This is a genomic window from Mycobacterium sp. ZZG, assembly GCF_054786995.1.
Genome location: NZ_JBTBFV010000005.1, coordinates 1 through 55,781, shown reverse-complemented (window position 1 = coordinate 55,781; position 55,781 = coordinate 1). Strand labels below are relative to the sequence as shown.

Genomic DNA, 55,781 nt, shown 5'->3' with positions numbered 1-55,781 from the left:
GGCCAAGGTGGTCGGGCAGGAACACCTGCGCGAGACATTGCTGATCGGGCTGCTGACCGGCGGGCACATCCTGCTGGAAAGCGTGCCGGGGCTGGCCAAGACCACCGCCGCGCGCGTCATCGCCGAGGCGATCGACGGGCAGTTCCGCCGTATCCAGTGCACCCCTGACCTGCTGCCCAGCGACATCGTCGGCACTCAGGTCTACGACGCGGCCACCACCTCGTTCGTCACCCAGCTGGGACCGGTGCACGCCAACGTGGTGCTGCTCGACGAGATCAACCGCTCCAGCGCCAAGACCCAGAGCGCGATGCTGGAGGCGATGGAGGAACGCCAGACCACGATCGCCGGTGTCGTGTACCCGATCCCCGAACCGTTCCTGGTGATCGCGACGCAGAACCCGGTCGACCAGGAGGGCACCTATGCGCTGTCGGAAGCGCAGACCGACCGGTTCCTGCTCAAGGAGATCGTGCGCTACCCGTCCCCCGAGCAGGAGGTGGAAGTCCTCACCCGCCTGGACGCGGGCCTGTTCGACAGGGAGCACCCCAGCACACCGGTCGCGTCGCTGGCCGACATCCGCCGGCTGCAGCGGGTCACGCGCGAGGTGTACATGAGCAGGGACCTGATGCTCTACGCCAGCCGCCTGGTCGGGGTGACCCGAGAACCCGGCCACTACCTACCCGGCCAGATCGCCCGGCTCATCGAGTACGGCGCCAGCCCCCGCGCCACCATCGCGCTGTGCACGTCGGCCAGGGCGCTGGCGCTGCTGTCGGGCCGCAACCACGTCATCCCGGGCGACATCGCCGATCTCGCCCACCGCGTGCTGCAGCACCGCCTCATCCTGGGGTTCGAGGCGGCCAGTGCCGGCGTCACCCCCGACGTGGTGATCGACGCCGTGCTGCGTGCGGTCCGGGTGCCCTGAGCGGCGGCTCCCGATGGGTAAGCTTCTCAACCGGGCCCGAGCCCAGTTCGGCGCCGACACCCGTGGCCTCCTGCAGGGCGGTCGTCACGCGCTACTGCACACCCGCACACTGGAATTCGACGAACTGCGACCCTACGTACCCGGAGACGACGTCCGCGACATCGACTGGAAGGCATCGGCGCGCTCCGGCGCGGTGCTGATCAAGCGCTTCGTGTCGGAGAAGCACCACAAGATCCTCCTGGTCGCCGACGCGGGCCGCAACATGCACGCTCTCGCGCCGGGGAGAGAACTCAAATGGACTGTGGCGCTGAATGTCCTGGGCGCGTTGGGGATGATCACGCTGGGCCGGGCCGACGAGATCGGGATGGTCTACGGAGATGCCCGCGGCAGCATCCGCGTGCGCCAGCGGCGCGGCGAGAACCACATCGAGAGCATGCTGCAGAACTACCAGGACCACACGGCGCGGCCTGGCCCCAGTGACATCGTGTGCCAGTTGACCTATGTGGCAACGCATTACCGCCATCCGATGTTGGTCGTCGTGGTCTCTGACGAACCGGAGCCCGACGACCGGCTCGGCGACGTGCTGGACCGGCTGACCGGGCGGCACGACCTGATGTGGGCGATGGTCGCCGACCTGCCCGCGGTGGACGCCGAGGACGGCGGCTACGACGTCGCGACGGGCCGCCCGGTGCTCGGCTCCGCCGCGGTGGATCCGCGCGTCGTCACCGCGTACCGCCGCGCCGAGGAGCGGCGAGTCCAGCACCTCGCCGAGTTCATGGCTGCCCGCGCCGTCTCTTATGCGACGATCCCGGGCAGTCGCCAGATCCGCCGGGGTATCACCGAGATGACCAGGGTGTGGTCGCGTGCCGGATGACCTGTTGGAATTCGTCAGCGGGCCGCCCCCCTTCTCGATTCTGTGGCTGTGGCTCGGACTTGTCTTGCTGCTTCTCGTCTTTGGCTGGTACACAGCGGTTTTGATTGCGACGATGCCGTCACAGAGCCTGCGGGGCATCCCCGGGGTGCGTGCGCTGCACGCCAGGGTGCTGCGGCAGCGCTTCGCGCACTCAGCGCGGGCGGTCACCCGGCGCCACCGGGCAGGTGAGCTCTCGACCGAGCAGGCAGGCGCGGCGCTGAGCCGCACGCTGCGCAGTTTCCTGCACCAGGCGACCGGCGTTCCGGCACAGTTCATGCAGCTGCGCGCGGTGGCTGCCGGTGATCTCGCCGCCGCGGCCCCCGTGCTGGAAGCGCTGGGCGAGGCGCAGTTCGACAAGGCGTCGACCGCGGACGTGGGCCGGCTCGGGGAACAGACCGAAGAGCTGATCCGATCGTGGAGCTGACATGGTGGCCGGTGGTGGCCTTCGGGTTCGGCGCCCTGCTGCTGGCCGCCGCTCTGGCGGTGCTGGTGCCGGTCCGCCGCGGCCGCGAACGGCAACTGCCGCTGGCCCACACCGCACGGCTGACCGAGCTGCCCGAGTACCGCGCCGTGGTGCGACGGCAGACCCGCGCCGCGACGCTCGCGCTCACGCTCCTCGTCCTGCTGTTCGCGACGACCGTTCTGGCCACGGCCCGTCCGACCGGAACCTTCTGGAATGCGGAAGCTTCGGAACCGCGCGACGACATCATGCTGTGCGCGGGGGCCCCCGCCACCGACGAGGCCACGGCGGGGTTCCTCGACTACTTCGCCCGGCAGGCCACCGGATACGGGTCCGAGCGCATCGGCGCCACGTCGGTGAACCGGCGCCTGGTGCCGCTGACCCGGGACCACCAGTTCGCCGCGGGGCGGCTGGCTGAGTTCTCGCGCGGCGGCCCGGCGGCGCCGCGGTTCGCGGTGCCGGTGGAGTACGACGACTACGCTCCCACAGTCGCCGACGTGCTCGCCCTGTGCCTGACCGGATTCCCGGACTTCCAGCAGCCCGGCGACACCCGGCGGTCGCTGATCTACCTCGGGCCCGGTTCGCTGCGGGCACCCGGTGACGACCGGCCGTCGCTGTTCACCGACGCCCAGGTCACCGACATGGCACGGCGGGCCGGCGTGCAGATCAATGCGATCGCGACCCCGGGCCGCGACACGTCCGCGCTGAGTGCGGCGGCAGCGGCGACCGGAGGGCAGTTCTTCCGGTTCGACGCCGAGGCCGTCGACGGTCAGCTCGACGCGATCCGTGCGGCCCCGCCCGCCGGGCCTCCCGGCGGTGTCGACGCCCGGGAGGACTCCCCTGTCGTCGTCCTGGTGATCGCGCTGGGACTCTCGGCACTGCTGGGTGTGGCGTTGTTGGCGGTGCGGCGATGACGTTCGATCCGGTGCTGCCCCCGCTGGTGTTGGCTGCCGCCGCGGCGGCGCTGATCGTGCTGCGGCTGCTCGGTGTCCGGGCCGCCGCGGGCGCGGGAGGCCGCGCGGTCCTGCGGTGGTCGACCACGACGGTGGCGATGCTGCTGCTGCTACTGGCCGCCGCGCGACCGGTCAGCGCAGCGACCGCCGACACCGACACCGGGCATCCGCGGCCGGGCGGGGCCAACGTCTTCCTCGTGGTCGACCGGTCGGCGGACTCGGCGACCGTCGGCGCCGACGGCACCCCGCGGATGTCGGCGATGCGCGACGACATCGAGCGACTCGTCGACGCGCATCCCGGTGCCCGGTTCGCGCTGATCACGTTCGCCTCGCGGCCCGCCGTCGAGTGGCCGCTGTCTGACGACACCTGGAGTCTGCAACCCGTCGTCGAGACGCTCACCCCGATTCCCGGCCCGAGCGCGGCCGACACAGAGGTCAACGCCGCGGCGGCCGCGAACGTGCTGCGCTACCAGCTGATCGCGGCGGGCCAGCAGTATCCGTCCGCGGAGAACCTCGTCTACTACCTTGGCTCCGGGGCACCGGAATCGACGGCGCCCCAGGGCACGTTCGACACCCCCGCGGTCGACGGCGGAGCCGTGCTCGGCTACGGGACCGGACGCGGCGAGGCCACGCTGCGTGACATCGCCGGCCGGTTGGGGGTGTCTTACGTCCAGCGTGGCGGCGGGGACCCGCTGCCCGCGGCCGTCGCGCCGACGGACTCCGCGGCGGCGCCGTCCGAGGCCGCCGACAGTCCCGGACGGGTCGAGTACTACTGGGTGCTCACCCTGCTGGCCGGCCTGCTCCTGCTCGCGGAGATCTTCCTGACCGCCCGGGACCTGCTGCGCGCCAGGGCCACGCGCCGGGAGGTACTGCAGTGACGCGCACGCCGGCCCGGATTCGCCTGCGGAGACGCCTGCTGCTGGCGTCGGCGCCTATCGCGCTGGCCGCGATCGTCGTCGCCGTGAAGTTGATCTCGGTGGTGGTGGTCGGCGGTTCGGCGCAACAGCACTACGCGAGCGGGGACATCGGCGCGCTGCGCCAGGACGTGTCGCTGCTGCGGGTGTTCGACGTCGTCGAACCCGGCACCACCGCGTTCGCCGCCGGCGGGCTCGCGGTGCTCGAAGACCGGCTCGACGTCGCGGACACCGAGTTCTCCGCGGCGCTGGCGCGCACCGAGCCGGGCCGATCGTGCGCGGTGCGAGTGAATCTCGCGTTGGTGCGCGAACGGCAGGGCGACATCGACGCGTGGGAGGCGCGCCCGGAGGTGGCGCGGCAGCGGTATACCAGCGCGCTGACCGTGATCGCGGACGCGCCTGCAAACTGCTTCGACGGCAACGACGACCCCGATCGGGAGCGCCGCGCCATCCGCGAGGACGCCGACGAGCGGATCACCGCCAAGATCGAGGCTCTCGGCTCGGTGGCACCCCTCGCACCACCGGTGCCGCCTCCCGCTGCCGTCACCGTCGCCCCACCCGCGCCGCCGATCACGGCGCCCGACGTGGCCGGTCCGACGGGAGAACGTCGCCTCGACCGTGGCGGCGATCCGCTCGAAGCCCTGCGGCAACTGCTGCGCGACGCCGCTACCCAGTGACCGTCAAGCCCGTCAGGCCCTCGAGGTGCCGTTCCAGTACTCGACGATCCTGCCGTTGGCCACCCGCAGCAGGTCGTTGCCGGTGAAACGCGCCGGTCCGTCCCGCCCCGAACCGGTGGCGATCCACCGCGCCGCGACCAGGTCGCCGTCGGTGATCGGACCGACCTCCACCACGAACAGCAGTTCTTTGAGCGCGGCGCGGGTCTCGTCGACCATGGCCTGCAGTTCGTCCGGCCCGTGGACGTCCCTGGTCGGCCAATGGCCCACGAAGTCGGGTGACACCAGCTCCGCGGCGATGCTCTCGCCGGCCCACAGCTCCCGGATCCACCGCTGGTACAACCGCTGTCCGACCATGACCTTGGGGCTACTGATACCTCTGTGGCTCGTCATGCCCCCAGGACGGGTCATGACCTGCGGATTGTTCATGACATTTCTGTTACCCGCGTTCGGGCACAGCTAAGCCCACGAATTCACAGTGACGTTACGTTCTCGACGCGCAGCGTCAGGTGTCGGTCTTGCCGTCGCGACCGGCGGGCCGGCCATCGGCACCTCCGCGCAGCCGCGACTGCAGCTGCTCCCTGTCACGGCGCCGCCGTTCGTCCCACACCGCGATGCTCTCGTTGGCACGCCGCCTCAGCGGCGTGAACACCCAGATTCCCACCGGCAACCCGATCACGATCGCGAACAACAGCGCGACCACGACGGGGAATTCACGGATGCCGGCCAGGTGCCCGACACCGAGAATGGCCGCCGTCAGCGCGACGACGAGCACCAGCCGTGCGGCGGTGTAAGCCAGCACATCAACAATGAGCCGCGAGGTCGGGCGTGGGTCCTTCGACACGAAAGCGAGCCTACCGACGGCGCGTATATTGACAGGAAGGAGGTTTTGAGTGGCGTATTTGCTCCTGATGCTCGTTTTGGCCGCACTGGTCTACGTGGGCTGGCGGGTGAGCCGGATGAACGCGAACCGACCGCGACACCGGGTGATCGGACCGGACGACGATCCGGAATTCCTGCGACGGATCAATCCGCGCGACGACCAGCCGCGTCCCGACCAGCCCCGGCCTTGACACTGATCGACGTTCGGTCCGACCGCTAACCCACCGGGTCGGCGCGCCGCGCCCGCGGGAAGCCCTCGGCGACCACTGCGGCCAACTCCAGCAACGATTCCCGGGTGTCCCCGCGCAGCCGCTCCAGGCTGATCTCGGCGCCCTCCTCCAGATGCGGGTCGAACGGCACCTGACACACCGCGCGGCACCGCCGGGCGAAATGATCCACGACCTTGTTCAGGTCCACCTTCGAGGCGCCACGCTTCGACCCGCGCCGCACGCCGTTGATGACGGCGATCGAGTTGCGCACCATGTCCTCGTGGCCATGTGCGTCCAGCCAGTCCAGCGTCGCGGATGCGCTACGCGCCCCGTCGACCGAACCGGAGCTGATCACCACCAGCACGTCGGCCTTCTCGATGACCCCTGACATCGCCGAGTGCAGCATGCCGGTGCCGCAGTCGGTCAGCACCACGCTGTAGAAGCGCTCGAGCACGTCGACCGCGCGGCAGTAGTCGGCGGCGCTGAACGCCTCCGACACCGCAGGATCGCTCTCCGAGGCCAGGACTTCCAATCGGCTCGGCCCCTGCGAGGTGTAATGCCGCACGTCACTGTAGGAGGCGATCCCTTCGGCGTCGCGCAACAGATGGCGCACGGTGGCCGAGGTCTCGACCGGCACCTTCTGGCTCAGGGTGCCGCGATCGGGGTTGGCGTCCACCGCGATCACCCGGTCGCCCCGGGTGGTGGCGAACGTCGCACCGAGCGTTGCGGTGATCGTGGTCTTGCCGACACCACCCTTCTGCGACAGCATCGCGATGCGGTAGCAGCCCCGCAGCGGCTGTTGCACCTGCGCGACAAGGGTGTTGCGGCGCAGCACTTTCGGGTTCTCCCCGACGTCGATCAGCTTGCCCGAGCCCCAGTACAGCCACTTGCGCCAGCCCGACGACGGGCCGCGGTTCGCGTGGCCCAGCAGCGCGACGGTCGACAGATCCAGATACGGCGCCGGGTCGGCGGCGACAACCGGCGGCGGGTCGGCGGCGACGACCGGCGGCGTCCCCTCGGGCGGGGTGGGCGCCGTCCATTCGGCGGGAACTGGCGCCATGGGATCGGAAAACCGTTGCTGTGCCCGAAAACTCCCCGGCGCGTCCACCAACAGTCAGTACCCTCTCCCGGCTCAGCCGACGCCCGCATACGAGTGCAGGCCCACCGTCACCAGATTGATGAAGAACAGGTTGAACACCATCGCGACGAACCCGACGATGTTGATCCAGGCTGCTTTTCTGTCCCGCCAACCGGCGGTCGAGCGGGCGTGCAGATAGGCCGCGTAGACGACCCACGCGATGAACGACACCGTCTCCTTGGGATCCCAGCCCCAATAGCGGCCCCACGCCTCCTCGGCCCAGATCGCCCCGAAGATCACCCCGAACCCGAACACCGGGAAGGCGAAGATCGTGGTCCGGTAGGCGATCCGGTCCAATGTCTGGGCGTCCGGCAGCTTGGCCACGATCCGCCCGATCGCATCGGCGCGGTCGGGGTCGCCCAGCCGCGACATCTTCAGCAGGAACAGGATGCTGGCCACGCCGGCCACCAGGAACACCCCGGAACCCAGGCTGACCACGGACACGTGGATCGGCAGCCAGTAGGACTGCAGCGCAGGCATCACCGGTGCCGCGTGCGAGTACAGCCACTTGCCGGACACGGTCAGCAGGATGAGCACCGGGACGAGCACGAACACCCACAGCGAGCGGTATTGCGGGCGGCGCAGCACCCAGGCCGCGGCCACCAGACCGCAGAAGCTGGTCAGGTTGATGAACTCGTACATGTTGCCCCACGGCACCCGTGAGGTGGACAGTCCGCGCAGCACGATGCAGGCCAGCAGCAGCGCGATCCCGACGTAGACCAGCGCCACCCCGGAGGTGCCCAGCCGCTCGTCGAACGGACGCCGCGGCGCGTCGATGACGACGCCGGGGGCCGCGCTGTCGCGGCCCACGCCTCCGGCGGTGACCAGCTCGCGACTCTCGGCCTTGCGGCTGCGGCTGTAGGACAGCTCCACGGCGAGCAGGAGCAGCGCCGCGAGCAACACCAGCACCGAGGACGTGAACGCCCAATCGGAGTACCGGGCCAGCCCGATGTCGATGCTCGTACTCACAGCCGCCTCATTCGCTCGCGAGCTTCACTCATGCGCGCTCCGCCTTCTCTTCCCGTGCCGGCGCGGTAGTCCCGGTGCCCTCCACGGCAGTGAGAACCCGCGCCGTCAGCCGTTCGAACTCGTCGCCCCACCCGGAGTTGTCGGTGCGGGCCAGGCCGCCCAGCTCGACGTTCACCGTACCCGCCGGTCCGTCGGTGATCCGCACCCAGACGCGGCGCCGGCGTATGACCAGCGAGACCAGCAGCCCGCCCATCATCGTCATCGAGAACACCAGCACCCAGATCTGGGCGGGGTCGTGGGAGACCTGCAGGTTGACGAACGGGACCGCGCCGTCGAAGCGGATCACGGTGCCGTCTTCCAGGCGGGTGTCCTCGCCGGCCTTGAGGTTGACGCGCGCCATCTTCGTCAGCCGGCCCTGGCCGATCATCCGCTCGTCCAGGGTGAACAGCGACTGGGGCCGGCCGGTGTCCAGACCCGTGTCGCCCTTGTAGATGTCGATGGCGACAGCCGGGTCGTTCATCTCGGGGAAGCGGGATGACAGCAGGGTGCCGTCGAGTTGCGCGGTCGGCGCGAACAGCCCCTGGATCGCGATCTGGCTGCGGCGGCGCTGCAGTTCGTCGGCGTAGGTGCCGCCGGGCGGATCGAAACGCATCGCCCCCGACGACAGGAACGTGATCTGGTCCTCCGGGCGCCACTGCAGAGTCTGCGTGCGGCTCTGCCCGTCCGGGAAGGTCACGGTGAACGTCGGCGCGTAGCCGTGGCCCTGCAGATAGACGCGGTCACCGCCGACCCGGAGCGGCTCGTTGACCTTCAGCAGGTACGGCCGCCAGGTTCCGGTGTCCAGATCGTCGCCGGCCTGGTATTCGATGTTGGCCTGGAAGCCGACTGCCTGCCCGTTCTCCAGGTAGGTGGCCTCGAAGTCATTGACCCGCACGCACATCGGGTACAGCGAGGTGCCGTCGACGGTGTTGCCCGCGCGGAAGGAGTCGAACGCGGCCGGGGATGCCGAGCAGAAGCCGGGGCCGCCGTTGGCGACGACGATGACGTTGCCCTCGTAGCTGAACATCTTTCCAGCGGCGATCGCGACGAGCAGGCCCAGCAGCGAGAAGTGGAAGACGATGTTGCCGAACTCGCGCAGGTAGCCCTTCTCGGCGGAGACCTCTGTCGCGTCGCCGTCGCGACGGGTGGTGCGGCGCCAGCCGCGCAGCGCGCCGTCCACGGCGGCCGCCGCGGCTTCGGCGTCGGCGGCGGGGACCTCCGCGCTGTGGTGCTTGGGTAGTCGGCCGAGGTTGCGCGGCGCCGCCACCGGGGTGGCGCGCAGGCTGCGGACGTGCTCGACCATGCGGGGGGTCAGACAACCCACCAGCGAGACGAACAGCAGCACGTAGATCGCGGTGAACCAGAAGCTGGAGAATACATCGAAGGCCTGCAGCCGGTCCAGCAACGGGCCCAGGGTCGGGCGTTCGGCGATGTACTCGGCGACCTTGGCCTCGTTGAGGTTGCGCTGCGGCAGCAGCGCGCCGGGGATCGCCGCGAGAGCGAGCAGGAACAGCAGCACCAGCGCGGTGCCCATCGACGTCAGGGTCCGCCAGGTGTTGCGGATCAGGGCCAGGAGTCGCATCAGATCGGCAGCCTGACGTCGCTGACGAACGCGTCGCGCACCCAGGACACGAACTCGTTCCACAAACCGGTGACCAGTGCGGTGCCGACCAGGATCATCAGCACCCCGCCGAGCACCTGGATGGTGCGGGTGTGCCGGCGCAGCCAGCCCAGCCCCGCCACCGCGCGCTCCGACCCGAAGGCCAGCAGCACGAACGGAATTCCCAGCCCCAGGCAGTACGCCACAACGAGCACCACCCCACGCGCGACGTTGCTGCCCTCGGTCGCCGACGCCACCGCGATCACACCGGTCAGCGTCGGGCCCAGGCACGGGGTCCAGCCGAGTGCGAACACCGCGCCGAGCAGCGGCGCCCCGCCGAGCGTGGAGATCTGGCGCGGCGTGATCCGCGTGTCACGCTGCAGCACCGGCACCAGGCCGATGAACACCAGACCCATCAGAATCGTGACCACCCCGCCGAGGCGTTGCAGCAGAAGCTGATTGGTGATCAACGTCGTCGTCATCCCGAGCACGGCGACCGTGCCGAGCAGGAACACCACCGTGAATCCCGCCACGAACAGTCCCGCCGCGCCGGCGACCCGCAACCGCGCGCCCTGGATCGTCGTCTGGCCGGCGGCTCCGCCCGGTCGGTCATCGACCCCGACCACCGCCGCGAGGTAGGACAGGTAGCCGGGCACCAGCGGGATCACACACGGCGAGGCGAACGACACCAGGCCGGCCAGCGCGGCCAGTCCCATGGCCAGCAGCAGCGGGCCGCTGGTGGTCAACTGATCGATCTGGTCCAGGTTCATCGTTCCGCCGCCAACCGCTCGACGATGGGCTGCAGGTCCTCGGCGAGCAACTCGCGAAGAAACACCGCCGCCACCCGGTGCTCCCGGTCCAGCACCACCGTCGACGGGATCACCGTGGTGGGATAGCGCCCGCCGAACGCGATCATCGTGCGCATCGGCGGGTCGTAGATCGACGGGAAGGTCACCCCGCGGTCGATGATGAAATCCCGTGGGGCGTCGACGTTGTTGTCGCGCACGTCGATACCGAGGAATGCCACCCCCTGGTCCCGGGTGGCCTCATACACCTTCTGCAGCTGGGTGATCTCGGTGCGGCATGGGCCGCACCACTGTCCCCACACGTTGATCACCACCACCTTGCCCGCGAAATCGTCCAGCGAGATGGTCTTGTCGGGATCCATCAGATCTGGACCGGACAGCGGTCCCGGCGTGCCGCGGTCGCCGGGCGGGTCGTAGAAGATGTCGGTCTGACCGCCCGGGGCGACGAATTCGAAGCTGCCGCCCTGGGCGACGGCATCACTGCCGGTGGCGCATCCGGCGAGCACAGCGGTCGCCGCGCACGCTGCGAACAGCGCACGCATCAGGGCCACCACCCGGTTCACCGCCCGGCCAACTCCGCATACCCCCAGCCGACACAGGTGGCGCCGTGAAAATAGAACGACGTGACCGACGCCAGGTTGCACATCCGCCGGGTCGGGAAATGGTGCAGCGGACGGTCGGTCATCGCGCGGCGCAGCGTCTCGACGGGAAGCTGATGGCTCACGCACACCGCCTCGTGGCCGTCGGCGGCCTCCCTGGCCCGGAACACCGCGCGCTTCATCCGAGTGGCGATCTCGGTGTAGGGCTCCCCCCAGGACGGCAGGCGCGGGTTGCGCAGGTGCCACCAGTTACGCGGATCGCGCAGTGCCCCGTCGCCAGGGGAAACTCGCTGCCCCTGGAAGACATTCGTCGACTCGATCAACTCCTCGTCGGTGTTGATCTGCAGTTCGTGGCGGGCGGCGATGGGTGCGGCGGTCTCCTGCGCGCGTTCCAGCGGAGACGCCACGACGTGGGTGATGTCACGGGAGGCCAACCAGTCCGCGACCGCGTTCGCCTGCGCCCGGCCCCGGTCGGACAGGTGATAGTCGGGCAGCCGGCCGTAAAGGATCTTTTCGGGGTTGTGCACCTCGCCGTGGCGCATCACATGCACCACCGTGTGATTGGTCGTCATGCGGTGGCCTGCGCGGCCGCACGCGCCGCACCCGGCAGGGCGGCGACGATCTTGTCGAATGCGTCGTCGTCGAGAGCCGTTGAAACGAACCAGGTTTCGTATGCACTCGGCGGCGGGTAGACGCCCGCGTCGAGGAGGCCGTGGAAGAACGCCGGGAAGCGCCACGTTTCGGTGGCCCGTGCGGCGGCGAAGTCGGTCACCGGCTCGGCGCCGAAGAACACGCTGAACATGTTGCCCGCCCGCGGGATCTGGTGCGCCACACCGGCTTTGGTGAGCGCATCACCGATCAGGCCGACCAGCCGGTCGGCGTTGGCGTCCAGCGCGGCGTAGGCGGCGTCGTCGGCAGCGCGCAGTGTGGCCAGCCCGGCAGCCATCGCAACCGGGTTACCGGACAGCGTGCCCGCCTGGTACACCGGGCCCAACGGGGCCAGCCGGTTCATCACCTCGGCGCGGCCACCGAACGCCGCGGCCGGCAGCCCGCCGCTCATCACCTTGCCGAAGGTGAACAGGTCGGCGTCCACCGGATCGACGCCGTACCAGCCGGCACGGCTCACCCGGAAGCCCGTCATCACCTCGTCGACGATGAGCAGCGCGCCGTGGGCGGCGGTGATGCGGCGCAGTTCGGCGTTGAACCCGGGCAGCGGCGGCACGGTGCCCATGTTGCCGGGGCTGGCCTCGGTGATCACGCAGGCGATCTCGGCGCCGAAGCGGGCGAACACCTCCTCGACCGCGGGCGCGTTGTTGTACGGCAGCACGATGGTGTCGGCGGCTGCCGCGCCCGTCACCCCTGGAGACGACGGCAGGCCCAGGGTGGCGACCCCCGATCCGGCGTCGGCGAGCAGGGCGTCGCTGTGGCCGTGATAACAGCCGGAGAACTTCACGATCTTGGCGCGGCCGGTGAAGCCGCGGGCCAGCCGGATCGCGCTCATGGTGGCCTCGGTGCCGGAGTTGACCAGCCGGAGCAGTTCGACCGGATCCACGCGGTCGATGATCTCGCGGGCCAGTTCGGACTCCGACGGGGTCGGGGCGCCGAACGACAGCCCGTCGGCGGCTACCCGCTGCACCGCCTCGACGACGGCAGGGTGGGCGTGGCCGAGGATCATCGGGCCCCATGAACACACCAGGTCCACGTAGCGGTTGCCGTCGGCGTCGGTCAGCCAGCACCCCTTGGCCGAGGTGATGAAGCGCGGCGTGCCGCCGACGGAGCTGAAGGCCCGCACCGGCGAGTTGACCCCGCCGGGGATCACCGAGGACGCGTCGGCGAACAACTTCCCGGACAGGTCGGTACTGCTCATGCCGACCAGTGTCCCAGCCGGGCCGAAATCGTCCAACTACAGGGTGTAGTGGTCATCCCGCCGGGGTGAGGGCGAACACAGGATGGTCGGCGTCTGCGGGCAGGCGCCGCCAGTAGCCCTGCACGGCCTTACCCGCCTGCGGGCGATAGACCGCCAGGATGGGCGCCCGCTGCTCCACCGGGATCTCGGTGGCCAGAAACGCCGCACCATCCAGCGTCACCTGCGGATTCGCCCGGACGTTCTTCACCCAGTCCGACTCACCCCGCGTGGATACCAGGTACTTGACGCCGCCGACCTCGGGCACCACCACCGGGATGCGGTGGGGCCGGCCACTACGCCGCCCGGTCACCGTCAGCGTCTGCCCCACCCCGAAGGCCATCGCGAAGCGGTTGAAGATGCGCCTCGTGAACCAGGGAGGCTTCAAGTAAGCCACGACACACGAGTCTGCTCGTCGATGCACATGCGCCGCAATGGCCGATGGCTCAGTTCAGCCAACGGTTACCCGCGCCCGACGGGCCCGCGGGATCTCCAGCGCGGCGTACAACGTCCCGGCGGCCAGACCGCCGGCGAGCCAGGACAGGTCCACACCGCCCAGCGCGGTGGCGATCGGGCCCTGCATCACCGGCACCATCCCGTACATGAACAGCCAGGTGAAGACGATGCCGACCGCGAGGGAGATCAGCGCGCTGGGACGCACGACAGGCAACGCGGATTCCCCCGGCGGCGCGAGCAGCGCCTCGGCGTCGACCTGCCGGCGGGCCACCGCGAACCAGTGCACCAGCATCACCGCCGCCCACGGGGCGAGCCAGCCGACGATCCCGACGAGCCAGGCGTCGATGGTGTGCGCGAAGTCCCCGTTGAGCACGAAATACACCACACACGCCATGGCGACCACGCCGATCACGACGTTGAGCACCCGGCGGTTGACCCGGATGTCGAGCGCCTGCGTGGAGACCGCGCAGGTGTAGATGTTGAGAATGTTGGTGGCCAGCGGGCCGTGCACCACCAGCAGCAGCACCGGGATCGCCAGCACGCCGTAGGCGTCGACGATGATCTCGCCCGGGTCCGACGACGTGCTCAGGGTCGCCAGGGTGGCGCCCAGCGCGCCCAGCCACACCACCGGGATGAACTGGCCCAGCGCGCTCGCGGCGAAGAGCTTGCGGGCCGGCACCGACGTCGACACGAACCGCGAGTAGTCGGCGGCATAGCCCAACCAGGTGATGCCCCACCCGATTCCGATCGCGGTCATGACGGCGGTGATCGCGGCGAAATGCTCGGCCGGCGTCAGCGCGGCATCGCCGGCGTAGCCCCAGTCGACGTCGAGACCGAGCCAGGCCACCCCCGTCATGGCGACCAGCACAGCGACCGTCGGCGGCACCGTCCAGCGCTCGAACGCCGCGATCACCCGGTAGCCGAACCACGCGATGACCACCTGGATGCTCATGATGACGCCGGCCACGATGATGCGTGCGGCGTTGTTGCTCAGACCGGGATCGACCAGGCCGATGCGACCGAGCAGCGCCATCACCAGATCGAGCACGATCCAGGTGTTCACGGCACACCACCCGATACAGACCAGCGCCTGCACGGCGGCGGGGACGTAGGCACCCCGGCGGCCGAATACCGCGCGCGCCAGCACCATTCCGGTGACGCCGGTGCGCTGTCCGATCACGACGAAGATCCCGAACAGCGACATGCCGATCGCGTTGCCGACCGCCAGCACCAGGATCGTCTCGACCAGCCCGAGACCCATCGTCACGCCGAGCGCGCCGAGGATCCAGTTGATCGGGGCGATATTGGCCCCCGCCCAGATCCAGAACTGGCCGCGCAGGTCGGTGGTCTTCGCCGATTCCGGGATGACGGTCAGCTCGGCTTCCAGGTCGTGCTGCCCGTGTGGCGGACCCGGCGGCGCGGGCGCGGTGTCGACTGAGGTCATGGCGACTTCCTGATTCATCGGAGGGGTCGAGTCGCGCCACGCTGCGCCGGTGGATTCATCCTGAGCTCACTTCGATATCCCGGTCCGTATACCGAACCTCAGCAGCTTCTCCACTCTGCTGTGAGTTTCGTCCATGGATCCGGAGTCCGCATCTTTGAGCCTGCTGATCAGCTGCCCACCTGGGTGGATTCGCCGGCCGACGTCGGCGCTGCGGGGCCGGCCGTGGAGCGGCGCCGGGGTTGCGGTGGAAGTCGCCGCCGCGCAAGGAGGATCATGGTGACATGCAGTTGCCGCAGTGGCTGGCGCGGTTCAACCGGCACGTCACCAACCCCATCCAGCGGATGTGGGCGGGCTGGGCGCCGACGATGGGAATTCTCGAACACACCGGACGCCGCTCCGGCCGCCGTTGCCGCACCCCGCTGACGGTGTTCTCGACCGCCGACGGCGTCGCCATCCTGCTCACCTACGGCCCCGACCGGCACTGGCTGAAGAACATCGTCGCTGCCGGCGGCGGCACCATGCGCCGCCACGGCCGATCGTTTGCGGTGGTGAATCCGCGGGTGATGACGAAGGTCGAGGCGGCCCCGTCGGTGACCGGCGTGATGCGGCCGGTGTTCGGGCTGCTGCCGTTCGAACAGGCGGTGCTGCTCGACCGGGGTTGATCAGCGACGCGGGGTGATGCGCGCCCTGATCGGCCCCTTGGCGACCGTGGTCAACGGCACCTCGCACTCGAAATCGTCATCGAGCGACTCGATCCGGCAGGCGCGGACCACGGTGGCGAGCGCCAGCGTGGTCTCCAGCCGGGCGAAGTGCTCACCGATACAGGGGCGTCCCCCGCCGAGGAACGGCAGGAACTGCCAGCGGTCGCGGGCCTTGACGTTCTCCGGGCTGAACCTGTCCGGGTCGAAGGCCATCGGATCCGGCCACAGGGCCGGGTCGTGGTGCAGCCCGTAGAGCCCGAGGGCGACCAGGCTGCCGGCCTCCACCCGGTAGCCGTCGACCGCGATGTCGCTGGTCACCAGCCGCGCCACGCCGGCGGCGGGCGGGCACAACCGCACCGCCTCATGCAGCACCTGAACGGTGTATCCCAACGCCGGCACGTCGTCGGGCGTCAGTTCGCGGTCACCGATCGCGGCGGCCTCCGCCGCGACACGATCCTGGATCTCGGGATGGTGGCCGAGCACCCACAGCGCGTAGGTCAGCGCCGTCGCGGTGGTGTCGTGGCCGGCCAGCATGAAGATCAGCAGGTCGTTGGAGATCTCTTCGTCGGACAGCGGACGGCCCGTCTCCGGGTCGGTGGCCGCGATCAGCGCCTGCACCAGCGGTGCGTCCCGCTGCGGGTCGTGCCGGCACGCCCTGACCATCTCGTCGGTGATCGCGCGCATCGCGTTCACCGCCGAACGGGCCCGCCGACGCGCCGGGGTGGCCAGCCAGCGCGGTGCCCGCACCGGCCGCAACGCGCGGTCAGCGGTGTAGGAGGAGGCCACATGCATGCATCGCGCAATGGTCTCGCCGCGTTCGTTCAGGTCGACGCCCAGCACCGACCGGCCTAGCGACTGCATGGCGACACTGCGGCACTCGGCGTCGAGGTCGACATCGCCGCCGGCGGGCCATCGGTCGACGAATGCCTGTGCGGCCGTGGACATGTGACCGCCGAAGGTGCGCACGCTGAATTTGGTGAACACCGGCGCGAGTGCCCGCTTGCGGGGCCGCCACTGTTCGTTCGGCAACACCCACAGGCTGTCGCCCGCCGTCTGTCGGACCTCGTCGTGGATGATGCAGCGATCCGAGGAGGCGTCGTTGCGCCCCAACACATCTCGCATCCCGGTCGGTGACATCACCGCCACGATCGGCGGCACCAGTTTCCTCGGGCCCAGCTGAATGCGGGTGATCGGACCGCCGGCGTCGCGGATCACCTCCTGGCCGGTGTCGAGCCGCCGGACCAGCTGCGCCAGCTTCCACAGCGGCAGCGGATTGCGCGGGACCAGCGGTAAGCCGGCGACGGCGGTGTCAGTTTCTGCGACCACTGCGGTCACTCCACAGCAACGGGGCACCTCGGCCCTGAGTCATCACGGTGCCGGGCATCACCCGCAACCGGTACGGCGCCAGCCGCAGCACGGCGAAATCGGCGCAGGTCGGGCCGTCGGTCCACATCGGGATGATGGCCGGGTCGTATCCGACCGGAGCCGGCGCCGTCGCGAACTTCTGCCACACCGCGGAGCGGGTGTCGTCGTCGGTGTACCACTCGGTGAGGCACTCGGCCGAGCACGTGTCGTGGTTGGTGGTCCAGTAGCTCACCGACACCTCGGGGTGGGCGGACAGATGGGCGCGCTTGATCGGTGTCGGCACCGTCGCGATCCAGCCGAACAAGTCGGTGCCGTCCCACTCCCAGAGGGGATGCAGGATGCGGGAGCGAGGTTTGCCGTCGTCGTCGACGGTGGCCACCGACGCCCAGACGATCGAGTGCGCCATCTCGACGAAGGCGGGGGCGATCTGATCGAGAGGTGTCACAGCAGTCAGATTAGGCAAGCGGTCTTTGTCCCCGCCGCCGGGACCGTCACTCTTCGAGTTTCTTGCGGAACTCCTCGGTCTTGCGGTACTCGACGTTGCCCTCGTCGGCCGACGTCTCGATCTTGCCCTTGTCCTTGTCGTCGACCCAGTCGGTGACGGACGTTCCGGAGACGGTGCCGCTGCTGCCGGGCAGCGTGGTGGTCTGCAGGTCCTCGGAGTAGGCCTTGGCCATCTCCTTGGCCTTCTCCCGGTGTTCGTCGGTGACCTCAGGCTTCTCCGTGAGCTTCTGGTTCTCCGAATTCGGTGTCTCGGTGACGTGATCGAGCTGGACGTCCGGTGTGTCACCGGACTGACGTTGCTGGGTTTTGTCATCGGTGGTCATGGCTTTCGGGCTGCCCGAAAGTGTGATCTGCGAAACACGGCGTCATGCGGGGACCGACCGCAGCGCCGTGGGCAGGCTCGTCAGGAAATGCCGGCGCGCGAATGCGCGGATGTCGTCGGCTGTCTCCAAGGGCTGCGCGCTGGGCAGCAGCAGCACCATCGCCGCGTACCGCAGGATGGTGTCGGCAAGGTCGTCGACGGCCTCGGCCCCGATGCGGTCGGCGAATCCGGGCGGGAAGATCGTCCGCAACGCCTCGGCCATGCGCTCGATCGCGGCGCGGTGGTGGCGGCCGGCGAGCTCGAGCACGAGTCCGGGTTCATCGGTGATCATCTGGTGCAGCACTCGGTGCCCGCGGAACTTCAGAATCGACAGCGTGAACGCTTCGACATAGTAATTTGATTGCGGCCCAGCCTGTTTCAGCTCGGCCGCGATGTCGGCGAAGAGTCGGACGTTCTCCCGCTCGATGACCGCGCCGACCAGTTCGTCCTTGTTGGCGAAGCGCCGGTAGATGGTGGTGCGGCTGACCCCGGCTCGCCGCGCGACATCGTCGAGGGCGACCCGGCGGAAGCCGTGCCGCTCGAACTCGACGACGGCGGCGTCGAGAATGTGCTGGGTCGCCGAATCAGGGCCGGACATCGGAGCGGGCATACCCCTTCACCGCGTATCCGCTGTAGCGCACGCGCATGGGCAGACGGTCCCAGGCCCAGTTCACCGGCCGCGACCGCCAGAACGCGGCGAAGCGCTGATAGCGGCGTTCCTGCTTGTCGGTCCAGGGCAGCCCGAGCAGGTCCCGCGCCCGCGGCGGCAGCCCTCCGGTGGTCAGGAACGCCGCGAGCGGGTTGAACACCGGAGCCACGAGTCGCCACACCAGCGGGTGCACCGCCTTGGGTTTCGGGAAGCCCTTGGTGACGTAGCCGACGCCGTACCTGGCCGACGGGTGGGCGACGAGGACCTCGGTCATCATCGCGTCCCAGTACTTCTCGAACTCGTCGTAGGTCGCGGGCATGGCGCGGTCGCTGACCCCGTAGCGGCGGTACCAGGTCTTGGACTCCAGCCAGATCTGTTCGCGTTCGGCGCGGGTCAGCCGCTTCACGAAGGTGTCGGCGAAGTAGTAGATCTGCTCGACGAAGGTGGCGTGCGCCCAGAAGTACGTGTCGGGGTCCAGCGCGTGGTAGCGGGAGCCGGCAGCACCGTCGGGGCCGGGCATCTCTCCCTTGACGTGATGGTGGAAATCGCGGACCCGCAGACCCGCATGGTCGTCGTCGGAGCCGTACACCGTGTTGAAGATCGGCGGGATGGTGCGCTTGAGGCGTTCGGCGGTGTCGGCGAAGAACGTCGAGTGGTCGTACACGCCCTGGCCGAGCTCGGCGAGCATGTTCTGCAGCACCGCCGGGCGCGGGCCGATCAGGTACATGCGGTTGTCGCCGAAGTAGCGCCACACCAGGGACCGGGGCCCCAGCGGCAGCGCATCCGGTTCCGCAGCGTCGAGGTGCTCGCTCTTGTCCGCCAACTCGGTCATGAGCAACAGTGTTACAGATTGTGCACTTTGTACCAAGACGCCTGTGGCGAGGGTCACTCCGGTTCGCGAGAGCGCCTTCCTGGTAGTCGAAGGCGGCTCATCACTACCGTGATGGCGGTTTCGCGGCGCCCCCGGCGAGGGGGACCCGGGTATGCGGCCCGCGCAGGCGTGCCACACCGAGGACGGTCAGCACGCCGGCCGCCGTCGCGAGCAGCAGAGACAAAGTCAGCATCGGGGCGTAATAGACCTGCGAGATCGTCGACGGTTCACCGGCCAGCACCGGGCCCACGACCACGTCGCTGCGGGCCGCCAGCCAGCTGAGCACGCAGCCCACCGCCGCGGCGGCCGCCAGCGCCAGCTGCACGACGGCCCACCGGTTCACGACGCGGGCTCCGGCGGAATGCGTTCCTCGACCAGGCTGGTCAGCGCGGCGCGCAGCCGCTGGTGTTTGCGGGCCCACGCCTGGGCGGTGCGGTCGTTGGTCAGGCGCAGACCGATGCCGGTGCGACCGCGGGGCACCCCGGTCAGCTCACCGAGTGCCCGCGCGTACTGCCACTTGGGCGTCTCGGAACCGCTGGCTTCCGGGTAGATGCGCACGATCTCGTCGGTGAGCGTGATCTCGGTGCCCTGCCGTAGCTTCTCGGTGGTCAGCTCCACGGAGGTGTGGATCCGGGCCGCCTTCACCTGGATCGCCAGGAACAGCGACACGAGCACGAAAAACAGGCCTGGCACCATCCACTGGATTCCGTAGCCGGCGGAGAGCTGGATCAGAGCCATCGCGACACCCGCGGCCGGGCCCGCCAGCACCCACAGCCAGCTGGCGCCCTGTTCGTAGAAGAGCACCTCAGGGGTGTTGGAAGATTCGGTCACCGTCGGTCCTCCTGTTGGAACCAGAATCGCGCCGCGGGCTGCACGATGAGCAGCGTCCCGATCAGGACCGGCAGCAATCCGAGCAGGATCAGCGGCTGCGCGACACCCACCCCGAGCGCCAGCACACCGATGACGACCAGCGCCGCGAAAGCCAGAGCCAGCGTCGCCAGCCGGAAGCGGGAGTCGCCGTGCCGGGCGCGACCGGCCAGGAACGCCAACGCGCCGGCCACCAGCACCGCCCCGATACCGGTGAACCGGTAGACAGTCAGGTAGTTGCGCACCTGCTCGTCGGACACCGTCGTCGGGATCGCCGCCCGCGCGGCGTCGTAAGTCGCGGTCGCCGCCATCAGTCCGCCGACGATCATCAGCACCGCGCCGCCGATGAAGCACCAGAACGCCAGATCGACGATGCGCGGCCGGGCGGCGGGGGTGGGCGGGGTCATGGTCGGGTCAGCCTAGCGAATCAGCGGGTGAAGAACTCGTGGGAGTCTTAGCGGTGCAGCAGGTACACGCCGCCGCCGGTCAGTACGGATCCGATGATGACCGACGCGGCGTAGGCCATCGCCGCCGCGGTGGGCCGCTCGACACCGAACAGGTTCGACAGCGAGTACACCACCGACGCGATGGCGCCGGCGGTCAACAGCGTGCGCGCCCAGCGATAACCCTGCCTGAGCAGGAACAAGAACGTGAGCACGACTGCGGCAAGAATCCCGGCGAACACCAGCGACAGCGCCAGCATCAGGCTGTTCGGATGGTCACGGGTCACCAGCAGGTCCAGCACGTAGCTGCCGATCATCAGAGGCAGCGCGACCACCCACAACCAGAACGCCGTGTCGACGTCAGGCGGGCGGGCGGGCGACGGGCCCTCGATTCGGTGCGGCTGCTCGGCCGGACCGGTCACGACAGCCAGCGGGCCACGTCGGCGGCCCAGTAGGTCAGCACGATGTCGGCGCCCGCCCGCCGGATCCCGGTCAACGACTCCAGCACGGACGCCCGCAGATCGATCCAGCCCCGCTCGGCGGCGGCGGTGATCATCGCGTACTCGCCCGAGATCTGATACGCCGCCACGGGGACCGGGGAGAGCTCGGCGGCTTGGCGCACCACGTCGAGGTAGGACATCGCAGGCTTGACCATCACGATGTCGGCGCCCTCCTCGAGGTCGAGGGAGACCTCGTGCAGCGCTTCCCGCACGTTGCCGGGATCCTGCTGGTAAGTGCGCCGGTCGCCCTGCAGGCTGGACCCGACCGCCTCCCGGAACGGACCGTAGAACGCCGACGCGAACTTCGCCGCATAGGCCAGGATCGCGGTGTCGGGGTATCCGGCGGCGTCGAGACCGTCGCGGATCGCGGCCACCTGGCCGTCCATCATGCCGCTCGGCGCCACCACATGGGCGCCTGAATTAGCCTGCGCCACAGCAAGTTCGATGTACCGGCGGTTGGTCAGGTCGTTGTCGACGCGTCCCGCGGCGTCGATCACCCCGCAGTGCCCGTGGTCGGTGAACTCGTCGAGGCAGGTGTCGGCCATCAGCACGGTGTCGTCGCCGAGATCCTTGGCAAGGTCGCGCAGCGCGGTGTTGAGGATGCCGTCCGGGTGGACGCCGACGCTTCCGGTGGGGTCCTTGTCCTCGCCCTTCGGGACGCCGAACAGCATCAACCCGCCCACGCCCGCGCTGACCGCCTCGGCAGCGGCCCGGCGCAGCGAGTCCCGGGTGTGCTGCACGACCCCGGGCATCGAGGTGATGTCTCGGGGTTCGTCGATGCCGTCGGCGACGAACAGCGGAAGCACCAGATGCCGTGGCTCCAGCGTGGTCTGGGCGACCAGCCGGCGCATCGCCGGCGTGGTCCGCAGCCTCCTGGGGCGGTGTCGTGGGAACGCCATGTCAACCTTCCACGAAATCGCATTCCAGCAGCCAAGAGTCGAGTGCCCACCTGCCGGAGTGCATTTTCGGCGAGTTCCTAGCGGCGGCGGCTCTTCTTCCGCGGCGGCGGCAACGCGCCCTCGGCGCGCAGCCGGGCCGCGTGCTCGGCGAGCGCCTCGACCAGCGGGCCCACCGCGGCGACCTCGGGCTGCACGTCCACGCGCAGGCCGAATTCCGCTGCGGTCTCGGCGGTCTTGGGGCCGATGCACGCGACGATGGTGCGCGCGTGCGGCTTACCAGCGATACCGACCAGGTTGCGCACCGTCGAGCTCGATGTGAAGCACACGGCGTCGAACCCGCCGGTCTTGATCATCTCGCGGGTGTGCGCCGGCGGCGGGGCCGCGCGAACCGTGCGGTAGGCGGTGACATCCTCGATCTCCCAACCGAGTTCACGCAGACCTTCGGCCAGTGTCTCGGTCGCGATGTCTGCCCGTGGTAACAGCACCCGGTTCACCGGATCGAAAATCTCGTCGTACGGCGGAAACTCGTCCAGCAGCCCCAACGAACTCTGCTCGCCGGTGGGCACCAGCTCGGGGTTGATCCCGAACGAGCGCACCTTCTCCGCGGTGGCCTGCCCGACGCAGGCGATCTTCACACCGGAGAACGCGCGGGCGTCGAGCCCGAACTCGTTGAACTTCTCCCACACCGCGCGCACCGCGTTGGTGGAGGTGAACACCACCCACTGGAACCGGCCGTCCACCAATCCCTTGACGGCCCTCTCCATCTGGGCCGGGCTGCGCGGCGGCTCGACGGCGATGGTCGGCACCTCGATGGGCAGCGCGCCGTGACCGACCAGTCGGTCGCTCATCTCGCCCGCCTGATCCTTGGTGCGCGGCACCAGAACGGTCCAGCCGTACAGCGCGCGGCTCTCCCACCAGTTCAGCTTCGCGCGGTGGGACACGGTGCGCCCGAGCGTGACCACCAGCGTCCCGGTCAGTGGGCCGGCCGGCTCGGTGACGGCCGGCTTGTCCAGCACGGCCTTGTCGAGCAGGCCGCCCAGCGTGGTCTCGACCGAACGCTGTTGGCACGTTGTCCCATTGGCGGTGACGACCGCCGGGGTGGATTCGGTCAGGCCGTACTCGATGAGGGTCCGCGCCGCCTCGGGAAGGTGTGACGCGGTGGCGTGCAGGATCAGCGGCCCGGGGGCGGCGGCCAGCGCCGCCCAGTCGACGTTGGGATCGCGGACGTCGGCGACGGTGTGCGACGAACCCAGCGGCAGACCGGCATAGGTGGGTACCGCCGAGGTTCCGGGCAGGCCCGGCACGATCTCGAATGTCAGCTGCGTCTTGGCCAGTGCGTTGATCTCGGTGATCACCGAGTCGATCGACAGCGGATCACCGGCGACGAGCCGGACCACGTCCACCCCGGTGCGGGCCTCGGTGGCCAGGGTCTTGGCGACCTCGGCCGGGTCGCCCAGCGCCGGGCGCACATCGGGCCCGCCGGGGATCACGGCGTCCTCGGCGGGCTTGGCACCTTCGGCCGGCCTCGCCACGTCGGCCTCGTTCTCGGCGGGCTTCGCCGCGGCCGCGGATTTCTGCGCCGCGTCGGTGACCGGCGGCAACGGTCCTGACGGCGGCGGCAGCTCCGAGCCCACCAGGGCCAGTACCGCTTCGGGCACGTCGGGGTCGGTGAACACCAGCGCGGCGTTGTTCAGCACCGCACGTGCCCTCGTCGTCAGCAGGCCCGGATCCCCGGGCCCGGAGCCGACGAACGTGATGCGGCCGGGCTTGCCCTTGCGTCCTCGCAAGCTCATCTGTCTCTCCCGCCTTCGTCCAACAAATCGCGCGCTCCCAGCTCGAACAACTCCTCGGCCACCGAGAGCCCCAGCTCCCGGGCCCGATCGGGTGTCCCGATCCCGGACGCGCGGATCACGTCGGATCCGTCCAGCGTCGCCACGCAGCCGCGCAGCGACAGCTCTTCGAAGACGCGGCCGTCCTCATCGATGGACTCGACCACCTCGGCGATCGCGCCCACCGGTGCGGAGCAACCCGCCTCCAGTTCGGCCAGCAGGGTTCGCTCTGCGGTGACCGCCGCCCGCGTGTCGGCGTCGTCGAGTTCTGCCAACACCCGCGCGAGCGCCGTGTCACCGGCGCGGCACTCGACGGCCAGTGCCCCCTGCGCAGGCGCCGGCAGCATCTGTACCGGCTCCAGCGCTTCGGTCACCGCGTCGAGGCGACCGATGCGGGCCAATCCCGCTCTGGCCACCACGATGGCGTCGAGTTCACCGCTGCTTACCCTGTTCAACCTGGTATCTAGGTTGCCTCGTAGGGGGCGGATTTCCAAACCGAGACCCAGTGCTCTAAGCTGTGCCGCCCGCCGCGGGGACGACGTGCCGATCACCGAGCCCGCCGGCAACTCCCCCAGCACCAGTCCGTCACGGGCCACGAGCGCGTCCCGGGCGTCCTCGCGCACCGGGGTCGCCGCGATCACGAAGCGCGGGTCGGCCGCGGTCGGCAAATCCTTGTACGAGTGCACGGCGGCGTCGACGACGTCGTCGGCAATGGCCTCACGCAGCGCGGCGGTGAACACCCCGACACCGATGTCGGCGATGGGCGCGTCGGCGCGGCGGTCCCCTTCGGTGGAGACGATGACCAGTTCGGCGTCATGTCCGGCGGCGATCAGGGCGTCGCGCACGGTTCCGGCTTGGGTGGTGGCCAGCAGGCTCCCCCGGGTGCCGATTCGAATCACGTAATGGCTTTCGGCGGGCCGAGCGTCACTCGGTCTTGTCGAGATCAATTGCATTGGAACCCATGTCATCACCTCCGGCAATGGGTCCCAGTTCGCTGCCGGCGACGGCGTCGACCGCGTGCTGGTCGAGCTCGAACAGCTCACGCAGCGCCTCGGCGTAGCTGTCGCCGCCGGGAGCGCTGGCCAGCTGCTTGACCCGCACCGTCGGCGCGTGCAGCAGTTTGTCGACAACCCGGCGGACCGTGTTGGCAACTTCGTCGCGGTGCCCGGCGTCCAGTCCGGGCAACCGGTTGTCCAGCCTGAGCAGTTCGGCCTCGACGACATCGGCAGCGCGCTGACGAAGCGCGGTGACGGTCGGGGTGACCTCGGCCATACGCTGCCCGGCCAGGTAGTTGGCGACTTCCGCCGCCACGATCGTGCGGGCGGCATCCGCGTCGGTGGCCGCGGCCTTGGCCGTCGGCTCGCGCAGGATGCGCTCCATGTCGACCACGAAAACCCCCGGCAGGCCGGCGACGGCGGGGTCGACGTCCCGCGGCATCCCGAGGTCGCAGATGACCAGGTCTTTGGGCTCCCGCACGTGCGCCAGTCCGCGGTGCACGTCGGCCAGCGAAACCACCGGCCGCACCGCGCCGGTACAGCTGATCACGATGTCGGCGTCGGTGAGCAGCGGCGGCAGGTGGTCGAACGGGTATGCGTCAGCGGCGAGGCCGTACGCGCGGATGTTCTCGGCGAGGCGCTTGCCTCGCGGCAGCGTGCGGTTGACCACGTGGATGCGTTCGACACCGGCTCGCGCCAGATGCTTGGCGGCCAGCGCCCCCATGGATCCGGCGCCGACGACCACCGCGCTGCGGCCGGCCAGCGATCCGACCTTCTGCTCGGCGATGTCGAGGGACACCGAGACGACCGAGGCGCCCGCGGCGTCGATCCCGGTCTCCGAATGAACCCGCTTGCCGACGGCCAGGGCCCGCTGAGACAGCTCGTGCAGGATGCGGCCCACCGAATGGTTGGCTTCAGCGGACGCATAGGCACGCCGGACCTGGCCGAGCACCTGCTGCTCGCCGATGACGGCGGAATCGAGGCCGCCGGCGACGGCGAACAGATGCTCGACGGCCGCTTCGGCGTAGCGCACATAGGCGTACTTGGTCAGATCCTGCAGTGACATCCCGGAGTGCTCGGAGAGCACCTGGCCGATCACCGACAGCCCGCCATGGAACGCCTCGACGACGGCGTAGATCTCCACGCGGTTGCAGGTCGAGAGCACCATGGCCTCGGTGACCAGCGAAGAGCGCAGCACCTCTTCGACGATCTTGGCCTGATCGGATTCGTCGGTGCTCAGTTGCTCGAGAACGGACACCGGCGCGCTGCGGTGCGAAACCCCGAAGAGCAAGACGCTCATGGCTCCCTCACCACGCTCAGCACGACATCAAAGGTAGTCCTTCTCAGCTGGCCTACCAAATTTGCTCTCTCTGCGCTGAAACCGCATTCCACGCGGCAAAACGCGTGCCAACCCGTACCGGAATGCGATTTCGGCGGCGGGATCGTCAGCGCGCGAGGTCCTCGCGCAGCCTCGGCTCGTCGATCTCCCAGTAGCTGTGCTCCGCCCCGTCGAGCAGCACCACCGGAAGCCGGTCGCCGTATTCGGCGCGCAGGCCGCGCTCGCCGGCCGCGGCCGCGACGTCGACGTCCGTCACGGTCAGCACGAAGCCGAGCTCGGCGGCGAGCTCATGCAGCCGCGCCGCGGCGGCCGCGCACATCGGGCAGCCCTGGCGTGTGAGCAACTCCACCTGTCGATCCACCCCGCCAGTATTCCGACCAGGTGACCTAATCTGGTAGCCGTGTCCGTTACCGGGGGATCCGAGGCCGGGGCCGGCAGCCGGGCGCAGAAACTCGCCGGTCAGGTCAGCGCGGAAGTCGCCGCCGAGGGGCTGGCCCGCCCGCTGGAACCGGAGGCCGGCCCGCCGCCGCCACCGCCGGATCTGACCGCGGCCGCGTTCTTCGACGTGGACAACACCCTGGTGCACGGCTCCTCGCTGGTGCACTTCGCGCGCGGCCTGGCCGCCCGTGAGTACTTCACCTATCAGGACCTGGCCCGCTTTGCGTTCGCCCAGGCGAAGTTCCAGCTGACAGGCCGGGAGAACAGCGACGACGTGGCCGCCGGCCGTCGCAAGGCGCTGGCGTTCATCGAGGGACGTTCGACCGCGGAGCTGGTCGCACTGGGCGAGGACATCTACGACGAGATCATCGCCGACAAGATCTGGCCGGGCACCCGGGCGCTGGCGCAGATGCACCTCGACGCCGGCCAGCAGGTGTGGCTGGTGACCGCCACGCCGTACGAGCTGGCCGACACCATCGCCCGCCGGTTGGGGCTGACCGGCGCGTTGGGCACCGTGGCGGAGTCGATCGACGGGGTGTTCACCGGGCGGCTGGTGGGCGATATCCTGCACGGCACCGGCAAGGCGCACGCCGTGCGGTCGCTGGCGATCCGCGAAGGCCTGAACCTGCGCCGATGTACCGCGTACTCGGACAGTTTCAACGACGTGCCGATGCTGTCGCTGGTCGGTACCGCAGTCGCCATCAACCCGGACGCCGACCTGCGCGACCTGGCGCGGGAGCGGGGCTGGGAGATCCGCGATTTCCGCACCGCGCGCAAGGCCGCGCGGATCGGCGTCCCGTCGGCGCTGGCGCTGGGCGCCATCGGCGGCGCGCTGGCGGCCGCGGTGTCCCGCCGCGAAGCCAGGTAGGCTCGCGCCCGCTGACGGCAGAACGGAAAGACTTGGGCATGGCTATCGCTGAAGAGATCATCGGCACCCACTACCGGTATCCCGACTACTTCCAGGTTGACCGCGAGAAGATCCGCGAGTTCGCCCGCGCCGTCAAGGACGAGCACCCGGCCCACCACGACGAAGAGGCGGCCAGGGAGCACGGCTACGACGGCCTGATCGCGTCGCTGACCTTCCTGGCGGTGGCCGGCAGGCGGGTGCAGCAGGAGATTTTCAATCAGTTCGACCTGCCGATCAACATGGAGCGGGTCCTGCACCGCGACCAGAAGCTGATCTTCCACCGCCCGATCCTGGCCGGGGACAAGCTGTGGTTCGACTCCTACCTGGACTCGGTGACCGAGTCGCACGGTGCCGTGCTGACCGAGATCCGCGGCGAGGTCACCGACGACAACGGCGAACGGGTGATCACCAGCATCGTCACCGTGATGGGTGAGGCGGAGTCGGACACCGAGGCCGACGAGTTGACCGCCCAGATCGCGGCGAAGCGGGACGCGGCGGCACTGTCGAAGTTCGTTGCCGGGCACAGCCCGAGAGCGGACTGACCGGGCGGTCAGCCGAAGAAGGTGTTCCGCCGGTTCGCCAGCAGCTGGTACAGCGTCTGCTGAATCGTCTCGCGAACCTGGTCGGTCAGATCGAACGTGACCATCGGGTCGTCGGCCGCGGACTCGTCGTAGCCGGTGGTGTCGATGGGTTCACCGAACTGGATGTGCCACTTCGACGGCAGCGGCACCACGCCCAGCGGACCGGCCAGCGGGAACAGCGGCGTGACCGGGAAGTACGGCAGGCCCAGCAGGCGTGCCATCAACTTCACGTCGGCCATCATCGGGTAAATCTCCTCGGACCCGACGATCGAACACGGCACGATCGGCGCCTTGGTGCGCAGCGCTGCGGAGACGAAACCGCCGCGGCCGAAACGCTGCAGCTTGTAACGGTCCTTGAAGTGCTTGCCGAGGCCTTTGTAGCCCTCGGGGAACACCGCCGTCAGCTCCCCGGCGGCCAGCAGCCGGTGCGCGTCGTCGGTGCACGCCATGGTGTGGCCGGCCTTGCGGGCCGCCTCGCCCACCATCGGCATGTCGAACACCAGGTCGGCGGCGAGCAGGCGCAGGTTGCGATGAGCCGGATGCCGGTCGCGGACGGCGACCTGGGTCATCAGGCCGTCGAACGGCAGCACCCCGGCGTGATTGGCCACCACCAGTACCGCACCCGTCTCCGGCAGGTTCTCGACGCCGCTCACCTCGACCCGGAACCAGGAGTTGAAGAACACTCTCAGCAAAGGCAGAAAGATTGCGTTGGTGAGGTGCGGATCGAAGCCGAACTCATCGACGGGATAGTCACCGGTCACCCGCTTGCGCAGGAAATCGGCGACCGCGGAGATCCGCTGCGCCAGCTCGTTGGGTGTGTCGGCGACACCGGCGCCCGGGCTGGATCCGCGGCGCTGATCGATCTCGCGGACCACCGCGGCGATCTGCTCGGCCGACGCGCGGCGACCGGGATCGTTCAATACCGACGGATGTCGACGAGCCGCGTCGGCGCGCTGAGCCGCGGCACGCCGTTTGTTCGCACTGCGACCTGAATTCGCATGCAGCGGAATGACTTTCGCTTTAGGCTCGCCCGGCAACGTCTTACCTTCTCCCCCAAATCCCCCCGGCCTATAAAACTGAGACGTGAGTTTACCGCCCCCAGCGCTGCGCCGCCGCAACCGCACGATTCTCCACAGCATGTATCCAGCGAGGGTCCACGATCGGTGTCAGACCGCGGCCCCGCACGTAGTCGTCGAAGGCCTCGGCCGTCGTCCACTTCGGGGTGTAACCGAGTTCGCTGCGCATGCGGGTGGTGTCCATGACGCGCCCGTAGCTCAGATAGTCGACCTGCTCCCGATCGAGCTCGGAGTTACGAGTGGCCCGCCATAGCGAATCGACGGCCACCAACGCCGACCGTGGGACGGGCAGCGCCAAACGCCCGGCCCGCCGGATCGCCTGACTCATCATGATCACGCCGGAGGCCCCGACATTGAACGTGCCGGCCTTGCCGGCCATCGTCGCGCGCTCCAGGGCGCCCAGCGCATCCTGCTCGTGCAGGAGCTGCAGCCGGGCGTCGTGGCCGAGCACCGACGGCACCACCGGGCCGGCCAGGTAGCGCGAGAGGGCGGTGTCCATCGCGGGCCCGATCATGTTGGCCAGCCGCAGGATCGTCACCGCGATGTCGGGTCGGCGCCGGCCCAGCCCGCGGGCGTACCCCTCGATGTCGATGCTGTCCCGGGCGAAGCCCTCACCGGGTGGCCTGCGGCGGCTGGAGCTCTCGGTGAACAGCACCGGGTCCCTCGAGCTCGACCCGTACACCTCGGAGGTGGACTTGAGGATGACCCGACGCACCGACGGCGCCTTCTGGCAGGCCGCGAACAACTGGATCGCACCCATCACGTTCAGCTCTTTGAGCGTCGCGCGACCACCCGCCCGCGGCGCGTACGACGCCGCGGCGGCATGCACCACGGTGTCGACCTCGCCGTTGCGGATGACCTTGGCGATGAACGGGTTGCGGATGTCGGCCCGCACGAACTCCGCCCGGCCCATCCGGCGCAGCAGATCCTTGCTCGGCGCGACCGCGTCGACCGCGATCACATGGTTGATCAAGGGGTTCTGCGCCAGCCGGGCGGTCAGATACCCGCCTAGGAACCGGCAGGCGCCGGTGACCAGCACGACCTTCGGGTAGTTCAGACCGTCACGGGTGTTCGAGCCGTCGGCGCCACCCCGGGAACGACTTCCAGAGCGGGCGTCGGAATCCATCCAGACAGCCTAGCGAGCGGGGCGAGGGCCTACTTGCCGAGTTTTCTGCGTTGCACCCGCGTGCGACGAAGCAGCTTGCGGTGCTTCTTCTTCGACATGCGCTTGCGCCGCTTCTTGATGACAGAACCCATGAACTCCGCTACCTAAGTGTGTGTGTAGATCCGTCGGATCTCGTCAGTCTCGACCGGTCACCTTACCTCGCGACCGCGCCGGCGCTGAAATCCCCTTCGGTCGGCGACCGGAGGGGAGCCGCGCCGTATGGCGCTATCCGGCGTCGAAGTACGAGCTTTCCAGCATGTCGTGGACTGCCTTGGCGTGCACCCGGAACGACCGGCCCACGCGCACCGCGGGCAGTTCGCCGTTGTGCACCAGGCGGTAGACGGTCATCTTGCTCACCCGCATCAGGCTCGCCACCTCGGCGACGGTGAGGAACTGGGCACGCTGCTGCTGCCCGTCGCCGGAGCTGGTCTGTCCGGCGTCTCGCGCCGCCTTACCGCCGGCCGAATCCCGCGAAGATGGCCCGTTCATAGACGTCATCGCAACCCAATCAATCAGGCGCGGGCAGTTCCAGCGGCTTCCCCACCGCTGGCACCAACCCGTGCTTACCACCAGGAGAATAGCGTGGCAGGTGTGGTTACTGCGACGGGTGTGGGTTATTCAGTTTCAAATTCCCGAACTACTCGGGTGTAATTCCGAGCTGCTCAGAGCGCGTTTTCGCGGCCTCGACGGCGTTGGCCACCGCGGCCCGCAGCCCGCCCCGTTCGAGTTCGCGCAGCCCAGCGGCGGTGGTGCCGCCCGGGGAGGTCACCGTGGCCCGCAGCTGGGCCGGTGAGGTGTTCATCGCAGCGGCCGGCGCCGCCTCCGCCGCGGCGGCTGCGACATCGAGTTGCTCGAGGAGCATCGCGGCCGAACCGGCCATCGTCTGCACCACCAGGTCGGTGGCCACCGGACGCGAAAGACCGGCGTCTACGGCGGCATCCACGAGCGCCTCGACCATCAGGAAGAAGTAGGCGGGCCCGGAGCCCGACACCGCGGTGACCGCGTCGATCTGGGATTCGGCGACCGTGAGCACACCGCCGACCGCGTCGAACAGCAGCGAAACCTCCTTGAGGTGCTCCGGGGTGGCGAACCGGCCGGGGGCGACCGCGCTGACGCCGCCGCCGACCAACATCGGGGCGTTGGGCATCACACGTACCACCGGCGAACCGGCGGGCAGTCTGTTCTCGTAGAACGCGGTGCTCACCCCGGCCGCGACGGACACCACAACCTGTTCGGCCGCGTCGCTTTCCGCGCGGGCCGCGGTGTCGGCGATGTCGCCGATGACGTACTGCACATCCCCCGGCTTCACCGCGACGACGACGTAGGTCGCGCTGTCCACCGCGTCGGACACCGTCGTCACCAGCACCGAGTACTTCTCGGACAGGTACTTCGCCCGGGCGGGGTTCTGCTCGGCGACGACGAGGTCCTTGACCTGCCTGCCGGCACGCAGCAAGCCCGCGAGCAGCGCCTCGCCGATGCTGCCGCCGCCGATGATCGCGATTCTGGCCATGCCGGACAGCATCGCACGCTGGCGGTGTCAGCCGCGTGGCGGTGTCAGCCGCTCCAAACCCGACTGGCGGTCCCGGCGGCTCAACCGGTCGGCACCATCGCCAGCTGCCGCGTCTGCACGATGATGCGCCCCTCACAGTCGACCACGATGTGGTCCTCGTCGAACCAGTCTTGACCGATCTGCGTGGCGGTGCACATCACGCGCAGCCAGCCGTCGGCCGGCCGGGCCCGCAGATACGCGGTGAGCTGAACCGTTGGCGCCCACCCGAACCGGTTGACCCCGAACGTCACCGGAGCCGACACGTCGCCACACAGCAGCGCGAACAGCACGTCCGGTGCAACCACCTTGGGGCGCACCCAGTATTCGATCACCGGCATCTGCTGATCCGCTCCTCGCGTGCGCGGTCCGCCTTCCGCGCGCCGGTCGAACGTCGTCAGCGACGGCCGGATGTCGCACCCGTGCGCCAGGTGCACGATGTCGGCCATCGAATGGCCGGGGCCGATCGGTGCCAGCCCGGGCGGCGGCTCCGGCGTCATCAGCGGGACCACCGGATTGACCGACAGCAGCGGCGGCACATGGTGTTCCGGGGTGCCCAATGTGATCGCCGCGCGCAGGGCCGTGCGGTCGCCCTGGTTGAGTTCGACGTCGATCAGGCTGACCCGGCGGCCGCGCTTGCGCACGGTGGTGACGAGGTCCATCGGTCCCGGGTCGGGCGCCCACAGGAAGCTGCCCGACACCGCGATGGGCTCCACGTCGGGCTCGGCATTCTGTCGCGGCGCCGAGCCCGCCGCTCGGCCGAACTCGGTGCGTGCGGCATTCGCGCACAGCGCCAGCATCGCGCCGCCGTGCACCTTGGGCCCGATCGTCCAGTGCTCGTTGAGTTCTCCGCGATACACCCCGTCCGCTACAGAGGTCAGGGCCATGGCGTCGGTGAACAGCGTCGAACTCGTCACCGCGGCATCATCGCACGCGCTCAGCGCAGCAGATGCCGCCGCGCGAACTGCAGCGACTCGGTGAGCAGCGCCTCGCGTTCGGCGGCGGTGCGCGCGCCGGAGGTACTGACCTCCAGGATCACGTGGCCCACGAAGTCACTCGCGGCGAGCATCTCGCAGATCTCCACGGTCGGCTGGGTGCCGCGGCCCGGCACCAGGTGTTCGTCGGTGGACGCGCCACTGCCGTCGGCCAGGTGCAGGTGCACCAGACCGTCGCCCATCCGGCGGGCCATCTCTACGGCGTCGGTGCCTGCAGTGGCGGTGTGCGACAGATCCAGCGTGTAGTGCGCATGACTACCGTCGAGCGGATCGTAGGACGGCGCGAACGCCGAGATGCCGGGCCCCGGGTTGCCTCCGCGTTTGCGCATCCGCTCGATCGAGGTCTGGCCGGCGCCGAAGAACCGGTCGGCGCGGAACGGGAACATGTTCTCCACGGCGATCATCACGTCGCTGGAGGCTTCCAGCTCGGCCACCTGGTCGCTGAATCCTTCCGCGTAGCGCCGCTGCCACCGAAACGGCGGATGCACCACCACGGTCTGGGCGCCCAGCTGTTCGGCGGCGCGCACACTGCGCTCCAGTTTCGGGATCGGGTTCGCGCCCCAGACGCGCTGGGTGATCAGCAGACACGGCGCGTGCACCGACAGCACCGGCACGCCGTAGTGCTTCGACATCGCCTCGATCGCGGCCGTGTCCTGGCTGACCGTTTCGGCCCACACCATCAGCTCGACGCCGTCGTAGCCGAGCTCGGCGGCGTACTCGAAAGCGGCCTCGGTCTTGAGCGGGTAGACCGAGGCCGTCGACAGACCGACCTTGATAGCGGGACGCACCGTGCCGGTCGGCCTCAGCCGGACTGCAGCAGCGCGAGCGGGCCGAGGGTGACCAGCGCGCCGACCGCCACCGCGATCAGCGTGCTGCCGATGTCCTCGGTCTTGCGCACTACCCGCACCCCGACGACGAGGCCCAGGATCACCAACACCGACAGCACCAGCGCGACGATGTTGTTCCATTTCCACAGCTGGTCGAACGCGACGAACAAGCCGGCGCCGAAGATCACGGCGATCACGCTTTGGCCGACGATCCACAGGCCGCTCACGAACGACGACATCCGGCGGGGTTCGCCGTGCTCCTCGTCGAGCTCGTCGCGTTCGAGTTCGTCCCGATCGAGTTCGTCCCGGTCGAGCTCGTCGCGATCAGCGGTTTCGATGACGGCGTCGCGGTCCTCGCTGTCGGCGCTCGGGCCGCCGAAGAGCGGCTCCTCGGTCGAGCGGAGGTAGGACGGCAACTCGTCCTCGTCCTCGTCTTCGTCGAGGGCCCGTTCGACGGCGTCGTCCTCCTCGATATCGGTGATATCGGTGTCGAAGCCGGTGTCGGGGTGCGCGTCGAGGTCGGTGGTCAGGGCGATCTCGTCGTCGAGGTCCTCGATCTCCGGGGCGTCTTCGTCCAGCAGATCCGCGTCCGGTTCCGTGGCGGCTTCTGCGCTGGGTCCGCTGGTGCGGGTGTCCTCGTCGACCGGGTCCGGGGTCCACTGCTCGGCGTCGACGGTCTGGTTCTTGCGGCCGAACAGGCTGAAGCCGAAGCGGCGGGTCGGTTCGGGCGCGACCTCGCGTTCGGCCTCCCGCTCCGCGACGTGGGCGCTGGGGTCGGCGCCAGCGTCGGCGTACTCGCCGTCGTCGGGGTCGGCCTCAACCGGGACCTCCTCGATGGCCCCGGGTGCGGCGTCCTCGTCAGGCGTGACGTCCTCTTCGCGGTCGACTTCGCGGTCGACAAGGTCGTCGGACTCCGCCTCGCGTGCGGCCTCCCCGTCCGCTGCGGCGTCGGGCTCCGTTTCGGCTTCGGGCTCCGTTTCGGCTTCGGGCTCCGTTTCGGCTGCGGCTTCGGGCTCCGGTTCCGGCACGAGCTCCGGTTCGGGTTCGGGCTGGGGTTCGGGCTCTGGCTCGGATTCGGGTTCGGCCGCGACGGGTGGCTGGTCGTCCGGACGGACGATCGGGATCTCACCGGTGAGCTCGGCGACGGTGACGGCATCGGCGTTGCCGCGCCGGCGGCGGCGCCGGCCGCCGACCGGGGGTGCCCCGATCGTGCCGTTGCGGGCCAGCAGCTCCGCGACCGAAATCGGCCGGGTGTTGCTGTGGTCGTCCTCAGATCCAGTCATCGCCTGCTGCCTTCGAGCCTCGCTGCTTCACCGTCCAGCATCGCGCACCGACATCGGCCGTGAGGCCGATTCTCCGCTCGCTCTGCCTGGTTTGCCAGAATCGTCCGATTCGCCGCTGCCGCCCACGAAGGCGCTACCGTCTGCCTCACTGTCGAGTTTCCGCAGGATGAGACCTTCACGCAACGCCCAGGGACAGATATCGACGCTCTCGATGCCGAGGGCTTTCATGCTCGCCTCCGCCACCAGCGCGCCCGCGACGATCTGAGGTGCCCGATCGGCACTCACCCCTTCCAGTTCTGCTCGGTCAGCCGCGGTCATCCTAGAGATGAAATTTATGAGTTGCCGAAGACCGGTGGCGGTCAGCGTGCGTTTGACCCGCGGACCGGCCCCCGACGGCGCGGCACCGGTGAGCCTGGCCAGCGAACGGAAGGTCTTCGACGTGGCCACCGCGAGGTCCGGAGGGCCCGCGTCGGCGATCGCCGACGCCGCCTCGGACAGCTCGTTGGACAGCCAGTCCCGCAGCATCGCCACCCGGCGCCGGCCCGGCGGATCCTCGGGCAGCCATTCCCGCGTCAACCGCCCCGCACCCAGCGGCAGCGACAGCGCGACGTCGGGTTCCTCGTCCACCCCGCTGGACAGCTCCAGCGACCCGCCGCCGATGTCGATGTTGATGATCCGACCGGCGCTCCAGCCGTACCAGCGGCGCACCGCCAGGAAGGTGAGCCGCGACTCGTCGACGCCGCTGAGCACTCTGAGCTCCACGCCGGTCTCGGCCCTGACCCGGGCCAGCACGTCCTCGGAGTTCGTCGCGTCCCGCACGGCGGAGGTGGCGAACGCCATCAGCTCGGCACACCCGGAACTGGTGGCGATCCGCGCGAACTCGTCGACGGTGCCGACAAGCCTGTCGGCGCCCCTGCGGGTGAGTTTCCCCGAGGTGTCGATGGCCTCCGCCAACCGCAGAGAAGCCTTGGTGGAACTCATCGGAGTGGGGTGGCCACCGCGGCGGGCATCCACCACCAGAAGGTGAACGGTGTTGCTGCCCACGTCGAGCACGCCTAGTCGCACCCAACCAACCTAATGGGTCTACCGTGGAAAACCGTGAGCGCATCGGCATCGCATCCTGGTGAGGTCGAATTGGATTTCGCCCGTGAGTGGGTGGAGTTCTACGACCCGGACAACCCCGAACATCTGATCGCCGCCGATCTGACCTGGCTGCTGTCCCGCTGGACCTGTGTGTTCGGCACCCCCGCCTGCAAGGGCACCGTGGAGGACCGGCCCGACGACGGATGCTGTTCCCACGGGGCGTTTCTGTCCGACGACGACGATCGCGCCCAGCTCGACGACGCGGTCAAACTGCTGACCGCCGAGGACTGGCAGTTCCGTGACAAGGGTCTGGGCCGCAAGGGTTACCTGGAGCTCGACGAGTACGACGACAAACCCAACTGGCGGACGCGAAAGTACAAGGGCGCCTGCATCTTTCTGAATCGCCCGGGTTGGCCGAAGGGCATCGGCTGTGCGCTGCACCAGAAGGCGCTGGAGATCGGTGTGGAGCCGCTGACGCTCAAACCCGAGGTGTGCTGGCAGCTGCCGATCCGCCGCACCCAGGAATGGGTGACCCGACCCGACGGCTCGGAGATCCTCAAGACCACCATCACCGAGTACGACCGCCGCGGCTGGGGCGAAGGCGGCCTCGATCTGCACTGGTACTGCACCAGCGACCCCGGCACCCACGTCGGCGCCAAACCGGTGTGGCAGTCCTACGCCCCCGAGCTGACCGAACTTCTCGGCGAGAAGACCTACGCGGAGCTGGCCGCGATGTGCAAGCGCCGCAGCGGTTTAGGGTTGATCGCCGTGCACCCGGCGACCCGCGCCGCCGAATGACCGGATCGCGCTAGCCCATCCGGCCGGCGGTGCGCCGCGGCTCCGCGGTGCGCCGGATCGCCGGTGCGACCGGTCTGCCCTGCAGCAGTCCACGCACGCTGCCCGCGTCGATCGCGTACCGGTAGACGGGCAGCGCATCCCGTACCGCCTGCACCGTCGCGTCGACGGCCTCGTCGGTGTGCGCGGCGGAGGTGACGAAAGACTGACCGAGCACGCCGCGGCGCAACAGTTCCTGTAGGAACAGCGTGCGGTAGGCCTGTGACGGCGTGCCGTCGGCGTCGCCGGTGACGAACACCAGACACGTTGGGCGCCCGATCACCCGGAGGTGCTCCTCCAGCCCGGCCTCGGCCACCGCCGCGCCGACGCCGGCGGCCAGCCGGCGGCCCGCGTGCTCCATCCGCGCGATCGGGTCCTCGCTGCGGTACGCCGCGGCCACCGCGCGGAACGCGGCCAGGGACGCCGTTTCCGGGCCGTGCGTGGTGGAGAGCAGGAAGACCCGGTCGGCGCCGGTGCGCAAACCCCCGAACTCCAGGTGACGGCGGAGTCCCGCCAGCGCCGACAGCGGGAACCCGTTGCCCATCGCCTTGCCCCAGCAGGACAGGTCCGGGGTGACCCCGTACAGGGTCTGCGCGCCGCCGGCCGCCCAGCGGAAGCCGGTGATCATCTCGTCGAACACCAGCAGCGTGCCGGTGCGGTCGCACAGGTCGCGGACCTCGTCGAGGAACCCGGCGGCGGGTTCGGCGGTCGCCGAGGCGGGCTCCATCACCACGCAGGCGACGTCCTCGGCGCTCAGCAGTTCGGCCAGCGACGCGGCGTCGTTGTACCGGAACCGGACCGTGGCCGCGGCGTGCTCGGCGGGCACGCCTGCGGCCATCGCGGTGGTGCCGATGAACCAGTCGTCGGTGGAGAAGAACGGTTGATCGCAGACCGCGACCTTGACCCGGCCGGTCACCGCGCGGGCCAGCCGCACCGCCGCGGTGGTGGCGTCGGACCCGTTCTTGGCGAACTTGACCATCTCCGCCCCGGGCACCAGTTCCAGGAAGTCCTCGGCGGCGGCGACCTCCAGCGCGGTCGGCCTGCTGAACCCGAGGCCGTCGGCCATCGCGCGGGCTGCCGCGTCGACGACCGGGCGATAGCCGTGACCGAGGGTCACCGCGCGCAGCCCGATCCCGTACTCGATGTATTCGTTGCCGTCGGCGTCCCACACCCGGCAGCCCGACCCTCGGGTCAGCACCGGCGGCATGAACTCCGGGTACTGGTCGGGCCCCCGCGCGTAGGTGTGCGCGCCGCCGGGCACCAGCTCGTGCAGCCGCTCCTGCAGCTGCCGGGACCGCGCGAAACTGCGTGCGGGCCTGACGAACCGATCATCGGGAACCCAGCGGCCGTCCAGTTGCGGCCAGCGCGCCGACACCTCGGCCCGCAGATCACCCAGCGTCAGCAGCACCCGGTCCGGGTCCGCCGCGACGAGCTCGTCCGGTGACACGATCGGCACATCGGTGCCCGGCATCCGGCGGCCCTGCTTGGCCGGTGCCGCGTCCGCGACCGCACCGATCAGCGTCCGGTCCAACCCGGCCCGGGCGAACAGCGCGACGGCGCGCGACGCGGCGCCGTACGCGTAGACCCGGCGGCCGGCCCGGCGTTCCTGCTCCAGCCAGCTACGCAGCGCGACCACCTGCGAATCGGCGGCGTCCTGCACAACGCCCACGGTGGCCGCATCGGTCAGCGCGGCTTCGGATTCCAGCAGGGACGCGACGGTCGGGCCGGGTTCGCCGGTGCCATGGACGGCCGCGACGAGCACGGTCCCGCCGTAGAGGTCGAAGGTCCACGCGTGTGCGGCGCGCATACCGACCCGCTCGAGCTGTGCGACGACGACCGGCGTGGAGTAGTAGGCGAAGTGGCCGTGCCGCAACGAGTTCCACTGCCCGTGCGCGACGATCGCGGCCAAGCTGTGGAACTGGATCAGCAGCACCCCGTCCGGCGCGGTGGCCCTGGCGCGCTCTTCGAACGCGGTCTGCTGGTCGGCGTCGTGCATGATGCCGAAACAGTCGAGCACGACGTCGGCCGTGCCCCCGCAGGTGGCGCGGTACCGGCGCTCGGCGAGAAGCGGCAGCCAGCTGCCGCCGTGCGGGCTGCCGAACTCGCGTACCGTGCCGCCCGCCACGTTCAGCCAGCCCGCGTCCTCGACGCGGCGGACCGCTTCTGCAGCTTGATCTTTGAGCGCCTGCGGCTCGACACCGCGGGGCTCAGCAGTGTCGGTGTCGTCCTCGGCGAGCTGAGCGAGCCCGCATGCGGCGCACAGGTCCATCGCCAGCGGGTGGGACACCTCCGCCGGATCGACGGGCAGGTCGGCCGGCGGGAAGTGGTCGGCGGCGGGCACCAGCCCCAGGTCGAGCACACGGTGCAGTCCGGGATCCCCGCATCCGCGGCAGTGGCCGGCCTTCATGCCACCATGTCCTGGTGCGTATCGAACCGGCCCAGCTCGCGGGTGTGGTCACGCTGGTGCCGCAACCGCACCACGACGACCGTGGATTGTTCACCCGCACGTTCGACGCCGAGGTTTTCGACGACTGGTCGGGTGTGCCCGGCGCCGCGGCCTCGTTCGTCCAGGATTCCCAGTCCCGCTCGGCCCGTGGGGTCATCCGCGGCCTGCACGGCCGGCGCGGCCGCGGCGAGGCCAAGCTCGTGCGCTGCGCACACGGTGCCGTGCACGACGTGCTCGTCGACGCCAGACCGCAGTCGCCGACGTTCGGCAGGCACGAGGTGTTCCTGCTCGACGACACCACATTCCGCCATCTCTACGTGCCGCCGGGCATGCTGCACGGCTTCCAGGCGCTCACCGACGTCGCCGACGTCTGCTACCGCATCAACCGCGCGCACGATCCGGCCGAGGACATCGCCGTGGCGCACGACGACCCCGACCTGGATATCGAATGGCCGCTGCGTCCGGCCCTGCTGTCGCCGCGTGACGCCGCGGCGGCCAGCTGGGCCCGGCTGCTCACACAACTTCACTGATCCTCCGCATCGCGTCGTCCAGCCGGCCGCTGTCGCGCAGCTGCGCGAGGCGGGCCAGCCGGGTGAACTTCGCCGCCATGTCTGCCGAAGTCAGGCCGTGGCGCAGATACGCCGAGCACAGCTCGGCGGCCCCTTCGGCCACCGACACGGCGGCCTCGAAGCCGAGTTCGGTTCTGGCCCTCGTGAAGTCGACCCGGTAGGAACGCGGGTCGGCACCGGTCTCGCCGGTGATCAACACCTGTGAGGCCGGCACGGCGTCGGCCACCTGCCGCGCGATCTGCGCCACGGTGACGTTGTTGCGCTCGCTGCCGATGTTGAAAGCGCGGCAGGCGACCGTCGGCGCCGGCGCCTCCAGGCACCGGATGAACGCCGCGGCGATGTCGCGGGCGTGCACCAGCGGACGCCACGGGGTGCCGTCGGACAGCACGCGCACCACCCCGGTCAGCACCGCGGATCCGACCAGGTTGTTCAGCACGATGTCTGCGCGCAGCCGCGCCGAGAAACCGAACGCCGTGGCGTTGCGCAGGAACACGGGAGCGAAGTCGCTGTCGGCCAGTGCCGCCACATCGTCCTCGACGCGGACCTTGCTGACCGCGTAGGGCGTGAGCGGGCGCAGCGGGGCGTCCTCGTCGACCGCCCCGTCCCCTGCCGCGCCGTACACCGAACACGTCGAGGCGTACAGGAACCGTTGCACCCCGGCCTCTTTCGCGAAGCGGGCCAGGCGCACCGAGGCGTGGTGGTTGATGTCGTGGGTGACCTCGGGCGCCAGCGCGCCGAGCGGATCGTTGGACAGGGCGGCCAGGTGGATGACCGCGTCGAAGCCGGCCAGGTGCTCGGGGCGGACGTCGCGCAGGTCGACTGCCAGGCCCACGGGGTCGTCCGGGCGGGGGCCCAGCACGCAGTCGGCGAAGTACCCGACGTCCAGACCGGTGACCTGGTGGCCTGCCGCGCGCAGCGCCGGCACCATGACGGTGCCGAGATAGCCCTGGTGACCGGTGACCAGTACGCGCCGGCTCATGCCGCACCTCGCCGCGGGAATCGCAGCACCGTCTTCTCCGCGACGAACGCCTCGGCGTGCGCGCTGCGGCACTGCACGCCGCGCAGTCGCGTCAACCCGAGGAACGACTGCTCGTCGAACCAGTCGCGGCCGGCCTGCGACGGGTAGTGCTTGTGCAGCAGCCTGACCTTCTCCTCGGCGATCTCGGCATCCACCGGGTGGAACACGTTGGGCGACGGGGTGTCCGACTCCCATTTGAGGATCTCGTAGCCCAGCACCACGTGGTCGCGGAACTCGGTGGGGGTCAGTTCGGCGAGCAGCCGGTGGTCCTGGTGGGCGTCATGGCGGTGCGGGCTGAACACCAGTTGCGGTTCGCAGCTGCGGCGCATTGTGCTGAGCCCGTCCTTGACGCTGTCCCAGTGGGCCGGGGTGCGCCCGTCGGGCAGGCCCAGGAGGGTCAGGTGCACCGTGGCGCCGGGGCAGAACGCCGCCAGCGCCGCCCGCTCCTCGGCTTCGCGTTCGGTGCCGGCGCCGCACAGCACCAGTGCATGGACCTGCAGTCCCGGGTTCGCCCGAGACAGCGTGAGAAGTGTTGCGCCTGCGCCGATCGCGATGTCGTCGCAGTGCGCGCCGAGCGCCGCCACCTCGCGGACGGGTCCTGCGGTGAGGTCGATCACGAGGCCGCCTTCGCGTGCTCCCACAGTGCCCACGGCCGGTCCCCGCTGCGGTAGGCGACTTCGAGCTCGGCACGCTCCTTGAAGGTGTCGGCGGGCTTCCAGAAGCCGAGATGCCGGTACCCGAACAGCTTTCCGTCGGCGGCCAGCCGGGCGCAGGTGTCCTCGACCAGATCGCAGTTCTCGGTGAGCAGGTTCAGGATCTGCGAGGACATCACGAAGTAGCCCCCGTTCTCCCAGATCGGCAGCCGGGACACCGGGGTGATCCCGGTGATCGCACCGCATCCCTGCCCGGAGTCGGCCACGTCGACGCAGTGGAACGACGACTGGGGCGGCACGATCAGCATCGACGCCGTCGCTCCCGACGCCTTGACCTCGTCGATGATGTCGTTGAGCGGCGCGTCGGTGAGCACGTCGGCGTAGTTGGCGAGGAAGTACTCGTCGTCCTCGACGAAGTGGCGCACCCGCCGGAGCCGTTCTCCGATCGAGGATTCCGTGCCGGTGTCGACGAAGGTGATGGACCAGTCGCTGATGTCGGTCTGCAACAGCTCCACCTTGCCGCCGCGGATGACGAAGTCGTTGGACGCCGATTCCTGATAGGTGAGGAAGTAGTTCTTGATGTGCTCGGCGCCGTAGCCCAGGCACAGCACGAACTCGGTGTGCCCGAAGTGGGCGTAGTAGCGCATGACGTGCCAGATCAGCGGTCGCGGACCGAGCATCTGCATGGGCTTGGGGATGGTGTCGTCGCTGCTGTTGCGCATGCGCATCCCGTAGCCACCACAGAATAACACGACTTTCATTTCACGGTTCCTTCCGTCAGGTCGACGACGTGCAGGGTGGGAAGTGGGAAGACCAGCCGCGCACCCCATTCGGCGGTGTACGCGAGCTGCTCGGTGATCTCGGCCCGCAGGTTCCACGGCAGCACCACGATCACGTCGGGGCGGTCCTTGTCGAGCTGGGCCGGATCGTGAATCGGGATCCGCGTGCCCGGGGTGAACCGGCCATGCTTGTACGGGTTCCGGTCCACGGTGTACTCGATCAGGTCGTCGCGGATACCGCAGTAGTTGAGCAGCGTGCTGCCCTTGCCGGGTGCCCCGTAGCCGACCACCCGCAGGCCGCGGGACCGGCAGTCGAGCAGGAAGCGCAGCAGGTCGTGCCGGATCGCCTCGGTCCGGGGCCGCAGGCCGAGATATCCGTCGAGGTGGTGCAATCCGGCCTCGTTCTCGGCCTCCAGCGCCGCGGTGACCCGAGGGCCCGGTGCACCGGCGCTCTCCGCGGGACGTGCCCACAGCCGGATCGATCCGCCGTGGGTCGGCAGCATCTCCACGTCCACCACCGACAGCCCTCCGGTGGCCAGCGCCCGGATCGCCGAGAGCACGGTGTAGTACTGGAAGTGCTCGTGGTAGACGGTGTCGAACTGGCCCAGCGCAACCAGATTCAGCGCGTGGTGGACCTCGATGCTCAGCCAGCCGTCGTCGGCAAGCAGACCACGCAGCGCCCGGGTGAAGCCGAGCAGGTCGGGGATGTGGGCGTAGACGTTGTTGGCGACCACCAGATCGGCGGGCCCGTGCTGGGCGCGCACCTCGGCGGCGGTCTGTTCGTCGAGGAACGCCGACAGCGTCGGCACTCCGCGGCGGCGCGCGGCCGCCCCGACGTTGATCGAGGGCTCCACGCCCAGGCACCCGATGCCGGCCGCGACGACGTGCTGCAGCAGGTACCCGTCGTTGCTGGCGACCTCGACCACGAACGAATCCCGGCCCAGCCCGGCACGTTCGGTGGCGTCGGCCACGAAGCGCCGGGCGTGGTCGACCCAGGTGTCGGAGTACGACGAGAAGTACGCGTACTCGGTGAAGTTGTCCTCAGGCGTGATCAGCGCCGGAATCTGCAGCAGCAGACAGTCCTGGCACAGCCGCAGGTGCAGTGGGTAGGTCGGCTCCGCGACGTCGAGTTCGTCTGCGGTGAGGAACTTCGCGCACGGCGGCGTGGCGCCGAGGTCGAGCACACTGTGCATGCGGGCGGATCCACACAATCGGCATCTCATCGGCACACCTCCTGGTATCGGTACACGGTGGTGGTCTCGTCCTGCATTCGCAGGCACCACACCGGGCTTGTCGCGAACATGTCCTCGAAGCGCTCGACCGTGCCGGGTTCGGCGTGGCCGAGATAGGACAGCGCCGCCGTCGCCTCGTCGGAGAACACGAAGTACGTGTCCCCCGTCCCGGCCGCGGCCAGCGCGGTCACGTCGTCGAACTGTCCGGCGTCCGGGAAGCCGGTCTCGAAACCCGGCCAGCGTTCGAAAATGGTTCCGTCGTAGGCGCTGTCGGCGACAGCCAGGGACACCGCCGTCGCCGTCGCCCGCGACGGGAAGCCTGCGGTGTGCAGATTCCACACGGTGGCCGGGCCCCGGGACGCGTCCACACCCTCCACCAGGTTCGCCAACAGCGCCAGCTGGGAAGGCTTCTGCACGTTGAGCTGCCAGGTGCCGTAATAGCCCTGCAGCCCTGCGCCGGCGATCCCGGCCAGGGCCAGCGCGGCCACGTACCGGCCGGCACGGACTCTGATCGATGCGACCAGCAGCGGAGCGATCAGCACCGCGCAGCCCGGCAGTGCGTACAGGTAGACGCGGAAGATCGCCTCGCCCCCATAGCTGTTGAGCAGCAGCAGACCGAACGGACTGAACGCCAGCACGGCCGGGATCAGCACGCGGCGCCCACTGCGCCACCACACCACCACCGCGACCAGCGCCAGCAGCACCATCCCGGCCGACAGCCCGCGACACACGAGCGAGGTGAACATCTTCGCGGCCGACCCGGCGTACTCGGCGTTTCCGGCGCCGTTGGCCAGTGGGTTCATGCTCGACAGGCCGCCGTGCTGGAAGACGATGTAACTGCGCGGAATCAGGTATCCGATCAGCACTGCGGCATAAGGGATCACGATCCAGGCCGACCTGAGCCGACGCGCCGCCGCCAGCGTCACGACCACACCGAACACCCAGTACGGCGTGAGCTGGTGGGTGGGCACCAGCGCGGCGAACAACACCAGCGACAGCCATCCGGCCGCAGGGGCGGTGCGCGCGGCGAGCAGCGTGACGACGACACCGAGACCGAGCACCATCGCATAGGCCTGGGGGGCGAAGTAGTCCTGAGCCACCCAGTTCGCCAGTTCGACGACCATCACCGCGGCGAGCGTCTGCGGCCGGTCCAATCCGAGCGTGGCCGACAGGCCCGCGATGACCAGTGCCAGCACCACGTGGGTCACCGGCGCGAACCAGTGCGCGACGGTCACGGGATCCACTGCGGTGACGTCACTGAACCAGGCGAACGAGGTGAAGAACGCGGGCCATTCGCGGTAGACGTCGACGCCGGACGGCGGGAACCCGTGATGCTGTATCAGGTAGTCGACGATGCCGAGATGTTTGTAGGTCCACGGATACAACGGCAGGTCGGTGATCAGCGTGACGGTCAACCGCAGCACCACGATCACGGCGCCGACCGCCGCGGCGGCGACCACCAGCGCGTCGTCCCGCAGCGCGACCACGAACACCGCGACGAGCACGGCGGCCACCGCGACGAGCATCGGTCCGGTGCCGCTGAACAGCAGGCCGAACGCCGAGTCGGGGGCGGCTGCCATCCCGGGCAGCGCGGCTGCCCATCCGCACAACGCCGCGATGATCCACAGGTACGGCGCGGTCACCCGCCAATGCTGCGCGGCCGGCAGCGGCCAGGCGGTGGTGAAAGTGCCGCGGCGCCAGACTGACACCAGCGCCGACGCCGCGACGGCCGCCGTGGCCGACAGCAGCAACGGCACCGGGAGCCAAAGCCCCGCCCAGTTGCACACCGCGGTGGCCCCGGCCATTCCGGCCAGGCCGGTGACCGGCACGACCGCGACGACGGTGGCCGACGGCAGACGCAACCACAGCACCGTCGCCAACCCGGGACCGGTCAGGACGAACACCGCCAGCAGCACCGCCCGCAGCCACGGCGGCACCGGGGCCAGTGACAGCGTGCCGAGCACCGCCGACGCCAGCGCGAACGGTTCCACCGCCGGGGTGTCGAGGTGATGCGCGACCGGGGCGACCTTGCGGTGCCTGCCGCCGCCCGACGGCGGCGCCACGCGATGGACCGGGCGTTCGAGGAGATCAGTCACCGGTCACCCTCACCCAGTCGACCGTCATCTCGGCGGGAAACGGTGTGCCGTCCTGCACGGGCCCCGGCCAGTCCCCACCGACCGCGACGTTGAGCACGAGGAAGAACGGCTTGTCGAACACCCAGAGTTGTTCGGGGGAAAGGTCTGCGGCGTGGAACACGCCGGTGGTCCGGTCGTCGACGCCCATCGAGACGATGCCCGGTTCCCGCTGCACCCAGTAGGTGTGGAAGCCGTCGACGAAGGCCGGATCGATCGGCACGGCCGCAGCCAGCTTGTATTCCGTGCCGTCGGTGTAGGGGCCGATCGCGCCGGAGTGGACGAAGTGCGCCTCACCGATGGTCTCGACGACGTCGAGTTCTCCGCTGGCGGGCCAGCCCACACTGTCGAGGTCGGTGCCCAGCAGCCAGAAGGCGGGGTGCAGCCCCGCGCCCTGGGGCAGCTTCAGCCGCGCCTCCGCACGTCCGTAGGTGAAGGACAGACGGTCTTTGGTGGTCAGCCGCGCGGAGGTGATATGCCGGCCGTCGCGCCGGGCGGTCACCACGAGGTGGCCGTCGCCGTCCAGCGCCGCGTTGGCCGGATCGTCGGTGTACACCTGCACTTCGCCGTTGCCCCATCCGCCGCCGCCGACGTCGTGGCCCCACCGCGCCGGGTCGGGCGGCGTCCCCGCGGCACCGTTGAAATCGTCGAAGAGCACCAACGACGCTGCTGCAGTGGGACGTTCGATCACATAAAGCAGACCGACCGGCAGTGCCGCGGCCAGCAGCACCGCCCCGACGCGGATCGGGACCCGGTTCGACGGCGCCGCATGACGGGGCCGCGCGCCCGGTGCGGCACCGATACCGCGCAGCCACGCCACGGTCGGCCAGATCAGGATCAGCGCGGCCAGCGCTTCGGCCACCAGGTAGGCCCAGCCGACGCCGATGACACCGAGCGCGCGGGTGCCGTACCAGGATCCGGCGACGATCACCACGGTGACCAGTGCCTGCACGGACAGGTACAGCGCGAGTCTGCGCTGCACGCGGGCGAAGCCCTCGTAGACGGCGGCCACCGCCGACAGCGGCAGGAACGCCGCCGCCAGCCACAGCAGAGCTGTGCCCTCGGCACGGTATTCGTCACCGGCCAGGCCCAGCGTCAGCGGTCCCACCAGGAGCAGACCGGCCGAGGACAGCACGGCCACGGCGGCCATCATCCGCACCATGCGCCAGGACAGCGCCCGCACCTGGCCGGGGTTGGCCGCGACCTCGGCCACGTACGGTCCGACGACCAGGTGCATCATCAGGTACAGCGCGCTGATCATGGCCCAGCTGATCGCGAAGTACGCGTTCGCCGCAGGTCCGATCTGGGTGACCACGATCAGCGGCACCACCAGCGGACCGATCGACCACAACGACCCGATGCCCAGTGACGAACCGAAGTACGACCACATCTGTTTGCGCGGAGGCAGATCGGCCGGGCGGTGCCATCGGGGATGCCGCCGGCTGCGCCGGTGTAGCACCACGTAGGTGCACAAAGCGGCGACCGCGGCGGTGAGCGTCCAGCTCAGCACGATGGTGGCGGCCTGCTCCCAGACCGCCAGTGCGACGACCGCCACCAGCTTCGCCGCGGCGTGCGCCAGGTTCTTCACCGCCGACCAGCGCGCCACACCCAGCCCCGAAGTGGCCTTGTCGAGCAGGGCGAAAACAGCCAGCACCATCACCATCAGCGGGAAACCCGCCATCGCCCAGCCGGATTCGAACAGCGGCTGACGCGGGCCGACGACGACCAGCACCGCCCCGGTCAGCGCACCGGTGCCTGCGACCAGCAGGAAGCCACGGTGCAGCAGAGCGGGCGCGCGCGTTCCCGCCACCGGCAGGAAGCGCTCGTAGAAGACGTCGAGGCCGAGACACGACAGCGACGACAACAGCACCGCCGAAGTGATGAGCGCCGAGGCCAGACCGACCTCGTGAGCGGGGAACAGCCGGGCCGACACGGCCCAGAACGCCAGGCCGAGCACACCTGTCGACGCCGTCGACAGGATCAGCGCAACGGTGTTGAGCCGCAGGTTGCGTTCGGCGTGCAGGCTCACGTCGTCCCCAGAAGCGGTGCGGGGCTTCGCCCCTCGCGCAGCGCGGCGCGGTAGGCGCGGAAGCCGGCGAGGACCGAGCGCCACGCGGGCGTGGTCAGCCCGTCGGGCAGCAGGTCGGTCAGGTCGTCGGCGGGGCGGGCCGTGGACGCCGAGTACGACAGGTGCCCGACGAACGCAGGAGCCTTGCGCACCGCCGTCATCACGGCGTCGGGGGCCGTGCGGCGATCGCACGCGATCTTGGCGATCCAGGCCCCCAGGCCTGTCCCGTAGGTGCGGCTCTGCGCGGCGAGGCCGTCACCGTCGGCGCGGTGCCGGTGCCACACCAGCGCAGCCGGGTCGTACACCAGCTGCCCGCCTGCGGCCAGCACACGGAAGAACATGTCGAGGTCCTCCCCGCCGCCCGCCGGGGCGCCGGCCCCGAGGGCCTCGTCGAATCCACCCAACGCGAGGGCGACGGCCCGGTCGACGGCGAAGTTCGCGCCGGTGCCGTAATGCCCGACCGCGTACGGGAACAGCGGGATGTCGGCCGGCGGCGCGGACCGGTCGAACACCCGCGCGTCCAGACACTTCGACCACGCCACCCGGGCGTCGAAGTACGCCTGCGCCGGGGTGCGCAGTTCGGCGGCGGGCACGATCCCGGACACGCACGAGACCGACGGTCCGCGACCGAAGCCGTGGGCGATCGCGCTCAGCCAGTGCCGGTCGACGACGACGTCGTCGTCGGTGTACGCGACGACCTCGCCCCCGGCGGCCAGCAGTCCGGTGTTGCGCGCCCGGGACAGTCCGGGGCGTGGTTCCTCGACCACCCGCACCCGGGGGTCGGCCAGGCTCTCGACGTACCGCCGGGTGGCGTCCGTGGCACCGGCGTTGTCGACGACGACGATCTCGAAGTCCGGATAGTTCACGGCCAGAGCCGATTCCACGGCGGTACGCAGCATGGACACGCGGTCGCGGGTGCAGATCACGATGCTGATCGGCACGGCTCGCGCGCCGGGAACCGTCGATGCGGGGCCCGTCGGCGACGGGTCCCGCGCGGGCAGGTCGGCGACAGCCGCCCGCAGCTGCCGCGGATCGACGGCCCGGTCGACGATGTCGAGCTCGACGAAGCCGAGCGGGCCGGACTCGGCGCGCACCAGCAGGCGGGCCCGCCGGTATCCGTCGGCGGCGTGCAGCCGGTGCACGCCGCACGCGTCCGCCCAGATCTCGCCCACCCAGAGCGCGCCGTCCCAGTCCGGCCGCGCCGCACCGGCGAGCACGGGGCGTAGCGTCACGTCGGGGACGGTGAGGTCGGTCATCTCAGCTGCTCCGCCGGGTGAGCCTGCCCCGCAGGTAGCCGGCGGTGGTGACGCCGAGCCCCAGCACCATGACCGCCGCTCTGGCCCGGCCGCCGCGGCGCAGGGACACTGCTTCCCGGGCCACCGCACGCGGCAGAACCCTGGTGGTGTAGGCACGTTCGCTGTCGAGTGGCCGCGACGCCCGGGCCAGCCGGGTGACCACCGCCTTGGACAAGCCTTCGTGGTAGCAGCGGCTGACGAAGTACCGCAGCGTCGCCCGGTCGCTGCTGACGTAGTGCCGCACGGACGCAGCGGGATCCAGCAGCACCCGGCCGGTCGGTCGCATGGTGCGCAGCCGCAGGAACAGCTCGGTCTCCTCGCCGCCGACCGGCTTCTTTCCGACCCGGCCGACCTCCGGGCGGAATCCGCCGATGTCGTCGAGCGCGGACCTGCGTAGCGACATGTTGCAGCCCAACGGATTACGCACCGGTGCGAGACGCTCGGGTTGGCCGGTATAGCTGCAGCCGACCACCCAGTCGAACTCGGCGGGCATCCAACGGGGGCGGCCGTCCGGCCAGACCGGCGCCGCGGAGCCGCCGACCCCGAGCACGCGGGGATTGTCGTAGTGCCGCAGCAGGGCCCGGCTCCATCCGGGTTCGGCGGCCGCGTCGTCGTCGAGGAACGCCACCACCTCGCCGTCGGCGAAATCCACTCCGGTGTTGCGAGCCCCCGACAGCCCACGCGGACCGTCGCTGTGACGCACCAGGATTCGATGATCGTGGCCGAACCGTACGATTGCGCGCACGTAGAGCTCGTCGTTGTGGTCGATCACCACGACGACCTGCAGCTGCGGGCCCCGGTCGGCCAGCACCGACTCGACCGACCGGCACAGGTCGTCCCAGCGTTCGGTGGTGTAGGCGCAGATGACGACGGACAGGCTTTCCACCGGCCGCAGTTCGGCCCGCCGAACGTGCGGCAGTACCCGGTGGTTGCGGACGTGCTCAATGGTCATGTGCGCTCCTGCGGCTGCGGATCGTGCTCAACGCGTAGAGACCGGTGCGCCGGAGCTGCATGTCGCAGGACCGGACACGGCCGTAGATGCGGTCGCCGACGGTGACGTTCCAGGCCGGGTCGGCCGCGAGCATGCCGGAGAACCCGAGGATCTGCCCGAGCTGGGACCGCGCGGAGGTCAGCGCCGTGGTGGAACCGCTGGCGATCCGGAAGGCCGCGAGAGTTCTCGGGACGCCGTAGAACTCGCCGCGGCCGAGCAGACGCACCCACAGGTCGAGCTCGCTGAGGAACGAGCTGACGTGCCGGAACCCGCCGCAGCGGTCGAAGTCGGCGCGCCGGAACATCGCGGCGACCGGCGGGCCGATCGGGTTGGTGCCGCTGCGGACGATGCGGCGCACGACGTGGTCGGCCGGCCGCCTGCCCTCGATGCCCGGCAGGCCCCGGTCGGGCCGGATCATCGTGCCTGCGTCGTCGATGAAGTCCGTCCGCGCCGAGACCAGCGTGACCTCGGGCATCGCCTCCAGCGCGGCCGCCTGTACCCGCACGCAGTCCGGCGCCAGAATGTCGTCGGCGCAAACGAGTTTGACGTAGCGGCCGCGGCTGCGGCGGATCGCGAGATTGAAGTTGTCGATCATCGGCACGGTCACGTCGTTACGCAGGACCCGAACCCGCGGATCGGTGAGCCCGTCGAGTAGTCGGCCGGTGCCGTCGGAGCTGTTGTTGTCGACGACCACGACCTCGAAGTCGTCGCTGTCCTGCGCCAGCGCGCTGTCCAGGGTCGCGCCCAGATGGCGCTGCGCCTGGTAGGCGGGGATGCAGATCGACACTGCGGGACGGGCTTTGCGCTCGCGCGGTGTTCTCGACGGCGACGTCGAGGCGATGATGCTGGTCACGTCGTCAACCCCCCGGATGATCGCTACGCCGAGCGCTTCTCGGCGGCCAGCGCCTGGGCCACGCGGCCCGAGACGCCCGACCGGTGGTTGCGCAACACCGTGCGCAGCACCCGGATCCCGTCCCGGATGGCGTGCAGGTTCGATGTGCCGTAGCGCCTCGGCATCTCCATGCTGGGCACCTCGGCGATGCGCAGCCCCGCTTGACTGGCGCGCACCGTCATCTCCGCCTCGATCTCGAAACCCGTTGCCTGCAAGGCCAACAAGTCGAGATACCGGCGATGGAAGGCACAGAACCCGTAGCACAGGTCGGTGAGCTCGCTGTCGAACAGCGAGTTGAACACCGCAAGAAGGAATTTGTTGCCGGCCCGGCGGAACGGTGTGATGTCCAGCGACCCGCCGCCGGCGATGAACCGCGAACCCTTGACGAAGTCGTAGCCGTTGGCCAGGAAGTGCAGGTAGTGCCGGATCTCCTGGGGGGCCATGCTGCCGTCGGCGTCCATCATCACTACGACGTCGCCGGTGGCGGCGGCGAAGCCGGCGCGCAGCGCATCCCCCTTGCCGGTCCCCTGCTGCGACACCACCGTGATGTCGGGGCGGTAGCTGCGCGCGGTGATCACGGTCGCGTCGGTCGATCTGCCGTCGACCAGGATGATCTCGTCCACGTCGTCGGTGATCTGTTCGAGCACCCACGCGACGTTGCGGGCCTCGTTGCGGACCGGGATGACCAGGCTGACCGTCATCGCCGACGCGGCAGGCGTGCGGCCCGCCGCCGTGCGCGCGCTTCGGCCGTCGATCAGGCCGGTGGCCCGCATCGTCGCGGTCGTGTCGTGCCCGTTCTGCGCCGCCAGTTCAGTCACTGCTCGACTCCCTCTGTTCCGGGTCAGGTTCCCGTGGTTCGGACCGGTCCGCCCGCGGCCGCACAGGTGCAGTCAGCACATTCGGCTGCAAACCTCACTGCGTTCGCTACGGCGACAGATCGTGGCCGTTCGGCGTTAGCGCGGGACGTTATCAGTGCGTCAATCGACGCGCTAGGCAAGGTATTTTGGATCTAGCTAACCGATTCTGAGAGTTAGCTGTGTATCGACATCCGCGTTAATACTCGGGCATGTACCAGCTGGTAGACCGTATAACCGTGGAAGTTCATGAGACACCGACGCTTGTGGTGTCGCGTAATTTTGTGCGATCTTGTGCAGAGTTAGCAAACAGAAGACAACGAAAACGACCTGTCGACTGTTACCAAGATCACGAATTAACGGTGGTTGCCATTAAGGGCGTCAGCACCGAGATTTAATCTCACCGCAAACCGGGATACCGGGGAGCGGCGCCGCGACGGGTCAGCCTTCGAGCTTGTAACCCAGCCCCCGCACGGTCACCAGGTGAACGGGATTGGCCGGGTCCGTCTCGATCTTGCTGCGCAGCCGCTTGACGTGCACGTCGAGTGTCTTGGTGTCGCCGACATAGTCCGCACCCCAGACCCGGTCGATGAGCTGCCCGCGCGTGAGTACCCGCCCGCTGTTGCGCATCAGGTACTCCAGGAGGTCGAACTCCTTGAGCGGCAACGTGATCGGCTGCCCGTTGACGCTGACCACGTGCCGGTCCACATCCATCCGGACCGGTCCGGCCTCCAGCACCGCGTCGCCGACGCCGATCTCGTCGTTGTCGGCGCCGCGGCGCAGCACGGCCCGGATCCGGGCGATGAGCTCACGCGCCGAGTACGGCTTGGTGACGTAGTCGTCGGCCCCGAGTTCGAGTCCCACCACCTTGTCGATCTCGCTGTCCCGGGCCGTCACCATGATCACCGGGACGCTCGACCGCGACCGCAGTTGCTTGCACACGTCGGTGCCGCTCATCCCGGGCAGCATCAGGTCGAGCAACACGATGTCGGCGCCGGCGCGGTCGAACTCGGCCAGCGCGGCCGGCCCGTCGGTCACCACGGTGGTCTCGAAACCTTCTTTACGCAACAGAAAGGCCAGGGGATCGGCCAGGGACTCCTCGTCCTCCACGATCAGCACGCTGGTCATCGATGCATCAGCCCTCTCGCTCTTCGGGGTCGTCGGCACCGTCGGCGTCGGCGCCGCGGTGATAGGCAGGAATGGACAGGGTGAACGTCGAGCCGGTGCCCGGCTGGCTCCACAGTCGGATATCGCCGTTGTGATTGGCGGCGACGTGTTTGACGATCGCGAGCCCGAGACCGGTACCGCCGGTGGCCCGGGACCGCGCCTTGTCGACCCGGAAGAACCGCTCGAACACCCGCTCCTGGTCTTCCGGAGCGATCCCGATGCCCCGGTCGGTGACCGCGATCTCGATGTTCCCGCCGCGCCGCCTGCGGCTGATCGAGACCGCAGAACCGTTGGGCGAGTACGCAATCGCGTTGGACACCAGGTTGGCGATCGCAGTCACCAGCAGCGTCTGGTCGCCGAGCACCTGAAACCCGGTGGGTGCGTCGGTGGTGACGGCGATATCGGCGTTGTCGGCGGCGACTTTGTGCCGGGACAGCGCCTCGGAGACCACGGTGTCAACGTCGACGGCTTCCAGATCGGGCAGCCGTTCGGCGCCCTGCAGCCGGGACAGCTCGATCAGCTCGCCGACCATGTCGGCCAGCCGGGTCGACTCCGCCACCATCTTGCCGGCGAAGTGCTTCACGGTGTCGGGGTCGTCGTCCGAGGCGAGCACGGCCTCCGCGAGCACCCCCAGCGCACCGACCGGGGTCTTGAGCTCATGGCTGACGTTGGCGACGAAGTCGCGGCGAGTCGCCTCCATCCGCGCCTGCTCGGAGTGATCGGTCACGTAGACCACCGCGAACCGCCGGTCCTGATCGGTGAGCAGCTGCGCGTGTCCGCGGATCGACAGCCCCGCCCGGACAGGACGGCTGCGCCGGCGAGGCGACAGGTCGAAGGTGATGGGCTCACCGGTGAGCAGCGTGCGTTCCGCGGCCCCCCATGCCTGGTCATCGAGTAGCCGGTCACGCACCAGGCCGAACTCCTCGGCCCGGTCGTTGGTGTAGACGACGTCACGGAACGTGTCCACGACCGCGATGCCGACCGGAGCCTGGGAAACGATGTAATCCAGCATCTGCGACACCGTGAGGCCGATCTGTTCGCTGGATCGCCGTTGACGGCCGTCTCGAAGCCGGGGCGCCACCAGCACTCCGCACGCCACACCGACCGCCGATGCGAGCAGTGCCACCACCGCTACGAGAAGCAGCGCCGATCCGACACTCACGGGCAAATCGTACGCATTCGGTGAACGTCATCCCAGCGGCGAGCGGCCAAAACGGGACATGTCACAACGTCGGAGCCGGAAGTTCGGTCTCATGTCCCCGGTTGTTCACCCGGCGTTCGCCCGACGTCACCGCAGGATTACTTGGCGCCTTGGGCGGCCACGGCCGCGGCGCCCGCGGCCGCAGCCTCGGGGTCGAGGTAGCTGCCGCCGGCCACCGTCGGCTTCAGGTTCTCATCCAGGTCGTACCGCAGCGGGATACCGGTCGGGATGTTCAGGCTGACGATGTCTTCGTCGGAGATCCCGTCGAGGTACTTGACCAACGCCCGCAGCGAATTGCCGTGCGCGGCGATCAGCACGGTCTTACCGGCCTTCAGGTCCGGCACGATCACCTCGGTGAAGTAGGGGACGAAGCGTTCGACGACGTCCTTCAGGCACTCGGTCAGCGGGGGGCCGCCGGGGATGTCGGCGTATCGCGGGTCGCGGTCCTGGCTGAACTCGCTGCCGGGTTCGATGGGCGGCGGCGGGGTGTCGTAGCTGCGGCGCCACGCCATGAACTGCTCTTCGCCGTACTTGGCCTTCACCTCGGCCTTGTTCAGCCCCTGCAACGCGCCGTAGTGGCGCTCGTTGAGGCGCCAGTCGCGGTGCACCGGGATCCAATGCCGGTCGGCCTTGTCCAACGCGATGTTGGCGGTGGTGATGGCCCGGCGCAGCAGCGACGTGTACAGCACGTCGGGCAACCGGTCCTGCGCCTTGAGGAGCTCACCGGCGCGTGCCGCCTCGGCCCTGCCCTTGTCGGTGAGGTCGACGTCCACCCAACCGGTGAACAGGTTCAGCGCGTTCCACTCGCTCTCGCCGTGGCGGAGCAGGATCAGCGTCGAGGTTTCAGCCATGGGCTGATCTTCTCACGGCCGGGTCCAGTCGTCGTCGCGGTCGTCGGTGATGAGGTGCTGGAAGGCCTGCAGGTTCTTCAGCGACTCCCCGCGCGATACCCGCCACTCCCATTCCTTCTGGATGGAGGTGCGAAAACCCAACTCCAGCAACGTGTTGAAGTCGGAGTCCACCGCTTCGAGCACCTGCCCGAGCACACGGTCGACCTCGTCGGGGGTGACGGAGGCCAGCGCCATCCGGCCGACGAGGTAGATGTCGCCGACGTTGTCGAGAGTGTAGGCGACGCCGTAGAGCCTGCGATTGCGCTTGAGCAGGAACCGGTAGACGCCTTCGTGGTTCTCGTCGGGTTTCCGGCACACGAACGCCTCGACGCGCACCGAGTGCTCACCGATGGAAAGGATCGTGTTGGTCTTGAGCCTGCGCTCTCCCGGCAGCGCGACGACCAGCCCGGGCAGCCCGCCGGCCCCGCCGTCATGGTGGCTGTACTCCAGGTCGTGTTCCTTGAGCGTCTGCTCGATCAGGTCCTGCACCGCCGCTGCGCTCTGCGCCCTTCGCGCAAGCGGCTCATCGCCGCTCACTGGTGCACCATCCTTGTGTCGGTGATCTTGGATGGATTGCCGATGCACCCGAGGTGCCGCTGATCTATCGCCCTGCTCGCTCGACACATTCGATGTCCAGCATGAGTTCTGCGGAGGCCAG

At 69.5% G+C, this 55,781-nt stretch carries 61 protein-coding genes and 2 pseudogenes (1 of these 63 running past the window's edge); 12 read left to right on the top strand and 51 right to left on the bottom strand.

What is annotated here, in order from left to right; all coding sequences use genetic code 11:
• The 6 genes in view from ACXMYJ_RS05000 to ACXMYJ_RS04975 are tightly spaced (at most 13 nt apart) and all read left to right on the top strand, a layout consistent with a single transcriptional unit that may run on beyond the window.
• Nucleotides 1-919 carry the 3' portion of an AAA family ATPase gene (locus ACXMYJ_RS05000; protein ID WP_260756898.1) on the top strand. It extends 71 nt beyond the left edge of the window, so the window shows 919 of its 990 coding nt (coding positions 72-990); its start codon lies beyond the left edge, outside the window; the stop codon is at nt 917-919.
• A gap of 13 nt (nt 920-932) precedes the next feature.
• Nucleotides 933-1,793: a DUF58 domain-containing protein gene (locus ACXMYJ_RS04995; protein ID WP_260756897.1), complete on the top strand. Its 861-nt coding sequence runs from the start codon at nt 933-935 to the stop codon at nt 1,791-1,793.
• Nucleotides 1,783-2,256, top strand: a complete 474-nt coding sequence (locus ACXMYJ_RS04990; RefSeq protein WP_260756896.1) for a hypothetical protein — start codon at nt 1,783-1,785, stop codon at nt 2,254-2,256. Before ACXMYJ_RS04995 ends, ACXMYJ_RS04990 begins: the two co-directional genes overlap by 11 nt.
• On the top strand, nt 2,247-3,206 hold the full coding sequence (locus ACXMYJ_RS04985) for a hypothetical protein (RefSeq protein ID WP_460354377.1): 960 nt from the start codon (nt 2,247-2,249) through the stop codon (nt 3,204-3,206). Before ACXMYJ_RS04990 ends, ACXMYJ_RS04985 begins: the two co-directional genes overlap by 10 nt.
• Nucleotides 3,203-4,123, top strand: coding sequence for a VWA domain-containing protein (locus ACXMYJ_RS04980; RefSeq protein WP_260756894.1), 921 nt, complete (start codon nt 3,203-3,205; stop codon nt 4,121-4,123). The genes ACXMYJ_RS04985 and ACXMYJ_RS04980 overlap by 4 nt, the downstream gene beginning before the upstream one ends.
• Nucleotides 4,120-4,836 carry a hypothetical protein gene (locus tag ACXMYJ_RS04975; RefSeq protein ID WP_260756893.1) on the top strand — a complete coding sequence of 239 codons (717 nt, stop codon included), beginning with the start codon at nt 4,120-4,122 and terminating at the stop codon, nt 4,834-4,836. The genes ACXMYJ_RS04980 and ACXMYJ_RS04975 overlap by 4 nt, the downstream gene beginning before the upstream one ends.
• Before the next feature lie 12 nt (nt 4,837-4,848).
• Here ACXMYJ_RS04975 and ACXMYJ_RS04970 read toward each other — a convergent pair whose 3' ends face one another.
• Together ACXMYJ_RS04970 and ACXMYJ_RS04965 are read right to left on the bottom strand one after the other, a co-directional pair.
• Nucleotides 4,849-5,226: an ester cyclase gene (locus ACXMYJ_RS04970; RefSeq protein ID WP_260756892.1), complete on the bottom strand. Its 378-nt coding sequence runs from the start codon at nt 5,224-5,226 to the stop codon at nt 4,849-4,851.
• A 112-nt stretch (nt 5,227-5,338) separates the two neighbouring features.
• Nucleotides 5,339-5,677 carry a DUF4229 domain-containing protein gene (locus ACXMYJ_RS04965; RefSeq protein ID WP_460354374.1) on the bottom strand — a complete coding sequence of 113 codons (339 nt, stop codon included), beginning with the start codon at nt 5,675-5,677 and terminating at the stop codon, nt 5,339-5,341.
• 49 nt (nt 5,678-5,726) lie between these two features.
• Between ACXMYJ_RS04965 and ACXMYJ_RS04960 the strand changes: the two genes are divergently transcribed.
• Nucleotides 5,727-5,906 carry a hypothetical protein gene (locus tag ACXMYJ_RS04960; RefSeq protein WP_260756889.1) on the top strand — a complete coding sequence of 60 codons (180 nt, stop codon included), beginning with the start codon at nt 5,727-5,729 and terminating at the stop codon, nt 5,904-5,906.
• A gap of 25 nt (nt 5,907-5,931) precedes the next feature.
• Here the strand turns inward: ACXMYJ_RS04960 and ACXMYJ_RS04955 are convergent, their stop codons facing one another.
• The 9 genes from ACXMYJ_RS04955 to ACXMYJ_RS04915 all read right to left on the bottom strand — a co-directional run bounded on the left by ACXMYJ_RS04955 (nt 5,932) and on the right by ACXMYJ_RS04915 (nt 14,878).
• Nucleotides 5,932-6,984, bottom strand: a complete 1,053-nt coding sequence (locus tag ACXMYJ_RS04955) for a MinD/ParA family ATP-binding protein (protein ID WP_460354372.1) — start codon at nt 6,982-6,984, stop codon at nt 5,932-5,934.
• A 72-nt stretch (nt 6,985-7,056) separates the two neighbouring features.
• On the bottom strand, nt 7,057-8,031 hold the full coding sequence (gene ccsB / locus ACXMYJ_RS04950) for a c-type cytochrome biogenesis protein CcsB (protein ID WP_260756887.1): 975 nt from the start codon (nt 8,029-8,031) through the stop codon (nt 7,057-7,059).
• 28 nt (nt 8,032-8,059) lie between these two features.
• Nucleotides 8,060-9,652 carry a cytochrome c biogenesis protein ResB gene (resB, locus tag ACXMYJ_RS04945; protein WP_443187836.1) on the bottom strand — a complete coding sequence of 531 codons (1,593 nt, stop codon included), beginning with the start codon at nt 9,650-9,652 and terminating at the stop codon, nt 8,060-8,062.
• On the bottom strand, nt 9,652-10,440 hold the full coding sequence (locus ACXMYJ_RS04940) for a cytochrome c biogenesis CcdA family protein (RefSeq protein WP_260756885.1): 789 nt from the start codon (nt 10,438-10,440) through the stop codon (nt 9,652-9,654). The genes resB and ACXMYJ_RS04940 overlap by 1 nt, the downstream gene beginning before the upstream one ends.
• Nucleotides 10,437-11,018, bottom strand: coding sequence for a TlpA disulfide reductase family protein (locus ACXMYJ_RS04935; RefSeq protein ID WP_443187902.1), 582 nt, complete (start codon nt 11,016-11,018; stop codon nt 10,437-10,439). The genes ACXMYJ_RS04940 and ACXMYJ_RS04935 overlap by 4 nt, the downstream gene beginning before the upstream one ends.
• Before the next feature lie 17 nt (nt 11,019-11,035).
• Nucleotides 11,036-11,647, bottom strand: a complete 612-nt coding sequence (locus ACXMYJ_RS04930) for a histidine phosphatase family protein (protein WP_260756883.1) — start codon at nt 11,645-11,647, stop codon at nt 11,036-11,038.
• Nucleotides 11,644-12,942: a glutamate-1-semialdehyde 2,1-aminomutase gene (hemL, locus tag ACXMYJ_RS04925; protein WP_443187835.1), complete on the bottom strand. Its 1,299-nt coding sequence runs from the start codon at nt 12,940-12,942 to the stop codon at nt 11,644-11,646. The genes ACXMYJ_RS04930 and hemL overlap by 4 nt, the downstream gene beginning before the upstream one ends.
• A 52-nt stretch (nt 12,943-12,994) precedes the next feature.
• Nucleotides 12,995-13,375: a nitroreductase/quinone reductase family protein gene (locus ACXMYJ_RS04920; protein WP_443187834.1), complete on the bottom strand. Its 381-nt coding sequence runs from the start codon at nt 13,373-13,375 to the stop codon at nt 12,995-12,997.
• Between the two features lie 54 nt (nt 13,376-13,429).
• The gene (locus ACXMYJ_RS04915; RefSeq protein ID WP_443187833.1) at nt 13,430-14,878 is read right to left on the bottom strand and encodes a cytosine permease; all 1,449 of its coding nucleotides are present in this window, start codon (nt 14,876-14,878) and stop codon (nt 13,430-13,432) included.
• A gap of 281 nt (nt 14,879-15,159) precedes the next feature.
• Between ACXMYJ_RS04915 and ACXMYJ_RS04910 the strand changes: the two genes are divergently transcribed.
• Nucleotides 15,160-15,540: a nitroreductase family deazaflavin-dependent oxidoreductase gene (locus ACXMYJ_RS04910; protein ID WP_443189052.1), complete on the top strand. Its 381-nt coding sequence runs from the start codon at nt 15,160-15,162 to the stop codon at nt 15,538-15,540.
• Here ACXMYJ_RS04910 and ACXMYJ_RS04905 read toward each other — a convergent pair whose 3' ends face one another.
• The 14 genes from ACXMYJ_RS04905 to ACXMYJ_RS04840 form a co-directional block, all read right to left on the bottom strand.
• Nucleotides 15,541-16,905, bottom strand: coding sequence for a cytochrome P450 (locus ACXMYJ_RS04905; protein ID WP_443189053.1), 1,365 nt, complete (start codon nt 16,903-16,905; stop codon nt 15,541-15,543). It abuts the gene before it with no gap.
• On the bottom strand, nt 16,889-17,389 hold the full coding sequence (locus ACXMYJ_RS04900; RefSeq protein WP_443189054.1) for a pyridoxamine 5'-phosphate oxidase family protein: 501 nt from the start codon (nt 17,387-17,389) through the stop codon (nt 16,889-16,891). Before ACXMYJ_RS04900 ends, ACXMYJ_RS04905 begins: the two co-directional genes overlap by 17 nt.
• A gap of 46 nt (nt 17,390-17,435) precedes the next feature.
• A complete protein-coding gene (locus tag ACXMYJ_RS04895) occupies nt 17,436-17,771 on the bottom strand; it encodes a hypothetical protein (protein ID WP_260756875.1) in 336 nt (111 codons plus the stop codon).
• A 42-nt stretch (nt 17,772-17,813) separates the two neighbouring features.
• Nucleotides 17,814-18,407 (bottom strand): TetR/AcrR family transcriptional regulator, encoded by a 594-nt coding sequence (locus tag ACXMYJ_RS04890; RefSeq protein ID WP_260756874.1) that lies wholly within the window; start codon nt 18,405-18,407, stop codon nt 17,814-17,816.
• Nucleotides 18,394-19,290: an oxygenase MpaB family protein gene (locus ACXMYJ_RS04885; protein ID WP_260756873.1), complete on the bottom strand. Its 897-nt coding sequence runs from the start codon at nt 19,288-19,290 to the stop codon at nt 18,394-18,396. The genes ACXMYJ_RS04890 and ACXMYJ_RS04885 overlap by 14 nt, the downstream gene beginning before the upstream one ends.
• 103 nt (nt 19,291-19,393) lie before the next feature.
• Entirely contained in the window at nt 19,394-19,672 is a 279-nt protein-coding gene (locus ACXMYJ_RS04880; protein ID WP_460354363.1) for a hypothetical protein, read from the bottom strand.
• The gene (locus tag ACXMYJ_RS04875) at nt 19,669-20,160 is read right to left on the bottom strand and encodes a DUF3093 domain-containing protein (protein WP_260756871.1); all 492 of its coding nucleotides are present in this window, start codon (nt 20,158-20,160) and stop codon (nt 19,669-19,671) included. Before ACXMYJ_RS04875 ends, ACXMYJ_RS04880 begins: the two co-directional genes overlap by 4 nt.
• Nucleotides 20,157-20,603, bottom strand: a complete 447-nt coding sequence (locus ACXMYJ_RS04870; protein ID WP_260756870.1) for a hypothetical protein — start codon at nt 20,601-20,603, stop codon at nt 20,157-20,159. The genes ACXMYJ_RS04875 and ACXMYJ_RS04870 overlap by 4 nt, the downstream gene beginning before the upstream one ends.
• 47 nt (nt 20,604-20,650) lie before the next feature.
• Complete coding sequence (locus tag ACXMYJ_RS04865; protein ID WP_443189056.1) at nt 20,651-21,061, bottom strand: hypothetical protein; 411 nt, start codon at nt 21,059-21,061, stop codon at nt 20,651-20,653.
• Nucleotides 21,058-22,038: a porphobilinogen synthase gene (hemB, locus tag ACXMYJ_RS04860; RefSeq protein WP_443189057.1), complete on the bottom strand. Its 981-nt coding sequence runs from the start codon at nt 22,036-22,038 to the stop codon at nt 21,058-21,060. Before hemB ends, ACXMYJ_RS04865 begins: the two co-directional genes overlap by 4 nt.
• Nucleotides 22,039-22,115: 77 nt before the next feature.
• A complete protein-coding gene (locus ACXMYJ_RS04855) occupies nt 22,116-23,831 on the bottom strand; it encodes a bifunctional uroporphyrinogen-III C-methyltransferase/uroporphyrinogen-III synthase (protein WP_443189058.1) in 1,716 nt (571 codons plus the stop codon).
• A complete protein-coding gene (gene hemC / locus ACXMYJ_RS04850; RefSeq protein WP_443189059.1) occupies nt 23,828-24,766 on the bottom strand; it encodes a hydroxymethylbilane synthase in 939 nt (312 codons plus the stop codon). Before hemC ends, ACXMYJ_RS04855 begins: the two co-directional genes overlap by 4 nt.
• Nucleotides 24,767-24,791: 25 nt before the next feature.
• Nucleotides 24,792-26,162, bottom strand: a complete 1,371-nt coding sequence (locus ACXMYJ_RS04845) for a glutamyl-tRNA reductase (protein WP_260756863.1) — start codon at nt 26,160-26,162, stop codon at nt 24,792-24,794.
• 145 nt (nt 26,163-26,307) lie between these two features.
• Entirely contained in the window at nt 26,308-26,562 is a 255-nt protein-coding gene (locus ACXMYJ_RS04840) for a glutaredoxin family protein (RefSeq protein ID WP_260756862.1), read from the bottom strand.
• 39 nt (nt 26,563-26,601) lie between these two features.
• Between ACXMYJ_RS04840 and ACXMYJ_RS04835 the strand changes: the two genes are divergently transcribed.
• Nucleotides 26,602-27,507, top strand: a complete 906-nt coding sequence (locus tag ACXMYJ_RS04835; protein ID WP_260756861.1) for an HAD family hydrolase — start codon at nt 26,602-26,604, stop codon at nt 27,505-27,507.
• Nucleotides 27,508-27,545: 38 nt separating this feature from the next.
• A complete protein-coding gene (locus ACXMYJ_RS04830; RefSeq protein ID WP_443189061.1) occupies nt 27,546-28,088 on the top strand; it encodes an FAS1-like dehydratase domain-containing protein in 543 nt (180 codons plus the stop codon).
• Nucleotides 28,089-28,096: 8 nt separating this feature from the next.
• On the opposite strand, the gene ACXMYJ_RS04825 is transcribed toward ACXMYJ_RS04830, so the two are convergent.
• The 9 genes from ACXMYJ_RS04825 to ACXMYJ_RS04785 form a co-directional block, all read right to left on the bottom strand.
• Nucleotides 28,097-29,164 (bottom strand): lysophospholipid acyltransferase family protein, encoded by a 1,068-nt coding sequence (locus tag ACXMYJ_RS04825; protein ID WP_460354357.1) that lies wholly within the window; start codon nt 29,162-29,164, stop codon nt 28,097-28,099.
• Nucleotides 29,165-29,216: 52 nt separating this feature from the next.
• Nucleotides 29,217-30,329, bottom strand: coding sequence for an SDR family oxidoreductase (locus ACXMYJ_RS04820; protein ID WP_260756858.1), 1,113 nt, complete (start codon nt 30,327-30,329; stop codon nt 29,217-29,219).
• A 29-nt stretch (nt 30,330-30,358) separates the two neighbouring features.
• On the bottom strand, nt 30,359-30,460 hold the full coding sequence (locus ACXMYJ_RS04815; protein ID WP_003402602.1) for a 30S ribosomal protein bS22: 102 nt from the start codon (nt 30,458-30,460) through the stop codon (nt 30,359-30,361).
• Between the two features lie 133 nt (nt 30,461-30,593).
• Nucleotides 30,594-30,866 (bottom strand): helix-turn-helix domain-containing protein, encoded by a 273-nt coding sequence (locus ACXMYJ_RS04810; protein WP_260756857.1) that lies wholly within the window; start codon nt 30,864-30,866, stop codon nt 30,594-30,596.
• 139 nt (nt 30,867-31,005) lie between these two features.
• Nucleotides 31,006-31,878: a pyrroline-5-carboxylate reductase gene (gene proC / locus ACXMYJ_RS04805; protein WP_260756856.1), complete on the bottom strand. Its 873-nt coding sequence runs from the start codon at nt 31,876-31,878 to the stop codon at nt 31,006-31,008.
• An 80-nt stretch (nt 31,879-31,958) separates the two neighbouring features.
• Nucleotides 31,959-32,831, bottom strand: a complete 873-nt coding sequence (locus tag ACXMYJ_RS04800) for a thioesterase family protein (RefSeq protein ID WP_260756855.1) — start codon at nt 32,829-32,831, stop codon at nt 31,959-31,961.
• 20 nt (nt 32,832-32,851) lie between these two features.
• The gene (locus ACXMYJ_RS04795) at nt 32,852-33,697 is read right to left on the bottom strand and encodes a sugar phosphate isomerase/epimerase family protein (RefSeq protein WP_260756854.1); all 846 of its coding nucleotides are present in this window, start codon (nt 33,695-33,697) and stop codon (nt 32,852-32,854) included.
• Between the two features lie 14 nt (nt 33,698-33,711).
• Nucleotides 33,712-34,764, bottom strand: a complete 1,053-nt coding sequence (locus ACXMYJ_RS04790; protein ID WP_460354556.1) for a hypothetical protein — start codon at nt 34,762-34,764, stop codon at nt 33,712-33,714.
• Nucleotides 34,765-35,046: 282 nt separating this feature from the next.
• Nucleotides 35,047-36,084: a Ppx/GppA family phosphatase gene (locus ACXMYJ_RS04785; protein WP_260756852.1), complete on the bottom strand. Its 1,038-nt coding sequence runs from the start codon at nt 36,082-36,084 to the stop codon at nt 35,047-35,049.
• Between the two features lie 12 nt (nt 36,085-36,096).
• Between ACXMYJ_RS04785 and ACXMYJ_RS04780 the strand changes: the two genes are divergently transcribed.
• A complete protein-coding gene (locus ACXMYJ_RS04780) occupies nt 36,097-36,900 on the top strand; it encodes a hypothetical protein (RefSeq protein ID WP_260756851.1) in 804 nt (267 codons plus the stop codon).
• A 10-nt stretch (nt 36,901-36,910) separates the two neighbouring features.
• On the opposite strand, the gene ACXMYJ_RS04775 is transcribed toward ACXMYJ_RS04780, so the two are convergent.
• Nucleotides 36,911-38,290, bottom strand: coding sequence for a glutamate-1-semialdehyde 2,1-aminomutase (locus ACXMYJ_RS04775; protein ID WP_396885381.1), 1,380 nt, complete (start codon nt 38,288-38,290; stop codon nt 36,911-36,913).
• 69 nt (nt 38,291-38,359) lie between these two features.
• Nucleotides 38,360-39,343: pseudogene (locus tag ACXMYJ_RS04770) on the bottom strand (class I SAM-dependent methyltransferase); the annotation flags it as partial.
• Nucleotides 39,344-39,357: 14 nt separating this feature from the next.
• On the opposite strand from ACXMYJ_RS04770, the gene ACXMYJ_RS04765 reads away from it, so the two are divergent.
• Nucleotides 39,358-39,912, top strand: coding sequence for a dTDP-4-dehydrorhamnose 3,5-epimerase family protein (locus ACXMYJ_RS04765; protein WP_260756850.1), 555 nt, complete (start codon nt 39,358-39,360; stop codon nt 39,910-39,912).
• On the opposite strand, the gene ACXMYJ_RS04760 is transcribed toward ACXMYJ_RS04765, so the two are convergent.
• The 15 genes and pseudogenes from ACXMYJ_RS04760 to ACXMYJ_RS04690 all read right to left on the bottom strand — a co-directional run.
• The gene (locus ACXMYJ_RS04760) at nt 39,896-40,930 is read right to left on the bottom strand and encodes an NAD-dependent epimerase/dehydratase family protein (protein WP_260756849.1); all 1,035 of its coding nucleotides are present in this window, start codon (nt 40,928-40,930) and stop codon (nt 39,896-39,898) included. The genes ACXMYJ_RS04765 and ACXMYJ_RS04760 overlap by 17 nt on opposite strands.
• Nucleotides 40,927-41,586 carry a PIG-L deacetylase family protein gene (locus ACXMYJ_RS04755; protein WP_260756848.1) on the bottom strand — a complete coding sequence of 220 codons (660 nt, stop codon included), beginning with the start codon at nt 41,584-41,586 and terminating at the stop codon, nt 40,927-40,929. Before ACXMYJ_RS04755 ends, ACXMYJ_RS04760 begins: the two co-directional genes overlap by 4 nt.
• Complete coding sequence (locus ACXMYJ_RS04750; RefSeq protein WP_260756847.1) at nt 41,583-42,383, bottom strand: glycosyltransferase family protein; 801 nt, start codon at nt 42,381-42,383, stop codon at nt 41,583-41,585. The genes ACXMYJ_RS04755 and ACXMYJ_RS04750 overlap by 4 nt, the downstream gene beginning before the upstream one ends.
• Nucleotides 42,380-43,624 carry a methyltransferase domain-containing protein gene (locus tag ACXMYJ_RS04745; protein ID WP_443189070.1) on the bottom strand — a complete coding sequence of 415 codons (1,245 nt, stop codon included), beginning with the start codon at nt 43,622-43,624 and terminating at the stop codon, nt 42,380-42,382. The genes ACXMYJ_RS04750 and ACXMYJ_RS04745 overlap by 4 nt, the downstream gene beginning before the upstream one ends.
• Entirely contained in the window at nt 43,621-45,729 is a 2,109-nt protein-coding gene (locus ACXMYJ_RS04740) for a hypothetical protein (RefSeq protein WP_460354346.1), read from the bottom strand. The genes ACXMYJ_RS04745 and ACXMYJ_RS04740 overlap by 4 nt, the downstream gene beginning before the upstream one ends.
• The gene (locus tag ACXMYJ_RS04735) at nt 45,722-47,794 is read right to left on the bottom strand and encodes a family 16 glycosylhydrolase (RefSeq protein WP_460354343.1); all 2,073 of its coding nucleotides are present in this window, start codon (nt 47,792-47,794) and stop codon (nt 45,722-45,724) included. The genes ACXMYJ_RS04740 and ACXMYJ_RS04735 overlap by 8 nt, the downstream gene beginning before the upstream one ends.
• Nucleotides 47,791-49,089 (bottom strand): glycosyltransferase family 2 protein, encoded by a 1,299-nt coding sequence (locus tag ACXMYJ_RS04730; protein WP_260756842.1) that lies wholly within the window; start codon nt 49,087-49,089, stop codon nt 47,791-47,793. Before ACXMYJ_RS04730 ends, ACXMYJ_RS04735 begins: the two co-directional genes overlap by 4 nt.
• A 1-nt stretch (nt 49,090) precedes the next feature.
• The gene (locus tag ACXMYJ_RS04725) at nt 49,091-50,080 is read right to left on the bottom strand and encodes a glycosyltransferase family 2 protein (RefSeq protein ID WP_443189072.1); all 990 of its coding nucleotides are present in this window, start codon (nt 50,078-50,080) and stop codon (nt 49,091-49,093) included.
• Entirely contained in the window at nt 50,070-50,972 is a 903-nt protein-coding gene (locus ACXMYJ_RS04720; RefSeq protein WP_443189073.1) for a glycosyltransferase family 2 protein, read from the bottom strand. The genes ACXMYJ_RS04725 and ACXMYJ_RS04720 overlap by 11 nt, the downstream gene beginning before the upstream one ends.
• 23 nt (nt 50,973-50,995) lie before the next feature.
• Nucleotides 50,996-51,829 carry a glycosyltransferase family 2 protein gene (locus ACXMYJ_RS04715; RefSeq protein WP_260756839.1) on the bottom strand — a complete coding sequence of 278 codons (834 nt, stop codon included), beginning with the start codon at nt 51,827-51,829 and terminating at the stop codon, nt 50,996-50,998.
• A gap of 477 nt (nt 51,830-52,306) precedes the next feature.
• The gene (locus tag ACXMYJ_RS04710; protein ID WP_443189074.1) at nt 52,307-52,993 is read right to left on the bottom strand and encodes a winged helix-turn-helix domain-containing protein; all 687 of its coding nucleotides are present in this window, start codon (nt 52,991-52,993) and stop codon (nt 52,307-52,309) included.
• 7 nt (nt 52,994-53,000) lie between these two features.
• Entirely contained in the window at nt 53,001-54,194 is a 1,194-nt protein-coding gene (locus ACXMYJ_RS04705; RefSeq protein WP_460354338.1) for a sensor histidine kinase, read from the bottom strand.
• Between the two features lie 137 nt (nt 54,195-54,331).
• On the bottom strand, nt 54,332-55,084 hold the full coding sequence (locus ACXMYJ_RS04700) for a phosphoglyceromutase (protein ID WP_260756836.1): 753 nt from the start codon (nt 55,082-55,084) through the stop codon (nt 54,332-54,334).
• 12 nt (nt 55,085-55,096) lie between these two features.
• On the bottom strand, nt 55,097-55,660 hold the full coding sequence (locus ACXMYJ_RS04695) for a type III secretion system chaperone family protein (protein ID WP_443189077.1): 564 nt from the start codon (nt 55,658-55,660) through the stop codon (nt 55,097-55,099).
• Nucleotides 55,657-55,781, bottom strand: a pseudogene (locus ACXMYJ_RS04690) (hypothetical protein); the annotation flags it as partial. The pseudogene ACXMYJ_RS04690 and the gene ACXMYJ_RS04695, both read right to left, overlap by 4 nt.

Bases quoted from the DNA above. Each gene is read 5' to 3' on its own strand.
- ACXMYJ_RS04995 (WP_260756897.1), top strand. From the start codon at position 933: ATGGGTAAGCTTCTCAACCGGGCCCGAGCCCAGTTCGGCGCCGACACC.
- ACXMYJ_RS04980 (WP_260756894.1), top strand. From the start codon at position 3,203: ATGACGTTCGATCCGGTGCTGCCCCCGCTGGTGTTGGCTGCCGCCGCG.
- ACXMYJ_RS04970 (WP_260756892.1), bottom strand. From the start codon at position 5,226: ATGACGAGCCACAGAGGTATCAGTAGCCCCAAGGTCATGGTCGGACAG.
- ACXMYJ_RS04955 (WP_460354372.1), bottom strand. From the start codon at position 6,984: ATGGCGCCAGTTCCCGCCGAATGGACGGCGCCCACCCCGCCCGAGGGG.
- resB (WP_443187836.1), bottom strand. From the start codon at position 9,652: ATGCGACTCCTGGCCCTGATCCGCAACACCTGGCGGACCCTGACGTCG.
- ACXMYJ_RS04940 (WP_260756885.1), bottom strand. From the start codon at position 10,440: ATGAACCTGGACCAGATCGATCAGTTGACCACCAGCGGCCCGCTGCTG.
- ACXMYJ_RS04935 (WP_443187902.1), bottom strand. From the start codon at position 11,018: ATGCGTGCGCTGTTCGCAGCGTGCGCGGCGACCGCTGTGCTCGCCGGA.
- ACXMYJ_RS04930 (WP_260756883.1), bottom strand. From the start codon at position 11,647: ATGACGACCAATCACACGGTGGTGCATGTGATGCGCCACGGCGAGGTG.
- hemL (WP_443187835.1), bottom strand. From the start codon at position 12,942: ATGAGCAGTACCGACCTGTCCGGGAAGTTGTTCGCCGACGCGTCCTCG.
- ACXMYJ_RS04915 (WP_443187833.1), bottom strand. From the start codon at position 14,878: ATGACCTCAGTCGACACCGCGCCCGCGCCGCCGGGTCCGCCACACGGG.
- ACXMYJ_RS04910 (WP_443189052.1), top strand. From the start codon at position 15,160: ATGCAGTTGCCGCAGTGGCTGGCGCGGTTCAACCGGCACGTCACCAAC.
- ACXMYJ_RS04895 (WP_260756875.1), bottom strand. From the start codon at position 17,771: ATGACCACCGATGACAAAACCCAGCAACGTCAGTCCGGTGACACACCG.
- ACXMYJ_RS04890 (WP_260756874.1), bottom strand. From the start codon at position 18,407: ATGTCCGGCCCTGATTCGGCGACCCAGCACATTCTCGACGCCGCCGTC.
- ACXMYJ_RS04885 (WP_260756873.1), bottom strand. From the start codon at position 19,290: ATGACCGAGTTGGCGGACAAGAGCGAGCACCTCGACGCTGCGGAACCG.
- ACXMYJ_RS04870 (WP_260756870.1), bottom strand. From the start codon at position 20,603: ATGACCCCGCCCACCCCCGCCGCCCGGCCGCGCATCGTCGATCTGGCG.
- hemB (WP_443189057.1), bottom strand. From the start codon at position 22,038: ATGGCGTTCCCACGACACCGCCCCAGGAGGCTGCGGACCACGCCGGCG.
- ACXMYJ_RS04855 (WP_443189058.1), bottom strand. From the start codon at position 23,831: ATGAGCTTGCGAGGACGCAAGGGCAAGCCCGGCCGCATCACGTTCGTC.
- ACXMYJ_RS04845 (WP_260756863.1), bottom strand. From the start codon at position 26,162: ATGAGCGTCTTGCTCTTCGGGGTTTCGCACCGCAGCGCGCCGGTGTCC.
- ACXMYJ_RS04830 (WP_443189061.1), top strand. From the start codon at position 27,546: ATGGCTATCGCTGAAGAGATCATCGGCACCCACTACCGGTATCCCGAC.
- ACXMYJ_RS04820 (WP_260756858.1), bottom strand. From the start codon at position 30,329: ATGGATTCCGACGCCCGCTCTGGAAGTCGTTCCCGGGGTGGCGCCGAC.
- ACXMYJ_RS04815 (WP_003402602.1), bottom strand. From the start codon at position 30,460: ATGGGTTCTGTCATCAAGAAGCGGCGCAAGCGCATGTCGAAGAAGAAG.
- ACXMYJ_RS04810 (WP_260756857.1), bottom strand. From the start codon at position 30,866: ATGACGTCTATGAACGGGCCATCTTCGCGGGATTCGGCCGGCGGTAAG.
- proC (WP_260756856.1), bottom strand. From the start codon at position 31,878: ATGGCCAGAATCGCGATCATCGGCGGCGGCAGCATCGGCGAGGCGCTG.
- ACXMYJ_RS04780 (WP_260756851.1), top strand. From the start codon at position 36,097: ATGGGTCTACCGTGGAAAACCGTGAGCGCATCGGCATCGCATCCTGGT.
- ACXMYJ_RS04760 (WP_260756849.1), bottom strand. From the start codon at position 40,930: ATGAGCCGGCGCGTACTGGTCACCGGTCACCAGGGCTATCTCGGCACC.
- ACXMYJ_RS04750 (WP_260756847.1), bottom strand. From the start codon at position 42,383: ATGAAAGTCGTGTTATTCTGTGGTGGCTACGGGATGCGCATGCGCAAC.
- ACXMYJ_RS04745 (WP_443189070.1), bottom strand. From the start codon at position 43,624: ATGAGATGCCGATTGTGTGGATCCGCCCGCATGCACAGTGTGCTCGAC.
- ACXMYJ_RS04730 (WP_260756842.1), bottom strand. From the start codon at position 49,089: ATGACCGACCTCACCGTCCCCGACGTGACGCTACGCCCCGTGCTCGCC.
- ACXMYJ_RS04725 (WP_443189072.1), bottom strand. From the start codon at position 50,080: ATGACCATTGAGCACGTCCGCAACCACCGGGTACTGCCGCACGTTCGG.
- ACXMYJ_RS04710 (WP_443189074.1), bottom strand. From the start codon at position 52,993: ATGACCAGCGTGCTGATCGTGGAGGACGAGGAGTCCCTGGCCGATCCC.
- ACXMYJ_RS04700 (WP_260756836.1), bottom strand. From the start codon at position 55,084: ATGGCTGAAACCTCGACGCTGATCCTGCTCCGCCACGGCGAGAGCGAG.